Here is a 57,419-nt window from a genome sequence, read left to right as displayed (position 1 = left end):
ACAGAAAGTCCTGCCCATCAAATATTTCAACCTGATGAGCAAGACCTATATCAGAGCGGAAACACAAATTTTATTTGATAACGTGCCAGTTGCCACCGACACCATCGCCTTCCATATCACCGGCTTTCTTGTCTTTAATATAGGTATAAACCGGCTTGCCGTTATAAGCCCACATGTCCTTACCGTCTGAAGCTTTCACCTTGGACCATGGCGCAACCGCTTTGGTTTTAGCGGAGGCATGATAAGCCGGCCAGATTTTCAGACATGAGGCATCGCAATTGGACATGCCGCCGCTATCCTTGTCGAACGTATACAGCGTGTGCCCTTCTGCAGTGGTCAGAATTTTTCCGCCTGCCGCATCCATCATCATGCCCGGCCCGCCGGCAGCCTTATCCGTGCCATGCTGCATTTTTGTCATGTCAGTTTTCGAGGCAGCGGCTGCGGTCTGTCCCGCAAAGACCGGCGCTGCTGACAATCCCAGAACGGTGCCGAGAACACTCAATGTCAAAACAAGCTTTTTCATTTTGTTTCATACGCTCCATATTTTCCTCTGCACACGGGCCGTGTGTAATGGTCAGCTGCAGATGGCTGGTTAATCCGGCGCGGTCAGAAGCGGCCGCGCAAAAATGCTGCGCCTGCTTCGGGACTGTTTCTGGCCGATATTGTGCCGAAAATAAGTTATTTTACGCCGGACACAGAGAACAAAAGGTGAGCATAGTAACCAAATACGAAGATTCGCGCGGTAGCTTGTAGACTGGCAGATTCGAAATACTCAGCTTGGTTCAGTGCATCTGAATGCTGACCGATATAAAGGCGCAGACATATGGCTCCGAGAAAAACCACTTCCCGCAAAAAGCGCTCGACGCGCGGCAAAAGCTCGGGACAGTCCACGACGGCTGTTCTGACCGTTGGTGCAATTGTGGTGATTGGTGCTGCAGCACTCTGGGCGACATCGCAAAGCCGCAGCCCGTCTGCCAGCGTATCAGGCCTGTTCCGCACAGCGACCAATAGTTCCGCATCCCGTTCCGGTTCGACTGCTACAGCCAGTTCAGAACGCAGATCGGTGCAGTCTCAGAGCAGGAATGCGGAGACCGCCAGAAATACTGAACCGGCTGTGACACCGCCGTCTCCGATACGCAGGCCGCCGTTGAATATCGGCCAGAGCGTTGCCAGTGAACAGAAGTCACCTCCGAAACAGGTTGCCGCTCTTGCGCCACGTCCGGATAGCAAACCGGCAGCAGTTCAGATCGTACCGCCAAAACCTGCACCGCAGAACACGATGCCCGCTTTACCTCCGGTCGGAAAATCCGCACCGGATGACAACAGCCGTCATGCCAGTGGTGCATTCAAAGTGCCGAAAGCAATTATTGCCAGACAGGATCTGACCATTCACGAAAAAGCATGGGATAAGGCCAAGACTGTCGGCCGCGTCGAAAAAGGCCGCGAGATGCGCTCCTATGCCAAGGTCGGACGCTGGCACCGCGTGGTTGTACCATCCACCAATATTATTGGCTGGGTGCAGGAAGATCAGCTGATTATCAAAAATCAACAAGCCCAGGCACGCTCATTTCGTGCAGTCTCCGCACCGCAAGCGTCTCAACATTCCGGTATGACCACAGGGTCAATCCGCCCTGCCGCAGTACCAAACAATAGTGGCACCACAGCGAAAACACAGAATAGCAGACTGGTTGCGCCGGTTTATCCGCAACAGCCGGTCGGCAAATAGAAAAATCAGTTTTGAGATGAAGTGTCAGGCAATGCATCTGCCATTGCCTGCAAAGCCTGTATTGCCAGCGCTTTGGTAATCCGGCTTTTTTGTTGCAGAGCCATATGATCGAGCAGATCAACCAGCACAATCACACTGTCGAGCGAGCGCTCAACACGGCTGACAATATAGCTGATAACCGCCGGATCAACACTGACCTGACGATCGGCGAACAGCTTGTAAATCACTGTGCTCAGCAGATAATCATCCGGCTCGGAAATATCGACAATTGTCACCGCTTTCAGGCGGGAGACCAGATCAGGCAGTGACACATTCCATTGCGACGGCTGTAATTGCGACGTCATCAGCAATGATGCCTGCGACTGACCCTTTTCGCAACTGCCTGCGGTTTGCCGAATGGTGTTAATCAGGTGGAACAGACCGGTTTCATCGAAAGCTTCTGCACCGATATCATCAATCAGCACCGGTCGCTGTGCAGCGATTTCCAGTGACTGTGCATCAATATCGTGCGGATCGAGGATTGCTGCATCATTCTGGCTGCGCCAGATGGCGGCCAGATGCGTCTTACCGGCTCCGGCTGGTCCGACAAGCAACGCGACAGGCGACGGCCAGTCCGGCCAGCGATCAATCAGATCGACAGCCGCACGGTTCGATCCGGTGACAACCAGATCATCGCGCGTAAAGCCTGGCTCATGCTGAAGAATGAGCGGCATTTGTCGGTGCTCAGCAGACATAATTACCCAAAATTATTAGCCCGAATTCCGGCCTGCATACAAATCATACAAATTCATCACATGATTTCGGGGCGGGGTTCAAGCTGTTCCATCACAGAACCTGTCAAATCTTCAAAATACAGGTCAGAATGATGCAGTAACTGCTTTCCCCCCTTTAGAAAAGCACAACCGGCACGAATGCGCCGGTTGTCTGAGCTTATCCCCGTGACCCACAAGCCTGTGGACAAAGCTGTTGAAAACTTCCGGCTCAGTTTTCTCCGTTGCTGCTTTTATACATCGGCGATTCCAGATACCGCCCGATTGCAAAGCGTACCAGCACCCCGACTGCCGCCGCAGCAGGCACAGCAATCAGCATCCCCGTGAAGCCAAGGAACGAACCGAAGGCAAAAAGAGCAAACATCAGCCATACCGGATGCAGGCCAACAGATTTGCCCACCAGTTTCGGTTGCAGAATATTGCCTTCAATAAACTGGCCTGCAAAGAACACACAGGCGACGATAACAACCATCACCCAATCCGGCCAGAACTGCACCAGCGCCACACCGATTGCCAGCACCAGACCGACAATCGAACCAATATAGGGAATGAAGCTGATAAGACCGGCGAACAAGCCGATCAGCAAGCCGAAATTCAAACCGGTAAGCGTCAGGCCGACAGCGTAAAATGTTCCGAGAATGAGACACAGCGTGCCCTGACCGCGGATAAAACCGGCAATCGCATCATTCATCTCACGGGCGATCTGGCGCACAGTTTTCACATGATCGCGCGGCACCCATGAATCAATCGTATTGACCATGCGGTCCCAGTCGAGAAGCATGTAGAACGCAACCACCGGTGTCACCACAAACAGACCGGCAATATCAATCAGCGACTTGCCGGAATTCCACAGCGATTGCAGCAAAGTGGTCAGAAAGCCGGCTCCCTGCTTGAGAAATCCGCTCAGATTATCTTTGATGACCGTGCTGTTAATGCCGAGATATTTCTGCAGCCATTCAGAATCCTGATGGGCAATCAGCGACTGAAGCTGCGTAAAGTAACCCGGAAATTTCGAAATGAACTCGGCCAGCTGTGTAACCAGCACCGGCACGATGATGATAAGCCCCAGCACCAACACAAAGACGAAGGTAATCAGGATAACCACGGTTGCTACCAGACGCGACATCCCGAAACGCTCAAGCCGGTCGGCCACAGGGTCAAGAAAGTAAGCCAGAGCAAGTCCGGCTACAAAGGGCAGCAAAATGGAACTGAACACGGTCAAGAAAAGAACAAAAACAACCGTTGCAAACAGCCAGAAAAAAGCCTGTTTACGCACGGTTGCACCGAGTGCACTGACCTGCACATCCAGACGCACTTCATTCTCAGTCGCGGGAATGATAACCTGTTGCGGCGTGGTTTTTACCAGCGCCTCCGACTTTGCCCGCGATGCACGGGGGGATGGCGATTTAGGTGGTGTGGTATCCGATTTGCTCATATAAAACCGCCATTGCTTAAAAAGTCTGAATATGTCGCATTTCAGCCTCCGGTCAAGATAGAGCATTTCACAGTTAAGTTGGATCAACTTGACTTCTTGATTATGTCAAGTTGGATCAACTTGACGGCTGTGATAATGCAACCAAATAAAGAATCCAGAGCGAGCGCGATGATCCAATCCGGACGTAAACCGCTCTAGGACCTATCACACCTGCTTTCATTGCAGCGACAGAGTAAATTAACTGCGACATATGCTCTGCTCATCTCATAACATGGTGTTTATCAGTTAAAAATGACGAAAGATGCTTGCGGATAAAGCAATCTCGTGTCATTGCGCCTGCTTGAAGCATTAACCGCAGCCTGCCCTGCCGTTCTTCCATCGGCCTTACGGCTGCGCTGTGTATCGGGAGCTACCAATGCCACAGTCGAAAACCCCATCCCCTGCAGCCGCTGACGCGAAAAATGGCCTGACCTATGCCGATGCCGGTGTGGATATTGATGCGGGCAACAGCATGGTCGACAAGATCAAGCCTTTGGTGCGCTCCACGCGCCGTCCGGGTGCTGACGGGGAAATCGGCGGCTTCGGCGGATTGTTTGATCTGAAAGCCGCAGGCTTTAAAGATCCGGTTCTGGTAGCGGCCAATGACGGTGTCGGCACCAAGCTGAAAATCGCTATTGATGCAGATCGTCACGACACAGTTGGTATTGATCTGGTTGCCATGTGCGTCAACGACCTCGTGGTACAGGGCGCAGAGCCGCTGTTCTTCCTCGATTATTTTGCCACCGGCAAACTCAATCCTGAACAGGGTGTAGCGATTGTTAAAGGCATTGCCGAAGGCTGTCTGCAATCCGGTTGTGCGCTGATCGGCGGTGAAACCGCTGAAATGCCAGGCATGTACCGCGACGGTGATTATGATCTCGCCGGTTTCGCGGTTGGCGCCGCAGAGCGCGGTCAGCTGCTGCCTGCCGGTGATCTGGAAGCCGGTGATGTTATTCTCGGCCTTGGTTCTTCCGGTGTTCATTCCAACGGTTTCTCGCTGGTACGCCGCATTGTTGAACTGTCCGGCCTTGGCTGGCAGGATGCAGCACCTTTTGCTGCCGATAAGACATTGGGTGAAGCCCTGCTCACCCCGACCCGCATTTATGTGAAATCCCTGCTGTCGGCTATCCGCTCGACCGGCGCGATTAAAGCACTCGCGCATATTACCGGCGGCGGCTTCCCTGACAATATTCCGCGCGTTTTGCCGGAAGCACTGGCGGCTGAAATTGATCTGTCTGCGATTCCGGTTCCGGCTGTTTTCTCATGGCTGGCCAAAACCGGCGGTGTTGAAGCCCATGAAATGCTGCGCACCTTCAACTGCGGCATCGGCATGATTGTTGTTGTCTCTGCTGACAAAGCGGAAACTGTTGCTCAGGCACTGAAAGCCGAAGGCGAAACTGTTGTCACACTCGGCCGCATGATTGCGCGTGAGGCAAAAGATCAGGGCGTCGTTTATCAGGGCACACTTTCCCTATGAGCCACGTGCCTTCAGCACCGCGCAAACGCGTGGTCATTTTTATCTCCGGCGGCGGCTCCAATATGGAGACGCTGATCCGCGCGGCACAGGCACCGGATTATCCGGCAGAAGTTGTTGCCGTCATCTCCGACAAGGCAGAAGCCGGCGGTCTGGCGAAAGCACAGGCCGCAGGCATCAAGACCCATGTTTTTGTCCGCAAAGACTATGCTTCCAAAGAAGCGCATGAAGATGCCATTCTTGCGCAACTGGCTGCAATCGCTCCGGATATAGTTTGCCTTGCAGGCTATATGCGCCTGCTATCCGGCCGATTCATTGCGCCTTATGAAGGACGTATCCTCAATATTCACCCTTCCCTCCTGCCGCTGTTTCCGGGTCTGCACACACATCAGCGTGCGCTGGATGCCGGTATGAAACTGGCCGGTTGCACCGTACATCTGGTGACTGAAGGTATGGATGAAGGCCCGATTGTTGCGCAGGCAGCGGTGGCCATTACCGAGGGTGACACGGCTGAAACGCTGGCAGCACGCGTATTGACCGCAGAGCATCAGCTCTATCCGCAGGCTCTGCGTAATTTCGCTATGGCTTCCGGTTCTGAAAAACATGGCAATTCAGCAACACAGATACTCATTAGCGCGTGATGAAATAACAAATTGTTAATTTCCTCTTAACGTGCCACGATATTACCCTAAATAGCCACATATCACATTTGTGCTGCATGTTCAGCAATCAGATGATTCCCGTCATTATGGTTGCTTTTCAGGCAGAGACTTTGAGCGTTCAAACGCTTTAACTGTAGTTTCAACACGCATCTTTACCGAAAGCCATTTTACACTTTCATGGATGCGTCTAAAAATAAGAAGAGGAAGATATCATGTCTCTCCGTAACTCTGTTGCACTTATGGCCTTTTTTGCCGCCGGTACTTTTGCTGTTTCAGCATCTGCTGCCGACATGGTTTCCTCCCGTAATGCCGTTGTTCAGCCACGTTCGGAAGTCGGCGTTCTGACCTGCGATTTCCAGCCGTCAATCGGTGTTATCATTGGCAGCCGTCAGGATCTGGATTGCGTATTCCAGCCTGCACAGCGCGGCGCACCTGCCGAGCGCTATAGCGGCCAGATCACCAAAATCGGTGTGGATATCGGCTTCTACAATGCCGGCCAGCTGGCATGGGCCGTTTGGGCACCAACCGTTCGCCCTGAAGGCGCACTGCGCGGCAGCTATGTCGGCGCATCAGCCAATGCAACGATCGGTATCGGAGCAGGCACCAATGTCCTGACCGGTGGCACATGGAAGAATATTTCCCTGCAGCCGATCTCCATTCAGGGTCAGAAGGGTCTGAATGCTGCTGTTGCACTTTCCAACTTCCGCCTGAAATACGAAGGCTAATTTTTAGCTATGCTTTGAACAAAGCCCGCGCTGTCACCGGCGCGGGCTTTTTTGTTAAAGACTATTTCTCAATAACCGGTTTTAAAAACTCAAGCATGGCCTGCCGGTAGCGCTCGGGATTTTCATGCCAGCCCTGCAAATGATCTGCATGGGTTTTCAGATAATGGTCAGATTATAGCGCGATGTCACAAGCGTATCGCTGATATTGACAGGCACAATACGATCTCCGCTGCCATGAGAGACAAACAGCCTGCCGTTAAAATTCGCAACTGCATTCAGACTGTCCGCCTGCTGTAAATCCGTGCCATGCTTATAGGCAAATAACTTCAGAGCGACAGGTTCTATCAGACCACTCAGAGGCAGATGCAGGTTGCGTATATGATGCCGGACAACCATTGCAAAACTCAGCGCCGGTGAATCAAGAAGCAGCGCCTCAATCTGATAAGGCCGAACACGATCCTGCAATTCAATATTCTTCAAAAATGCGCCGGTAATTGCGCCGCCCAGTGACTCTCCGGCAATGATAAGCCGCTTAAATCCACGCTGGCGCAGATAGCGGGCAGCGCTGTCCAGATCACGCCATTCGCTTAAACCGAAACTATAAATGCCGTCGGAGGATTGCGGTGCATTATCGTCATTACGATAATTGATGAGCAAAACCGGTATACCGGCCTCACGCAGCACGGACATATGCCGGTAGCCATCCTCCCGATGACCGGCAATGCCATGCACATAAATCGCGGCAATCTCCGGTGAAATCGCAGTCTTAGCGGGCGGTACAAACCATGCAGGCATCTCGCCCAGCTCGCCCGTAAAGTGCACGGTCTCAAACGCAATGCCGAAAGCCTGCTGCGGATCACCGCGATAACCCAGTTGATACGGATCATGCGTCTGGGTCGGAAACGACAGGTTTCCGACAAACAACACTTTTTCCAAAACGGAGCGGACAAAGAAAGCCGCACCAAGAATATAGGCACAGACTAACAAGATGACGATCAGCAAACCGCGCAACCACCAGCGCCGTCGCGGAGCAGCATTACTTCCTGTCATAATTCATGCCCCCCGCTCTGTTTCCGGTCTATGCAGCCTGAACTGTCTTCTCCTCGAAAGGCCTGATCCAGACTTTAATATCGTGGAACGCCGTTCCGCCATGCGGCGCGGCCGCATCCGCACCGGTCAGAATATTAATCCCCTCGCCGCCTTCAAAAGATGAATTCGGGAACAGGCCTTCCGAAACCACAACACCGCGACGCAGTTTCTTGGCTCCGTTCAATTTATCATTGGCCTGCTGGATTTGGACATGTAGTACCAGTTCACCGCGCTGATTGCCGATCTGTACCCGCGCACCATCTTCCAATCCCAGCTCTGCCGCATCATCGTCGCGGATCAGCAGTTGTGGCCGGATTTCCTTTGCCAGAGAGGTTGGTGTCTCCGCAAAAGTCGAGTTGAGGAAATTATGTGCCGGTGATGTGGTCAGTTTAAACGGATGCTGCGGATCGGCCAGCTCATTGCTTGCCCAATAATCCGGAAATTCCGGCATGTCCGCAAAAGGCCCCTGAAGCCCCATAGCTTGCGGCGGGCGATCCGGTGACGTTTGTTTCTGCCAGTCCACACGAAAGCGGAATTTACCGTCAGGCCATGCGAAACCATCGAGATAATGGGACTTTTCAAAATCCGGCTGCTTATCAAGCCAGCGTTGCTCCCGCATGGTTTCAAAATCCGGCATATTGCTTTTAATCAGCAGATTATCGACCAGCTGACGCGCTGGCAGATTAAAACCATCCAGATGACCAACGCCTAAGCGATTGGCCAGTTCATTGATAACATAGATATTTTCCCGGGCCTCACCCGCGGCTTCAATCAGTTTGGCACCTAGCAAAACATGCTGCTGACCACCGCCGCGATAAATATCATCATGCTCCAGAAACATCGTGGCAGGCAGCACGAGATCAGCCATTTTCGCTGTATCGGTCATGAAGTGCTCATGCACCACGGTAAATAGGTCTTCCCGCATAAAGCCCTGCCGCACCAGACGCTGTTCCGGCGCAACATTGGCCGGATTAGTGTTCTGGATCAGCATTGCCATCACCGGAGGCCCGCCATAGAGCGCTTCTGCGTCACCGGTCAACACACGGCCGATTTTCGACTGATCCAGCGATCTGACCGACGGATCGGCAAATGCGGAGCCTTCAATCTCCGACTTATCCATGCCGAAAATACCGGAATTGGAATGGAAAGCACCGCCGCCCTCCAGCGTCCATGCACCGGTTACAGCCGCAATGCAGGAGGCAGCATGCATATTCACCGCGCCATTACGCTGGCGGGAAAAACCATAGCCCAGACGGAAATAAGTGCGTTTTGTCGTTCCCACCAGCTGAGCAAAAGCCTCAATATCCTCAACAGATACACCGGTGATCGCTTCCGCCCATTGCGGTGTCCGGCTTTGCAGATGCTGCTCCAGTGCTTGAGGCGCATCCGTATAGCGGTTGAGATAATCCCAATCCGCCAGACCATCACGAAACAGCACATGCATCACCGCGCAGGCAAAAGCCCCGTCTGTGCCAGGTTTCAGCACAATGCCGATATCCGCCTGCCGGATGGTCGCGGTTTCATAAACATCAATCGCCACGATTTTCGCACCGCGCTCTTTACGGGCGCGTGCCGCATGGGTCATGACATTGACCTGCGTGGCGGCGGCATTGGTTCCCCAGATCACCACGCAATCGGACTTGGCGATCTCTCGCGGATCAGGCCCGCGCAGGGCACCGGTGCCGGCCATATAGCCTGTCCATGCCAGATTGGTGCAGAAGCTGGAAAACATATTGGAATATTTTTTGGCATAGCGCAGACGGTTGATAGAATCGCGCTGCACCAGCCCCATGGTTCCCGCGTAATAATTCGGCCAGATACTCTCGGAACCGTATTGTTCTTCGGCTTTGAGAAATTTCTCTGCGGTCAGATCCAGTGCGTCAGCCCATGAGATTTCCTGCCACTGCCCGCTTCCCTTGGCACCCTTGCGGATCAGCGGTTTCAGCATGCGTTCAGGATGATGAACGCGCTCGGCATAACGCGCGACCTTGGCGCAGATAACGCCAGCCGTATAGCTGTTATCCTTGGCACCGCGAATACGCCCGATTGTATGGCTGTCCAGAATTTCAACATCGAGCGCGCAGGTGGAAGGGCAATCATGCGGACAGGCCGAATGGCCGATTTGGGGTGCAACGCGCAATGTCATGTAAGAATTCCTGAAGGAGTTATTTTAGCACCATACAAAAATATAGCCGTTCCGACAGACGATAAATCAGCACAGCTTTATTTTTATCGGATATCAGTCCTGTCAGACCAGCCGCATCAGCACTGTGCCGCAGACAATCAGTAAAGCTCCGGCAAGACGTTTCAGGCTGATATGCTCCCGTAACAAAAAGAGAGAGAGGATCATGCCGAACAGGATTGAGGTCTCCCGCAAGGCTGCAACCATCGCAACCGGTGCCATGGTCATTGCCCAGAGTGCCAGACCATAAGAGCCAAGTGTGCCTGCACCGCCGATCATCGCCAGATGGCCGCGCTGCCTGATATGCCCGACAAGCTGTCCGCGGTATTTCCATATCCCCCAGCTCACCACGGGGATTGCGTTAAACAGGAATGCCCAGAGCGTATAGGATATTGCATTGCCGGATACACGCACACCGATACCATCCACCAGCGTATATCCTGCAATGAATAAGGCATTGACCAGAGCGATTATCACGGTGCGGGACGTGTTTTGCCCTGCCGCCGTTTTCCGGCGGCTGCCAAGTGCCATTGTTAAGACACCACAGGAAATAAACCCGATTGCCAGCCATTGTCCGGCACCGAGCACTTCACCGATCAGCGGACCCGCAGCCATAGCGACCAGCAAAGGCGGCGTCCCGCGCATCAGCGGATAGGCCAGACTCATATCCCCGTTGCTGTAGGCGGCAGCAACCATGAACAGGTAACAGACCTGAAAAACGGTTGATATAATCATATAAGGCCAGCTAGGGGCTAATGGCAGCGGTAGAAACGGGATCAGCACCAGCGCCACCAGACCAGCAGCACCACAGACCAGAACGGCATTGAGATATTTATCTGTGCCGGATTTGACGATGACATTCCAGCTCGCATGCAGCAATGCGCCGAAAAGAACGATCAGAACGACAAAACCAGACATAGCGCCGTTTTCTTTTCCCCGCGGAGGCGGTTATCACTTTTCCTGAAACTGCTGAGCGTCACCGGACTGTTACATAACCGGTCTAAAAGGCAGAATCAGATTGACTGCACATCCGGTATGCTGGTTATGGCATAATCCCGTCTGAACAGATATATGGCATTGACCATGACAAAGCGTCCTGCTTTGAATCCCGCCTGCAGCACTGCGCTTTCGAACACCGGAATACTGAATATGAATTATCGTCACGCCTATCACGCCGGAAATTTTGCCGATGTGTTCAAACATATCGTTCTGACCCGTGTACTGCTCTATATGCAGCGCAAGGAGGCAGCCCTGCGCGTGATTGACACTCATGCAGGCATCGGCCGCTATGATTTAAGTGGTGTGGAAGCCGGTAAAACACTGGAATGGCGCAGCGGTATCGAGCAGGTTCTTGACGCCAAGGCAGCAGGTTCTATTCCCGCAGCAGTGCTGGAACTGATCGCGCCTTATCTCGATGTCATTGAACAGGAAAACAGCAACGTCAAAGGCAACAGCCTGCGTTATTATCCGGGTTCACCGCTGCTAACACGAAAACTGATGCGCGCACAAGATCGCCTTTCGGCACTGGAACTGCATCCGCAGGATTTCAAAACACTGGCCGCTTTATTTGAAGGCGATTACCAGACCCGTGTCACCGAGCTGAATGGCTGGCTGGCGCTGGGTGCACATCTGCCACCCAAGGAAAAACGCGGTGTGGTGCTGGTTGATCCGCCATTTGAAATCGCCGGAGAATTTGACCGCCTCGTTGAAGGACTGGTGAAGGCGCACCGCCGCTTTGCCACCGGCACCTATGCTTTGTGGTATCCGGTGAAAGACCGCCGCGAGGTCAACCGGTTTATCGCTAATTTAAAAGAAACCGGCCTGCCGAAAATTCTGCGGCTGGAACTGGCTGTGCGTGCACCGTCGCAGGAACCGCGTTTTGACGGTACCGGCATGATTGTGATCAATCCGCCTTATCTGCTGCAGGAAGAAATGACTAAAATCTCACCATGGCTGGCAACGCTTTTCGGAGAGAATAATCAGGGCAGCTATAAGATCGAATGGATCAACGGCGAAGAGCGGACGGAAAAATAAGTGCTCATTTGCCAATGATCACTCTCTTGTGCGTTGTTGAGGCTTGACCCGACACAGGAATATGGCAAAAACTTCGGTTAACAGTTTTCAATAAGGACAGATTCATGTCATTACGCTCCGCTTTTGCTTTCGCGCTGCTTGCAGGTCTGTCAGCAGGATCTTTTTCTCAGGCACAGGCTGCGGATTATATTGCAACTGCCCCTGCCGTGACTGATCCTGTCTGCCACGAACAAAGCGTCATCAACAGCGCAGTCGCACAGTTCGACCGCCTTGTGCGCGGTGTGCCGGAAATGCCTGCTGTCAGCATCAATGCCGTCAGCAATGTCAGCGCAACACGTTATGACCCGAAAACCTATCCGTCAGGTATTGAGCGCCATTATTGTCGCGCCACTGCCGTGCTCTCCAATGGCGAGAACCGTAATATCTGGTATATGGTGGAAGAAAGTCAGGGACTGGCATCCATGGGACGCAATATTGAATCCTGTGTAGACGGTTTTGACAAGTGGTTTGTCTATGACGGCCGCTGCCGCGTGCTTCGCTGATCCGCATATGTCACGCATCCGATTGAAAGCACACAGCCCGTTTGCACCCAGCAAAACGGGCTGTTTTTCTGTTGCCGCGGCTTTGCTTGCCTCCGCACTCGCTTTTACCATACCGGCATCAGCACAATCTCTCAGTGACAAGCTGATGCAGAGCATGGGCAATGATCTGCGCAAACTCAGCCCGCTGAACAATCAGGACAGACCGGTTTTAAGGCCGGAGAATAAAATCCCGCAGCGTATACCGGCAAAACCGCAGGATGCGCCATCACCATCCGGCAATGCGAATTTTGACTTCTATGTCCTGTCACTCAGCTGGTCACCAAGCTATTGCGCCGATAATGGCAATCGCTCCAATGCCCGCCAGCAATGCGGCACCGGCCGCAATTACGGTTTCATCGTTCATGGTCTGTGGCCGCAATATGATCGTGGTTTTCCTGAAAGCTGCGATCACCGGCAGGCTAATGACACGGTGCCACGGGATATCGTCTCATCCCTGTCTGACATTATGCCCTCAGCCGGTCTGATGCGTCATGAATGGCGCAAACACGGCACCTGCGCGGGGATCAGCCAGCGCGATTATTTCTCTACGTTGAGCAAGGCCTATCAGGCTGTGACTGTTCCGCCTGCCTTGCGCAATGTCGCAAACCCGCGCAATGTTGATCCGCAGCTTGTTGAAAAGGCATTCATTGCCGCAAATCCGGGTTTGACCGGAGATGCAATTGCCGTGACCTGCAATCGCAGGCGTCTTCAGGAGGTGCGTATCTGTATGGATAAAGGCCTCAAATTCCGTTCATGCGGCGAAGTGGATCGTAATTCCTGCCGCAGCCGTTCCGTTACTCTGCTTCCTAACCGTTGATCTCTTATCTCAGGTTCCAACATGCACAAACTTTATACCTCCCCTTCCTCACCTTTCAGCGCCAAAGTGCGTCTTGCAGCGCAATATGCCGGTATTGAACTGGAAAAACATATTGTCGTGACCAGCGAAGAACCGGCAGAACTGATTGCCGCCAATCCGCTCGGCAAAATTCCGACGCTGGTTACACCGGAAGGCAAAACTGTTTTCGACAGCCGCGTCATCACCCAGTATCTCAACCGCGTTTCCGGCAACAAGCTGTTCCCGCGCAATGCCGAGAAGCGTCTGGATGCTGAAAAATTTGAAGCAATTGCAGATGGTCTTGCTGATGTGCTGGTAGCGCATGTCTATGAGCGCCGTATGCGCCCTGAAGAAATCGTGCATCAGCCGGTGCTGGACTGGTACTGGAAAAAGGCAGAACGCACGCTCGATCTGCTGAATGAAACAGCGCCGCGTATCGGCACCAAAATCCATGGCGGGCACATCGCTATTGCCGCAACGCTCGGCTATCTCAACTTGCGCTTTGGCAATGGCTGGGAACGCGGCCGTCCGAAGCTGAAACGCTGGGTCAAGCGCTTTGCAGAAGTGCATCCGGAACTGGCAGCACAACTGCCGAAAGCGGCATAAAATCATAAACGACAAAAAAAGCCGGGAATTGCTTCCCGGCTTTTTTATCAGGGTTGATCTCAACTAAATGAGATATTCCTTAGAACTTGTAGCCAACACCCAGACGGATGTCGTGGGTCTGCAGACCACCATCATTGACTGTGCCGCTATCCAGCTGGAAGTCTTTCTTACCGAAATCGGAATAACGGTATTCCAGACGGGCAGTTACGTTCTGTGTCAGGAAGGTTTCAGCACCGGCACCGGCTGTCCAGCCAACGCGGAACTTATCCTGCGATGAGGTTGCATCGGAGAATTTAACCTGCGTACCGGCAACACCGGCTGTCACATAAGGCATAACCGGCCCCATATCGACACCAAGACGGCCGCGCAGCGAGCCTTCAAAACCGCTCTTCGCAGTCAGACCGAGCTCTTCTTTCTTAGCCCAGTTGTAACCGGCATCACCTTCCACACCGTAAACGATATTGTCGTTCTGGAAGTTCCAACCGGCATAACCGCCGAATTTGGCATTATTGTCTTTCAGATCACCAACATAGTTGTCAGTTTTGAATTTGTTAATGCCGTAGCCAAGATACAGACCGGTATAGCCGCCTGCCCAGCTGCTCTGAGGAGCAACATCTACAACCGGTGCCGGCTCATATGTCTGCGGTTGAATCGCATCTGCGGCAAAAGCTGTGGCCGAAAGCGGCAACAACGCAACAGAAGCAAGTGCCAGAGATTTGATAGTGCGCATACGCCTTGTCCTTATAAATTTCTAAACTGTTGTACAGCGAAGCCTCCAGACCTGACCTGTAACGGCTGAGCTGAACGCGATACGCCCCGTCTTCCTTCCGATCCATTTCTATGCGGGAGAAAGAAGATTGCTTAACAAGGCAAAAGATGACGCTGAATTACGGCAGCAGAAATGCCGTAGCGTGGAAAAAAACCGGCCTTATTATGGCTGAAACATGTCAGTCAAAACCACTGCCAAACAAGCTGAAACCACCACAACTATTTGATAATGAATTTATATCTCGTTTTTCTTATAAAAAAGAAGACCGAAAAATTCCGACCTTCTTTACCGCCCCTTAACCGTGCCTCGACATTCGTCTTTTCACGGCTGAGGATCGGCATCGTTATTTATCCGAATCCGCTCAGCCAAACGCGCTGATGCGAATCTGCGGAAAATAAGCGGTTTTCAGAATTTATAACCGATACCAAGACGAATATCGTGGCTCTGCAATTTTCCAGCCGGAACAGCCACATTGTCCATTGTGATATTTTTCGTACCAAAGTCAGAGTAGCGGTATTCGAGTTTCGCACTGACATTCTGTGTCAGCATGGTCTCTACACCCGCGCCGGCTGTCCAGCCGGTACGGAATTTCTTTTCGGAATCCGCATCATTACTGTCACGAACCTGCGTACCGGCAACACCGGCAGTTATATAAGGCATAACTGAGCCTGAATCATAACCAAGGCGGGCACGCAGCGAACTGTCCAAACCTCTGCGAACCGTCAGGTCATCATCGGCTTTCTTAGCAACATTGTAGCCGACATCACCTTCAACACCATAAACGATATTGTCATTCTGGAAATTCCAGCCTGCATAGCCGCCATAACCAGTATTATTGCTTTTCTGATTATCATCAGATGATTGCTCTTTGAGAATATTTGCCCCACCGCCAAGATAAATGCCGACATAACCGCCCTTCCAATTATTCTGAGGCGACACCAGTACAACCGGAACAGGCGTCTCAGGTTGTGTATACACAATATCGGCTGCCGAAGCAGGTACAGCGGCAGATACAGCGAATGAAAGAGCTGAGGCAGAAACCAGCGCCAGAGTTTTAAAATGTTTCATAAAATTTCCTTGCAATATTCCAATTTTAAAAATGAGAACCGGATTGGCAAAAACATATTTCAATCCGGCATTATTCCCCTGTCATATCCAACAGGCGAGTCTTGGCTTAAATGCACAAAAATGACCAGAAAACGGCAGAAAAGCAGCAGAAAAACGAACCGAAACCGATGATGCAACGAGGCAACATTTCCTTAAATATTAAATAGTTACCGTACTTTTTGAATAGTATTGTAAGCTGTAAAAACTTCAGCCTCAGAAACAAGCCGCAGCTAATGTTCTGCAGATTTTTTGTCAGGCATTTTTCCTTCACGCTAAAACAAGTTATTCCATGATACTATGCGTCCACATTTGCTGATTTGCGTGGACATGAAGTCAGAATCATTTCCCCCGCCGAATATGCCATAACCAAAGGAGCCTGCCCCCGATGACTGCCAAGCGGACTATGTCTGAGGTTTTACCCGTCACCCTGATTACCGGCGGCGCAAAGCGTATTGGCAGCCATATAACTGAGGATCTGGCTACACGCGGCTATCCGGTTATTATTCATTGCAACCGCTCCGCCACACAGGCAGAAGCATTGGCGCAACGCATCCGCGATAAAGGCGGCAAAGCCGCTATTGTAACCGCAGACCTGTCGGATAATGCACAGGTAGCCACGCTGATGGACAAAGCGGCAGCGCATTTCGGCCCCGTAGAGCTGCTGGTCAATAATGCATCCGTTTTTGAAGACGACCGTATCGGCACCCTCACCCATGATCTGTGGGATCGTCATTTTGCCGTACATCTGAAAGCGCCGGTCTTTCTGGCGCAGGCTATGGCAGAGGCTTTACCGGAAGATAAACAGGGGCTGATCGTCAATATTACCGACCAGCGCGTGTGGAAGCTCAATCCGCAATTCATTTCCTATACCCTGTCCAAAACCGCATTATGGACAGCCACACGCACTTTGGCACAGGCACTGGCACCGGCAATCCGCGTCAATGCAATCGGCCCCGGCCCGACATTGCCGAGCGAGAGACAGCATATTGAGGATTTCGAAAAGCAGGTTGATGCAGTGCTGCTAAAAAAAGCACCGCTGCTCGATGAATTTGCCGCGACGATTGACTATCTGTGGAGAACACGGTCCGTCACAGGGCAAATGATTGCGCTGGACGGCGGACAACATCTGGCATGGGAAACGCCGGATATTGCAGGTATTTCGGAATGACACAAAGCATAAACGGCAATGATATTGCCCATCCGGACATGGAGCCGGATGAGGATGTCTTACTGACAGATGATGCCGGAGATGATGAAGACAACTTCCCCGAAGAGGCAAGCTCTGCATCTGCGCTGGCCAGCAATATCCGCTGGGATTCCGCGCTGGATGAGTTTGACGCATCGACACAAAATTTGAGCGGGCCGGATGTCATCAATGCTTTTGTGAAAAAACTGCCGAACAATCCCGGCGTTTACCGCATGTTCAACCGTGAGGGTGACGTGCTCTATGTCGGCAAAGCCAAAAGCCTGAAGAAGCGTGTCAGCAATTATGCCCGCGGTCAGGGACACAGCAACCGCATTGCCCGCATGATCCGCGAAACGGCAACCATGGAATTTGTCGTTACCCGCACAGAAACAGAAGCACTGCTGCTGGAAGCGAATCTCATCAAACGCTTACGTCCGCGTTTTAATGTTCTGCTTCGGGATGATAAATCCTTTCCCTATATTCTGATTTCCGGCGACACCCGTGCACCCGGTATTTTCAAACATCGCGGTGCGCGCTCCCGTAAAGGCGAATATTACGGCCCTTTTGCCTCTGCCGGTGCTGTCACACGCACGATTAATGTGCTGGAGCGTGCCTTTCTTTTGCGCAGTTGCGCCGACTCGATGTTTGAGAGCCGCACGCGCCCTTGTCTGCTGCATCAGATCAAGCGCTGTTCCGGCCCCTGCACCTATGAAATCAGCGATGCAGATTATTCAGAACTGGTACGGGAGGCAAAATCCTTTCTCTCCGGCCGCAGCAAAGCCGTGCAGCAGCAGATGCGTGATGCAATGAGTGCCGCCGCTGAAGAGCTGGATTTCGAACGTGCCGCTATTTTCCGCGACCGGTTGTCGGCTTTGTCCCATATCCAGTCCCATCAGGGTATCAATCCGCAGACTGTTGATGAGGCTGATGTTTTTGCCATTCATCAAGAAGGCGGACTGGCCTGTATTCAGGTCTTTTTCTTCCGCACCGGTCAGAACTGGGGCAACCGCGCTTATTTCCCGAAGGCTGACCCATCCCTGTCGGCGGCGGAAGTGCTTGGTGCTTTCATCACCCAGTTTTACGATAACAAGCCCTGCCCGCAACTGATCCTGCTGTCTGAAACGGTGGAAGAACAGGAACTGCTGGGCGACGCCCTGTCGGCTTCTGCAGGACGCCGTGTGACGCTCAATGTGCCGCAGCGTGGTGAAAAGAAAGACCTCGTCGATCACGCCATGACCAATGCCCGCGAAACATTGGGACGCAGACTGGCCGAAACCTCATCACAGGCGCGTCTGCTGAAAGCTATGGCCGAGACTTTCGAACTGCCGCGCATTCCGCGCCGTATCGAGGTTTACGATAACTCCCACATCATGGGCACCAATGCTGTTGGCGGCATGATTGTCGCCGGACAGGATGGTTTCGTCAAAAACCAGTATCGCAAATTCAATATCCGCTCCACGGAGATCACCCCGGGCGACGACTTCGGCATGATGCGCGAAGTGATTGAACGCCGTTTTGGCAGGCTGATAAAAGATCATATGAAAGAGTTGGAGACACAGGCGCCTCAAGTACCTGCAGACAGTGAAACGGATGCAGACGACATTACGGATGACGGTTTCCCTGCGTGGCCTGATGTTATTCTGATTGATGGTGGTCAGGGACAAGTCGGTGCAGTTCGTGACATTCTCACGCAGCTGGGTATCAATGATAAAGTCATATCCATCGGTATCGCCAAAGGTGTAGACCGCGATGCGGGACGTGAGCGGTTTTTCGTCAGCGGCAAACCGGCTTTCACATTACCGCCGCGTGATCCGGTACTCTATTTCATTCAGCGTATGCGCGATGAAGCGCACCGTTTCGCCATCGGCACCCATCGGGCAAAGCGCAAAAAAGAAATGGTCAAAAGTCCGCTGGATGAAATTGCCGGTATCGGCCCTTCCCGCAAGCGTGCTTTGCTGCATGAATTCGGCACGGCAAAAGCAGTTGCAGGTGCAGCATTGGCAGATCTCATGCAGGTTGAAGGCATCTCGGAAGCACTGGCGCAGACCATTTATGACCACTTCCGCGATCAATAATGGGTTATCTGACGCAATATGCACATAATAAGCCTTAAAAAACCGGTCTGAGTGTTGCTTTTTACCCTATTGCGGGATTGATGGTAACCAGCTGACAATGATTTGTCGTGTAGCGTAAAACACATCCCGAAAGTGGTGAAACTATTTTCGGACAAGATGTGCGCCTAAAGATTTTCATGAGCCGTAAGGCTTACTTCTCCAGTCGTGGGTTTCCCGCTCACGCTTATCCAGAATACGGGTTTTAGGGGACTATGAGTAAACACACATTATCACTGCCCAACATCCTTACTTACGCACGTATCGTTGCTGTGCCACTTGTGGTTCTGTGCTTCTTTCTCGAAGGCCATCTGAAGAGCAGTGACACCGCAAGATGGTGGGCGCTTGGTCTGTTTGCTGCCGCCAGCATCACGGATTTCTTCGACGGCTATCTGGCACGTATGTGGAAACAGACATCCAGCATCGGCCGTATGCTTGACCCGATTGCTGATAAGCTGCTGGTCTCCGCAATTCTGCTGCTGCTGGCCGCTGACGGCACCATTGCCGGCTGGACGCTCTGGGCTGCGATTATCATCCTCTGCCGTGAAATTCTGGTTTCCGGTTTGCGTGAATATCTGGCGGATCTGAAAGTCAGTGTGCCGGTTTCGCAGCTGGCAAAATGGAAAACCACTATTCAGATGATTGCGCTGGCTTTTCTGCTTGCCGGCCCTGCCGGTGACAAAATCCTGCCTTATACAACTGAAACAGGGCTGATCCTGCTGTGGATTTCAGCAATTCTGACACTTTATACCGGTTGGGACTATTTCCGTGCCGGTATCAAACACATGATCTGATGGCCGTTATGACAGTCAAACTGGTATATTTTGCATGGGTACGGGAGCAGATCGGCAAATCTGACGAGAGTCTCGATCTGCCTCAGACTGTCAAAACCGTGTCTGACCTGCTGAGCTATCTTTCCGGCATTGATGAGAATTATGCGCATGCTTTGCGCTTTTCTGATGTGATCCGCGTGGCGATCAATCAGGAACATGTGGAGCATGACACGCCGATTGCCGGTGCGCATGAGATTGCCCTGTTCCCGCCGATGACCGGAGGCTGAGGCAATGCAGCCGACTATTCTTGTCTCGCAAGATGACTTTGATGCGGCTGCCCTTACTGCCCGTATGACCGAAGGGCGCACGGATATCGGCGCGGTTGTCAGCTTTACCGGCTTTTGCCGTGATGAAAATAAAACACTTCAGGCGCTGGAACTTGAACATTATCCGGGCATGGCAGAAGCGCAACTGGCGCGTATTGCTGCCGATGCCGTGCGACGCTGGCCGCTGCAAGGCGTTACCATTGTTCATCGCAGCGGTCTCATCAAAGCCGGTGAGCAGATTGTGTTTGTCGCCACAGCCAGCAAACACAGACAGGCCGCCTTTGAAGCCGCAGAATTTCTGATGGATTATCTCAAGAGCGATGCGCCTTTCTGGAAGAAAGAACATCTGATCACCCCTACTCCCGAGAATGGCAATCCGCAGTCGGGCTGGGTCAAAGCCAAAGCCAGCGACGAAGACATGAAGAAGCGCTGGCAGGATTAAGACAACTCAGCTTTGCCTGAGCCAAAATCCCGTTTGAATATTTTACAATCCTGTGAAATTATTTGCACTGACTTGCATTGCCATAAGTAAACCATAAAATCAGGGCAGTAGCTGATACAGCATATTTATATGATTCAACTCGTGTTTTATCCGGATTTGATCCTATAGTCCGGAGAGCACTTGAGACTCATGGATATGCATTAATTCCAGAATTACCGGTTTAAATCACTGGTGAGCATTTTTTAGTCGTCCGGCAATTTCATTATCCAAAACAGATCAAAGAAGATTTCCGACAGCTAAACAATGAGGAAAACCACATAGTGACACGTGTTAAGGTTAAAACTTAACGTAAATTATGTGTTTAGTCATTTGGCGTTAATATACCGCCGATTAAAATGCCAGCTCAGACAACTTCTGGAAAACGGAGAGAGTCTAAACTGGCAGTGCAACAAACAGGACAGAATATGTTGATTGGTAAAGCGCGCATCATTGCTGCATCCCTGATAGGACTGGCCGTCTTAGGCGGCAGCGCAATGATCCTTTCCTCAACCATGCCGACGCAGAGTATCGCATCTGAAAAAACAATACGTGGCACTGTCATGTATCGCGAGCGGATTGCCCTGCCTCCGGAGGCCACGTTGAATGTGCAGTTGCTGGATGTTTCTCTCGCTGATGCGCCGGCACAGGTAATTGCCGAACAGCAGCTCAGCAATATTCCATCCGCGCCAATTCCGTTTGAACTGAAATTCGATTCTTCCAAACTCGTTGCAAAGCATACCTATGCCTTGCAGGCACGTATCAGCGCCGGTGATACTCTGTGGTTCATCAATGACACACGCCATGAGTTCAATCCGGAAAAATTTGACAGCGCCTATGAAATCCGCGTTGTCAATGTGCGCAAAAATACCAGCCTGCAAACACCGCTGACACTGGAAAATCATGAATGGCTCACAGAGGATATCCGTGGCGCTGGTGTAATTGATTTTGCCCAGACAACCCTGTCAATTTCCCCGAGCGGCGAAGTGTCCGGCTCCGGCGGTTGCAACCGTTATTTCGGCAAAGCAACTATTACCGGTGAAGCGCTGAATTTCGGCACTATCGGCTCGACATTCATGCAGTGCCCGCCTGCCCTGATGGATCAGGAAACCAAATTTCTCGATGTACTGAAACAAACCCGTCAGTTCAGCATTAATAACGGCAAACTCTATCTGCTGGGGGATAACGGGCTGGAACTTGCCCGTCTTGCCAATAACAGCTGATTTGTCAGTATTTTGAATTAAAACGGACACGCCTTCAAAAGCGTGCCCGTTTTTTTTACATCTCTGCATATAAAAAAAGCGCCGCATTGCTGCGACGCTTTTTTAAATCAGCAGCTAATCAGATTAGCCAACGATTTCTGTCGAAGAGAACCAGTAGGTGATTTCCTGAGCAGCTGTTTCAGGAGCATCGGAACCGTGTACCGAGTTTTCACCGATCGACAGAGCGAAGGTTTTACGGATTGTACCTTCAGCAGCATCTGCCGGATTGGTTGCGCCCATAACTTCGCGGTTTTTCAGGATGGCGTTTTCGCCTTCCAGAACCTGAACGATTGTCGGGCCGGAAGTCATGGTTTCAACCAGCTCACCGAAGAAAGGACGTGCTGCGTGCACTGCGTAGAAGCCTTCAGCTTCGCGCTTGCTCATCCATACGCGCTTGGAAGCAACAACACGCAGACCAGCTTCTTCGAGCTTGGCGGTGATTGCACCGGTCAGGTTGCGCTTGGTTGCATCTGGCTTGATCATGGAAAAGGTACGTTCGATGGCCATTTTTGTCCTGTATATATTTAGAGGAAAGGTGCCGTTCTATACCCTCACAGCCTTTTACAGTCAAATAAGATCATTAAACCTGCTATAAAATGCTGCTGAAAGCGGCGTCTGTCTTGTTCGTATTTACCCGATGAAGGCTCTGCACCTGATACGCAGATTTTACTGCAGCTTCCTGCATAATTACCTGATGCTTCAGAAAAATGACAAGGCACTGATAATAAAGTGATTTAGCCTGCTATAAGTGCAAAGACAGGTTATAGTTAACAGCGCTCATGACAATAACAGCGATTCTGTGTTGCACGGGCTGTCTTTTGCTGTTTTTGGTTTTTGATGAGAGCTTGATGATGAAGCAACATTTTCTGATGCTTGCTGCCTATAATGGCTGGGCCAATAAACAGCTTTTCGACGCGGTTGCGGCTTTGACTGAAAGTGAATACCGGCAGGATGCAGGCCTGTTTTACAAATCCGTCCACGCCACGCTTAATCATCTGCTGGGCAATGACCGCCTGTGGATGAAGCGCTTTACCGGTGAAGGTGACCATCCCAAAACCGCTGATGCCATTCTTTATCTGGCTTTGTCTGATCTGCGCGCTGCCCGCCTGCAGGAAGATGCGCGTATTCTGGAATGGCTGGAGGGACTTTCTCCTGCCGAGGTTTCAGGGCGTTTTGTATTTCTCAATATGAGCGATATGCGCACCATCAGTCAGCGGCTTGCCCCTGCCCTTGCCCATATGTTGAACCATCAGACCCATTATCGCGGGCAGGTTCATGCAGCACTCACCATGCTGAAACATACGGCACCGGAACTGGATATGATGATTTTCCAGAAATCGGAATCCGGCCGCCGCTTCGTCTGATATTTCCGTCTCAGCACAAGCATAACCGGACGTTTTTGCCTCTTGCACAATTGCAATATCCCGTGCAAAACCGCTCTATGTTGATCCTTAATGATATAACCGTCCGCATGGTCGGACGCGTCCTCATCGACCATGGCAGTGCAACACTGCCATCTGGTTCAAAGACCGGTTTTGTCGGGCGTAACGGCACCGGCAAGTCGACCCTGTTCAAGGTGATTACCGGTGAATTGTCGTCGGATACCGGCGATATTTCCATCCCGAAAAACACCCGTATCGGTCAGGTGGCGCAGGAAGCACCAGGCACAGAAGAGTCTCTGATCGAGATTGTGCTGAAAGCGGATAAAGAGCGTCTTGCTTTATTGCAGGAAGCCGAAACGGCGACTGATCCGGCACGTATTTCCGAAATTCATATCCGCCTCGCCGATATTGAATCCCATTCGGCGGAATCCCGTGCCAGCGCTATTCTTTCCGGCCTTGGCTTTGATGCGGCAGCGCAATTGCGCCCTGCCTCAGCCTTCTCCGGTGGCTGGCGCATGCGCGTGGCTCTGGCGGCCGTGCTGTTTGCCCAACCGGATTTGCTGCTGCTCGATGAACCAACCAACTATCTCGACCTTGAAGGCGTGTTGTGGCTGATCGACTATATCAAGCGCTATCCATACACTGTCATCATCATCAGCCATGATCGCGATCTGCTGAACTCGGCAACCAGTTCCATTCTGCATCTTGAAAATAAGAAGCTGACGTTCTGGAAGGGCAATTACGACCAGTTCGAGCGCCAGCGCGCCGAAATGCTGGAATTGCAGCAGAAGCAGCGTGTGAAGCAGGAAGCCCATCGCAAGCACATGGAATCCTTTGTTGAGCGGTTCCGTGCCAAGGCTTCCAAGGCACGTCAGGCACAGTCCCGCCTGAAAGCCCTGCAAAAACTGAAGCCGATAGCCGCGCATTATGATGAACATGTGCAGCCATTCCGCTTTCCTGAAGCAGAGAAGATTGCGGCCTCGCCGATTATTGCGCTGGAAAATGCTGATGTCGGTTATGAAACCGGCAAGCCGATCCTGCGCAATCTTTCACTGCGCATTGATAATGATGACCGCATTGCCCTGCTCGGCTCCAATGGTAACGGTAAGTCCACTCTGGCAAAGCTGATCTCCGGACGGCTGAAACCGGAAGGCGGTACACTGACCCTTTCGCCTGCCCTGAAAGTGGCCTTTTTCGCGCAGCATCAGTTGGATGATCTGGTGCCGGAAGACAATGCTATTGAGCATGTGCGCAAGCTGATGCCGGATGCACCGGAAGCCAAAGTACGTGCCCGCGTCGCCCAGATGGGGCTGGCAACGGAAAAAATGCTCACCAAGGCTAAAGAGCTTTCCGGTGGTGAAAAAGCACGTTTGCTGATGGGGCTGGCGACCTTCCATGGTCCGAACCTGCTGATCCTCGACGAGCCGACCAACCATCTGGATATCGACAGCCGCGAAGAACTGGTTCATGCGCTGAATGATTTCAAAGGCGCTGTGATCCTCATCGCCCATGATCGTCATCTCATCGAAGCGACCATGGATCGGCTGTGGCTGGTGCGTAACGGCACGGTCAAACCTTATGACGGCGATCTGGATGATTACCGTTCTCTGGTTCTGAGCGATAAAAGCACGCCAAACAGCACCACAGAGCTTGTGCAAGATATTGCACCGGTCGATGAAGGGCCAAAACTCAGCAAAGCAGATCAGCGCAAACAAGCTGCGCAGAAGCGTGAACAGCTTAAACCGCTGCAGAAAAAGATTAATGATTCCGAGTCTTTAATGCAAAAACTGCAGAAAGAGATTCAAGCACTGAAAGGCAAACTGGAAGATCCTGAACTTTATACCAAGGATGCCCAGAAAGCCGTGCAGTTCAATATTGATCTGAAGTCCGCTGAAACCAAACTGGCAGACGTTGAAGAAAAATGGCTGACCTATTCTGCGGAATATGAAGAGGCAATGGCTGATTAACAGCACATCTGAGCCATAAAGATTAAGCCCGCCGGTTCTGTGAAACGGCGGGCTTAATTATCAGACAATTCAGGCTTTCTGCCGTCTGCGTGTACGCATAAATCCGTAGAGACCAGCCACCATAATCACCACGCCCATCATGGTAATATTCTCGTCAACCGGTGGTGCGCCACGGCGCAAAACCAGATCGACTTTTGTCAGCGACAAGCCGTCTTCCACCGCCCGCACGCTGAATTCATAAGTGCCGGCCTGTAAGATTTCCATATCTTTTGCGCTTTGGCGGATCACCGCACCGCTTTGCGGCAAATCGCGCTGTTCATTACCGCTCTTCGTGCTGTAGCTGAGGCGTTCGGCCAATACCGGCACACCATCACGTGACACTGCCAGATTAAGCACTGACGGCTTTTGTCCGCTGGTTACGCCCTGCATTGGTTGCGCATCAACAAAAATACGCAATGGCGCATCTTCAGGTTTCAATTGTACTTTCGCAGACTGATAACCGCCCTCGCGCTGATAGAGCACCCATGTGCCGATTTCCTCGCCGCCAAAATGACGCTGCGCCCATGGCCAGATCACACCGGTTGCCAGACCAACGAGGAATAACAAGATACAAAAAATACGCATCAGGCTTTTTTCTCCCAGCGGCGGTCTGCATTTTGCTGCCAATAGGTCAGTTGATGTCCTGCGGCTTTCAGGCTTTTCCATTGCTCTCGCGCTTTGGTCAGCTGGGCAGCGTCGTGTCCGTCAAACATAACCACCAGACGATCATAGTTCTCAGCACCCGCGATTTCCGCGCCTTCCACAACAAAACGCACTGTTGCGCCGTTCAGATTATCCGTGGTGGTTGTGAGCAAGGCGGGCTGATGTTCTGCATGGGGCTGCACATCTGTGCCATGAGCAAGAAATGAGGCATTGCTCCATGTCCACAGCAAGCGGTCGAGTTCATCGCGGCGTTCTTCCGATGTCATCTGTATTGTCACACGCCAGCCCCGCTCTAACGAGCGGTCAACCAGCCCCGGCAAAGCTTCATCCAAAACGGATTCAGTCAGATGATAAAACAGAATTTCCGCCATCAGCCAATGCAGGGAACCGCGCCCCTTACCTCTCGCATCTCATATATACCGGATAACAGCTTAAACCAGAAACAAAACGGCCTGTCGATCAGACAGGCCGCCTCATACAGAAAAACCGGAGATTATAATCAGGCGGTTGCAGAACGGGGTGCCTGTTGCGGCGCAGTGATACTACGTACACCAAGGCACAGCAGTGTAAAATAGCTCAGGCTTTCCAGCACTTCTTCCAGAAATTCGTTAAAGGCAAGCCCATGCATTTTCTCAAAAACCTCGCCGAGAGCGATCAGTGCGGCTGCCAGATAAAAAGGCCATGCTTTACGGCTGAAAACAAAGGTCAATACAGGGCGCACATAATCTGAATGACGGAAAACATAAATAGCGGTGAAAGCGATGACGATAATCGCCTCATGCCAGCGGAATGCATGGGATTTAATGTAATTGCTCACCGGCCCTGTCGGCTCGACTTCAAACTCACGGAAGAAGAAAATCCACATCAGTACGGACATACCGATTGCAAACATTCGCGCAGGCCCCTCACTGCGCAGGCCGCCGATGAAAAACGCGATTGCGGCAAGACCGAGATAAACCAGTTGCAAATTCTCGAGCAATCCGGCCTCTCCCATTTCGACGACAAGATTGTCAAAATCCGTCACGAAGAAAAAGAACAGAACATTTAATAAAAGCAGTACCAGCATTGCACTGATGAAACTGCGCGAAGCATAAGATGGAAACACAATTTTATCCGGAATAAATAGCCAGCCCGTCCTTCAGGGGTGCCAAAACCGGCGGACACAGCATCTCAATGAACATTTTGTGACATCTTAACAAGTTCTTGTTGCTGCGCACAATTAAAATTCATATTGCGCCGGTCAATTTTTATTGAGGTATTTATTTCCGCCGGAGTGTATCGCGTTTAAGTGAGGCCACAGCGCTCGCTCTGTCTCCTTGTTTTTACACATGTCGCCGAAAACCGGTGTCTGTCTTTCCGCGACATGCTTTAAAATACAAAAAAGCCGGTGCGAACACCGGCTTTTCCAATCATGTGGCAGGATAACTGCTTATCAGCCTTCGTAATGATCGCGAACAAGGCGATCCAGAACACGGACACCAAAGCCCGAACCCCAGGATTCATTATATTCGCTGGCAGGTGAATCCATCGCAGTACCGGCAATATCCAGATGCGCCCAAGGTGTATCACCGACAAAACGTTTCAGGAACTGAGCCGCAGTGATCGAACCGGCAGGACGACCGGCCGAGTTACGCATATCTGCGAATTTGGAATCGATGATCTTGTCATATTCCTTGGTGAGCGGCATACGCCACAGTTTTTCACCACTGGTCTGACCCGCATCAAACAGCTGTTCTGCCAGTTCATCATCATTGGAGAACAGGCCTGCATGTTGCGTGCCGAGAGCGATCACAATCGCACCGGTTAGCGTTGCCAGATTGATCATGAAGCGCGGCTTATGGGTCTTGGCGGTGTAATACAGTGCATCAGCCAGAACCAGACGGCCTTCAGCATCGGTATTGATAACTTCGATCGTCTGACCGGACATGGTGGTGACGATATCGCCCGGACGCTGTGCATTGCCGTCCGGCATATTTTCCACAAGACCGATCACGCCGATAACATTGGCCTTGGCTTTACGGCCGGCCAATGCGCGCATCAGACCGGTGACGGCTGCGGCACCGCCCATGTCACCCTTCATATCTTCCATACCAAGCGCAGGCTTGATGGAGATACCGCCGGTATCGAACACAACGCCCTTACCGACAAAAGCAACCGGCTTGTCTTTGGCTTTGCCGCCGTTCCATTCCATCACCACAAGACGCGGCGGACGGACAGACCCCTGAGCAACGCCGAGCAGCGAGCCCATGCCGAGCTTTTTCATTTCTTTTTCAGTGAGAATGGTGATTTTAACACCGAGTTTCTCAAGCTTTTCTGCTTCCGCAGCAAATTCAACCGGTCCGAGCACATTTGCAGGCTCATTGACCAGATCGCGCGCCAGCAGCACACCTTCACCAATTTCAGCTGCGGCTTCGTAAGCTTTTTCCGCACCGGCAGCATCAGCAACCTGAATGGTCAGCTTAACATCTTTGGCCTCAGCTTTGTCGTCGCTTTTCTTGGTTTTGTACTTGTCAAAACGATAAGCGCGCAGTTGTGCGCCCAGAGCAAAATCCGCAGCCGCTTCTGCCGAAATTTCCAGACCATCAATTGCGAGAATTGCATTGGCTTCAGCGGATTTGCCGATTTTGGCGAATGCCGCGCCGCCGATTTTCAGCCAGTCATCATTTTTCAGCTTGGCAGGATCGCCGATACCAACCAGAACCAGACGCTCTGCGCCTGCACCGTCAGCAAGGTAAGTTTCAAGCGTTGCACCAAGTTTGCCCTTGAAACCGGCTTTGGTAATCAGGCCGGAAACGAAACCTTCGCCGCCAACATGATTTGCCTGCGCGGCAACCGAACCGTCTTTGCTCACGGGTACAATCACGACATCTTTCAGCTTTTCTGAAAAATTCGAGAACTTGATGACTGGATTTTTGGACATAATAACTCCAATAGGTAAAAACAGAGTCGCATAACTCAAATGCATTGTGTGGCTCTATCAAGACCAAACCACAAGCCATAAATTACCGTCTCTGACGAATAAGTGTTTTGTTAACCTAATTTCTTTGTCTATTTTTAGCCAAGACCCGATTATGATAAACACGGATTATATGACAAGCGTTTGCGTGCCGTCTTTAAACGATTATAAGATGTCAGCAAATTCGTATAACCGGCAGATAATAACAGGTTCAGCCCTAAGGTTCAGGATGTAAATTCAGCGTATGAAACTGATCGAGCGATACATCCTGCGCCGCGTGGGAATAATGTTTCTGGCCGTGTTCTGCGCGGCCATCGGCATTACGTGGACAGTGCAGGTATTGCAGCGCATCAACTTCCTGACGTCCAGCGGCCAGTCTCTGGCAACAGCCATCCAGTTTTTCTCGCTATTTATTCCCTCCGTCATCCCTCTGGTGATGCCGTTTGCACTGGTGATTGCCATCACGCAGACACTCTCCACCATGAATCAGGATTCGGAGCTGGTGGTCATCAATGCCTCCGGCAGCCCGCGCACAGCCGTTATCCGGCCAGTATTGCTGTTTGCTGCCATGCTTGCGGTTATTTCATTTCTGGTCGCAAATTTCGTCGATCCTTATGCACGCTATAATATGCGTTCCATGCTGGCCAATGCGAGCGCAGATCTGATCAATGTGGTTGTGCAGGAAGGCAGCTTCCGCAGATTGTCCGACAATCTTTATGTGCAGATTGCTGAGCGTAAATCAGACGGCAGCATCGGCGGCATGTTCATCGCCGATTCCCGTGATGCCAATACGGATCTGGTTTATTATGCGCTGGACGGCGCTATCGCCAATAATAATGGCAATGACGTTCTGTTGATGAATAATGGTGAGATTCAGCGCCGTGAAGTTAAAACCGGCAATGTTTCCATCATCAAATTTGATCAATATGCATTTGATCTGAGCCAGTTCACCGATTCAAGCGGTGATATGGTTCTTTATGCTAAAGACCGTCATCTCTCCTATCTCATCAATCCGGACAAGAATGATCCGATTTTTCAGACCAAGCCGCTGCAATATCGCGCGGAACTGCATAAACGTCTGACAAACTGGCTCTATCCTTTCGTTTTCGCCATGATTGCTTTGGTTCTGGCAGGCGATGCGCGCTCTCATCGTGAGGCGCGAGTTTCCGCTTCTTTCTCGGCGATTTCGCTGTCACTGATCGTCTATTGGGCCGGATATTTTGTGTCTGACCGCGCTGAGAAGAATCTGAGCTATGTGCCGGTCATGTATCTTATTCCGCTCGGTGTCATTGCGGTCTGCCTCTATGCATTGTTCAGCGGACGCTCACTCAGCCTGCCGACCTCATGGTCAGACAGGATTCAGGACATAACCGAACAATTAACAGCCCGCCTGCGTCCGTTTTATGAGCGCTTTGCCGGCAAGAAAAATACATCAGGAGGTCAGTCATGATCGGCTGGACGCTCGGACGCTATTTTTTCATGCGCTATGTGCAGACCACGCTGTATTTCCTGCTGGGTATTTTTGCATTATCGCTGCTGCTCGATTTTACGGAAAATGCCAGCAAGCTCTCCACCCTCCCCGATTATTCGGCATGGGCAGCGCTCGGGCTTTCAGCGATGCGCATTCCTTTTATCATGCAGCAGGTTATTCCGTTTGTGGCATTGTTCTCGGCCATGGCCACGCTGATTTCGCTGAACCGCCGCTATGAGCTGGTGGTTGCGCGTTCAGTCGGTGTTTCCGCATGGCAGTTTCTGCTGCCTGCCTGTCTTGGTGCCTTCCTGTTCGGCCTCATCACCATTTTCATCATTAATCCGCTTGCAGCTTATGGTTTTGAAAAATCGCTGGAAATCAGCACGCGCTGGCAAAACGGCAATGTTAATCAGGTTACAGCACTGCGCGATCCGTGGCTGCGCCAGAAATTTGATGAACAGGAAACCATTATCGGCGCCAAGGGCATCCTTGCACAGGGAACGCATCTGACCGATGTCAGCTTCTTCGTCTTCAATGAAGACAAGACAATCAAAGAGCGTTTTGACGCCCGCGATGCTCAGCTGGAAGACGGTTACTGGAACCTGACCAATGTGACCCATATTATCGAAGGTCAGGAACCTAAAGAACTTTTATCCACAAAGATTCCGACCCAGTTAAAGCCGGAATTTCTCGAAGAAAAACTTTCTTCGCCCGACACGATTCCATTTGTGCAATTGCCCCGCAAGATTGAAGTCGCCCGCTCTTTCGGCTTTTCGGCCACCGCTTTTGACATGCAGTTCCAGTCTTTGCTGGCTTTGCCTGCTCTTTTGATGGCCATGACGCTGATTGCTGCAACAGTCTCATTAAAATTTGTGCGTTCCGGCCAGTCCGGAGCAATGATTCTGGGTGGCATCATTGCCGGGTTCGTGCTTTATGTCGTAACTGTACTTGCCAAAGCCTTTGGCACGGCAGGATTCGTGCCGCCTTTTGTAGCGGCATGGGTACCGGTATTGATTGCAACATTTTTTGGAATCTCCTTTTTGCTCCATAAGGAGGATGGTTAGTGGGATTGAGTAGCTCCCGCACGGTAGTATCTGAGTACTTCACGCGTCTTGCACGCGGGACAGCTCTGGCGTGCATTTTTTCCACCTCTGTGATCATTTCCATGTCTTCCGTGGCGTACAGTCAGGAAGCAGCGCCTTCTGACGACTTCGGCAGCCAGTATCAGACCAATCCTGATGCCAAGATGCTGCTGCAGGCGGACAATCTGATTGTCGACCGCGATCAGAATACAGTCACCGCAGCGGGCAATGTTCAGATTGAATATGACGGCAATCGTCTGGTTGCACGTCAGGTTGTCTACAACCAAAAAACCAAACGCATGGTTGCTAAAGGCAATGTTGAAATTGTCGAAAAAGACGGCAACCGCATCTATTCTGATGAAATTGATGTGACCGATGATTTCCGCGACGGCTTTGTAAACGGCCTGCGCGTTGAAACTGTCGATGATACACGTTTTGCAGCGGAAAGCGCTGAACGTAGTCTCGGTGAAATCACCACATTTAATAATGGCGTTTACACCGCCTGCCGTGCTTGTGAAAAAGATCCGAGCAAGCCGGTTCTCTGGCAGGTTAAAGCCAAGAAAATTATCTGGAACGGCACCAAGAAAACTGTCCGCTTTGAAGGCGGCCGTTTTGAAATGTTCGGCAAGTCGCTTTTTGCCCTGCCTGCTTTCGAAATTGCTGACCCGACCATCAAGCGCAAGAGCGGCTTCCTGTTCCCGAGCTTCCTCTATAAAGACGAGCTGGGTTTCGGTATGCGGGTGGGCTATTTCTGGAATCTGGCTCCGAATTATGACATCACCACTTATGGCACAGGCCTGACAAAACAGGGCTTCTTAAGTGAAACCGAATGGCGTCACCGTCTTGAAAACGGCTCTTATAATATTCGCGTAGCGGGTATTTATCAGGCGAAGCCGGGAGAATTTGGCTCCACAACAGTTGATGCGCAAGAGCGTTTCCGTGGCATGGTTGCCTCCAAGGGTGACTTCAAAATCAATCCGCGCTGGAGCTTCGGCTGGGATGTTATCGCCCAGACTGACAAGAATTTCAGCCGCACCTATAAAATCGGCGGCTATAGCGGTGAATCCCTGACATCAAATGTCTATTTGCGCGGTATATCCGGTCGCAACCATCTTGATATTAACCTGTACAAGTTCAAAGTTCAGGAAGATGTGCTGAACGGTAGTCAATATGCAGTTGATACGAAGCAGCCTTGGGTACTGCCAAGCGTTGACTATCTCTATACTGTTCCGGGTTCTGTCTATGGCGGCGAACTGACCATTACCAGCAATCTGCAGGGCATTTATCGCGAAACGTCTGATAAAATTTATCAGAACGGCGCTGCCCGCTTCCTGAATGGCATGAAGGGCACCAGTGCCCGTCTGACTACCGAAGCAGAATGGAAACGGACTTTCATCACTGAACAGGGTCTGGTCATTACCCCTCTCCTCGCTCTGCGTGGCGATGCGATTGGCATCAGCACCAATGATACATTCGGTACTGTGAATGAAATCCGTTCGCAGGCTTTCCGTGGCATGGCAACTGCCGGTCTGGAAGTTCGTTGGCCGATCCTGTTCTCATCAACCAGCATGACACAAGTGCTGGAGCCGACAGCGCAGATTTTTGTTCGTAATGACGAACCTTATGCCGGTCGTCTGCCGAATGAAGATGCACAGAGCTTTGTCTTTGATGCGACCAGTCTTTTCCAGCGCGACAAGTTCTCCGGTTACGACCGCGTTGAAGGCGGCACTCGCGCCAATCTTGGTCTGCGCTATTCCGGCAATATGAATAATGGCTGGTCCATCCATGGTCTTGCCGGTCAGTCCTTCCAGCTGGGTGGCCTGAACTCCTTTGCCGAAAGCGACTTTGCCGGTGCCGGTGCGGATTCCGGTCTTGAAGGCAAGCGTTCTGACTATGTTGCAATGCTTGGTATGTCCAACAATTCCGGTCTCGCTTTTGCCGCACGCGGACGCTTTGACAAAGATAATTTTGAAGTCAAACGCGGTGAAGTGGAAGCCAGCCGCAGTGGACAGATTGTTCAGGCCTCGGTTAAATATGCCTATATTGCCAAGCAGCCGGATTATGGCTATGCGAATGACCGTCAGGAAGTCAGCCTGAGCGCCTCAACACGCTTCAAAGAAAACTGGCGTGTGTTTGGCTCCGGTACCTATGATATCGTATCAGAGACTCTGGTACGTGCCCAGTCCGGTCTGGCTTATGATGATGAGTGCTTCACCTATTCGATGGCCTATATTCAGACACGCAGTCCGGGTCAGGATAAGGTTTCCCACTCGGTCGGCTTCAATATTTCCTTCCGTACACTGGGCGATCTGGGCAGTTCATTTTAAGCTCATTTGACAATCAGAAATTATATTACGGCCTGCTTTATGCGGGCCGTAACTTTATCCAGAGCGGTTTACGTCCAGATTGGATCATAGCGCTCGCTCTAGATTCTTTATTTGGTCGCATTATCACGGACGTCAAATTGATCCAACTTGACTGTGAAATGCTCCAGAGCATGTGCCGGAAAAGCGGGCACCGGCTTTCCGATAACGATATACGTAAAAACAAAAAGATAGAGCGGTTCTACCGGTTCAATATTAACCGGAACCGCTCTGAACCTGCGTTTTGCACGCAGATTATTTCTCAAACGCATCATAAAATCGTACGATTTACACTCTAATTCTCATTCGGAACGCATCTGTATATCGGAATACAGCAATGCAAACAGGGGATAATGGCAGCAATCACACAGGCTTTGACTGTGGAGAATAAAGATTGTCTGCGTAGTTTCAGGTAAGAGCGGGTATAAACGGGGTCGAAATTCGCTGTTTTCATGCATTCTTAAACAGATGAGAGATTGTTTCACTGCAACTGCTCATCTATACAAGAATGAAAATCCTGACAGGATGTGACAACAGAAGTCATTTTATCTATTACTTCTCCCTATCAGGAGACGATCACGTCCTGAGGCACGGAACGGGAAACCAGGTATGAAATTTGCTACTATGAGCATGAATTTTAATAAACGCATTCTGGCTGCTGTGTTTGCCGGTACTGTTGCAATGACAGCTTTGAGCGTGACGGAATTTACCGGCACTGCCAAAGCTGCCGAAATTAAAGTGATCGTCAACAGCAACCCGATTACCAATGTGGACATTGCGAACCGCGCTGCCTTCCTTAAATTGCAGCGCCGCGGCGGCAATCTCAACAAACAGGCTCAGGACGAGCTGGTTGAAGAAATGCTCAAGCGTGTGGAAATGAAATCACGCGGTATTGTTGTTTCGGATCAGGAAATTGAAACTGCCTATGCAGGCTTTGCCTCGCGTAACAAAATGAGTGTTGCGCAGCTTAACCAGCTGATGAATCAGGCCGGTATCACGCCGAAGCATTTTAAAACCTTTATCATGGTGCAGATGGGCTGGAGCCGTGCGATCGGCGCCCGCTTCCGCTCCGAAGGCATGATGAGCGAGCAGGATGCTGTTCAGCGCATGCTGAAGGATGGCGGTAAAAAGCCTTCAACCAGTGAATATACATTGCAGCAGGTGATTTTCGTTGTACCGGCCGCCAGCCGCTCGGCAGGCACGATGGCGAAACGCCGTTCCGAAGCCAATGCTCTGCGCAACCGCTTCTCCAGCTGTGAAACAACACGTTCACAAACCAAAGGTATGCTGGATGTGACTGTGCGTGATCTCGGCAAGCATCTGGAACTGCAATTGCCGCCGGAATGGTCAAAACAGTTGAAAGCAACAGCTGTAGGCCGTCCGACAGCGGTTCAGGATACTGATAAAGGCGTTGAATTCCTTGCCGTCTGTGCCAAGCGCACAGTATCGGATGATCGCGTTGCACAGCTGACCTTCTCCATGGAAGGCACCGGCAGCAATGCAGATCAGGAAAAGAAAGCTGAAGAAATCAGCAAGAAATATCTCAAAGAACTCCGTGAAAAAGCGAAAATCGTTAATCGCTGAACCCAAAAAGCCACGCAGAGATTACTACTGCGTGGCTGATCTGCTTTAAGTATTTCTATTACGGCCTAATGACACAGCAGAACCGGAGCATAAAATGGTTTTTCCGCAGCATGGAGAGGCTTCCATAGCACCGGTTGCTCTGAGCATCGGCGACCCGTCCGGCATCGGGCCGGATATTGCCCTCACCGCATGGGCGCAGCGGGAAAAACACGCGCTGCCACCATTTTTCATCCTTGCCGACCCGTCTTTGCTGACAGCAAGAGCCAGACAGCTCGGTCTTGATATTCCTCTCAGCATCTGCCAGCCGTCTGAAGCAACACAACGCTTTTGCCATTATCTGCCTGTTGTGCCTCTGGCCAACCGCCTAACTGACAAGCCAGGCGTGCCGCAGACCACCAATGCCGCCGGTATTATAGAGGCGATTGAACGCGCCACACATTATGTGCTCGATGGTCAGGCCAGTGCAGTCACAACCTGCCCTATCGCCAAGAAACCGCTTTACGAAGCTGGTTTTGGTTTTCCGGGGCATACGGAATTTCTTGCCCATCTGGCTTCCCGTCATCTTGGTGTTGAAGTACGACCTGTCATGATGCTGGCTGGCCCGCAATTGCGCGCCGTGCCGGTGACAATTCATATTCCGCTGCATAAAGTGCCGGAAGCTCTGACAACAGCTGCGATCATTGAAACCATCCGTATTACCGATCATGATCTGCGCACGCGCTTTGGCATAAAAAATCCGCGCATTGCAGTCTCCGGTCTTAACCCGCATGCAGGTGAAGGCGGAGCGCTCGGCCATGAGGATGATGCTGTGATCCGCCCTGCTATTGAGCAGCTTAAAAGCGAAGGTATCAATATTCGCGGCCCGCTGCCTGCGGATACAATGTTCCACAAACAAGCCCTGACAACCTATGATACGGCAATCTGCATGTATCACGATCAGGCACTTATTCCTGCCAAAGCGCTGGCTTTTGATGAAACGGTCAATGTAACACTCGGCCTGCCTTTCATCCGCACCTCTCCCGACCACGGGACTGCTTTTGACATTGCAGGACGCGGCATTGCCCGACCGGACAGCCTGATTGCCGCGCTTAAACTGGCCGCAGAACTGGCACATAATCATAAACGGACACAAGACTGAATGAGCATTGATAATCTGCCGCCACTACGTGATGTGATTGAACGTCACGAACTGAATGCCAAAAAATCCCTCGGCCAGAACTTCCTGCTCGATCTCAATCTGACATCCAAAATTGCCAGACAAGCCGGTGACTTACAGGATCAGCCGGTGATTGAGGTTGGCCCTGGCCCCGGCGGTCTGACACGCGCTATTCTGGCTCAGGGCGGCATTGTCACGGCAATCGAACGTGATGAGCGCTGCCTGCCTGCGCTGGAGGAAATCGCTGCGGAATATCCGGGGCGTTTACGTGTCATTTCCGGTGATGCTTTGCAGCAGGATTTTAAGGCGCTGTTTCCTGATCCTGCGAAAAAGCCGAAAATCATCGCCAACCTGCCTTATAATGTCGGCACGCAATTGCTGATCGGCTGGTTGCTGAGTGAGCCATGGCCGCCTTTTTACAGCTCAATGACCCTGATGTTCCAGAAGGAAGTTGCCGAGCGCATTGTTGCCCGTGCCGGTGATGATGCCTATGGCCGTCTTGGTGTGCTGGCCGGATGGCGCACACAGTCTAAAATCGCCTTTGATCTGCCGCCGCAGGCTTTCACACCTCCGCCGAAAGTCACGTCTGCCGTTGTGCATATGATCCCGCGGGAAGAACCGCTGGCCTGCCCGCCGCAGCTTCTGGAGCGGGTAACACAAGCGGCATTTGGTCAGCGCCGCAAGATGCTGCGCCAGAGCCTTAAGCCGCTTGGTGGTGAAGCCCTGCTCAATAAAGCAGGCATTGATCCGACGCGCCGTGCAGAGACACTGAGCGTCGAAGAATTTGTGCATCTGGCAAACCAGCTCTGAGATATAAAAAAACCGCCTTACGGCGGTTTTTCTTTTCAAACGTATTGAGAACTTAAGAAGGTTGTTCTTCCAGCAAACCATTGACGAATTCAAACAGACCCGGACGACGGTCGCGGCGCAGACGCTCAGCCATGACAATGGACTTCACAGCGGCATAGGACTGGTTCAGATCTTCATTGATAACAATGTAATCATATTTGCTCCATTTCTGGATTTCAAAACGTGCATTGTTCAGACGTGTTTCAATGACTTCAGGTGTATCTTCCGCACGGCGGTTCAGACGCATCTGAAGTTCTTTCATGGTCGGCGGCAGAATAAAGATCGATACGACATCGGCCGGCATTTTGGCCTGAAGCTGTTCCGCGCCCTGCCAGTCAATGTCAAACAACATATCACGGCCGTCTGCCAAGGCGTTTTCCGCAGTCTCGCGCAGAGTTCCGTAATAATTGCCATGCACCTCTGCCCATTCAATCAGGGCATCGCTGTCACGCAGGCGCTCGAATTCACGCACGCTTTTAAAGTGGTAGTGAACGCCCTCAATCTCGCTGGCGCGACGCTGACGGGTTGTCACGCTGACAGACAGGGAAAGATCCATGTCGCGGTCTTCCAGCAACAAACGTGCAATCGTTGACTTACCCGCGCCTGACGGCGAAGAAATGACCAACATAAGGCCGCGTCGTGCGACAGCATTTTCCACGAAGGAGATGGCCATAATCTATTCTGCTCCAGATTCTCTATTCACTGCTATGTCTGATATCATTGCGCCGCAATGATGTCTCTTTTGTTCTCTCTTTTCACAGCAATTGCGGCGTTTTTTAGTTATTAAAGCATTACCTGATCTTCACTATACGCGGAGCGATAACGCTTGCAATCTTTACTATTCGAGGTTCTGAACCTGCTCGCGGAACTGATCGACAACCGCTTTCAGCTCAAGGCCGATTGCAGTAATGCTGGCCGCATTGGATTTTGAACACAGCGTATTGGTTTCGCGATTGAATTCCTGCGACAGGAAATCGAGCTTACGCCCCGCAGGGCCGCCGTCGCTGAGCAATTTATGTGCCGCAGCCACATGCATATCCAGCCGGTCAAGTTCCTCCTGAATATCCGCTTTGGTGGCAAGAAATGCTGCTTCCATATGCAGGCGCTGTTCGTCCAGCACAATGGCCGCACTGCGATTGCTGTTCATAGCATCCAGCAGCAATGCCACCTGTCCCGCAAGACGCTCACGGATCGCTTCAGCACTGCGGGACGCATCCTGACGTGCCTGCACTGCCAGCTCCGCAATCCTGTCAACATGGCCGCCAAGCAGATCGGACAGGCGCTTACCTTCCTGCAAACGCATCAGTTTCAGCGCATCCAGTGCCTCATCAAAGGATGACAGCAATACGGCTTTCAAAGCGGCTTTACCTGCATCGTCGCTCAAGGCCTGCGGCGGTTCCAGAATACCGCGCAGATTAAGCACAGCATCCACACTGGCGGGTGCCAAACCATATTGGTTCTGCAACTGCTGCGCTGTCTGCATCACCTTGCTCAGCAAAGCCTCATTGATAACCAGCGCCGTTTGCGCCTCCGGCTCTTCAATTGTCAGGCTGACCTGAAACGATCCGCGGGCAAAAATGCGCCCTAAAGCCGTACGCAATTGCAGTTCAAGATCATCAAAACCATTCGGAATACGAAAGCGGGCATCAAGCCCTTTACCGTTCACACAACGAATTTCCCAGCTGATCCGTGTCTGCACATTCTCATCCGCCCCCGACATAAATGTCGCTGTATGGCGGGCGAAACCGGTCATGCTCTGTACTGTCATCTTAAAACCCGTTATCTGCGCCGTTTATCTTTGAAAGCGGCTTTTGCAAAAATGCCGTCCGGATGGCCGGACGGCATCATATTTTATCTGTATATTTAGAGCGGTCCAGTTAATGTTAAATCGCTGGAGCCGCTCTATCTATTTGTTTCTACGCGTATCTTATCCGAAAACCGCTTCACACTTTTCGGGATACGCTTTAATTACAAGCTTTACGGAGCCGGCGTTGGTGCAGTGCCGTTTGTTCCTGCCGCCGGATTTTCCTTGCGCTGACGCTCAACCTCACGCCATTTACGCACATTTTCATTGTGCTCTTTCAGCGTTGCCGCGAAAACATGGCCACCGGTACCGTCTGCCACAAAATACAGATCCTGAGTATCCAGCGGATTAGCGACAGCTTCCAGAGCATCGCGTCCCGGATTGGCAATCGGTGTCGGCGGCAGGCCTTTGATAATATAGGTATTATAGGCCGTTTCTTTTTCGATATCCGACTTATAGATCGGGCGGTCTGCAGGTTTGCCGCGTCCGCCGAAAATACCGTAAATAATTGTCGGATCGGATTGCAGGCGCATGCCGGTATTCAGACGGTTTACGAAAACCGAAGCCACATGCGGACGCTCGGATGCCACGCCGGTTTCCTTCTCAACGATGGAAGCCAATGTCACAAATTCATTTTTGTCTTTGACCGGAAGACCGTCACGGCGCTTGGCCCAGACTTCATCTACCAGTTTGGCCTGTGCGGTTTTCAGACGATTGACCACTTCCTCACGCGGTGTGCCGCGTGTGAAGCTCAGCGTATCTGCTACCAGACTACCTTCAACAGGCAGTTCTTTCGGCAGGTCGCCGGAAAGCAGCTCGCTATTGGCAATACGATCAAAAATCTGCTGGACAGTCAGGCCTTCAGGAATGGTCACTGAATGCATCAGCGACTTACCTTCAACAAAGATATTCATAATATCGCGCATGGAAGCACGGGCAGGAATGGCATATTCACCGGCCTTCATGCTCTTTTCCAGACCATAAGCACGTGCGCCATAGCGGAAAATCCGCGCATCGGTAATCAGGTCTGCGCGTTCCAGCTGGTCGGAAATTTCAATAATACCGCTGCCGCGCTTCACAAAGAATGTCGAATCCTGTGACAGCGGCCCTTCAGTCGTGAACTGAACCTTGCCGAAATAAAACAAGGCACCCATGCCGATCACCAGAAAGACCAGCATAGACAGCATGAAATTGGCAAAAACCACAATCTGGCTACGGGCATGACGCGAACGCTTGCGCTTTTTCGGCGGCGGCGGTGTGCCCGGTTCAGGACGCAGTGCTTCGCTTGCCGATTTCAGAACCAAAGGCCCTGTTACCGGTTCAGCCGCATCCGGTGCCGCGGTTTTTTCAGCTTGTACGGCAGCTTGCGGCTGAGCCAGTGCCGATGGTGATACCGGAGCTGAAGCAGGCGCAGCTGGTGCCGCGGCGATTTCCGGAGAAACCGGTGCAACAATTGCATTTTCATCGGAGGTAACAGGCTTATGCGCGCTCGCAGAAGCAGCGCTCACCGCATGAGATGGTGACGCATTATTCTGAACAGCGCTATCAGAAACGGCAGGCTGACCAGCAGATTTATTTTCAGATGATTGGTCTGACGTCACACTTACACTCCGGTTCAACTCGACCCGATGGCAATGAAAACCAAGGGCCTGAGCCGATTAATCTGTATTTTTAGTTTCTTCACTCAATGGGCACAATAATTGCGGCAAAAGCACGAATGTCGCAACCCGTGAACAAAGCTTTCGACAGAAAGAATCCATATTTAAGAGAGTATTTTGATCTGAAATACGGATTGCCTGCGTCTGCTGTTCAAAAACGGCCTCACCCGTCGCGGTACAGGCTCTTAATAAAAGGCCGCTTTCACTGAAAGCGGCCTTTTCATTCCATCAGCTAAAATGCTGTATCAGGCCTGATAGCGGCGCAGGATCAGCGAAGCATTGGTGCCGCCGAAGCCGAACGAGTTCGACACAGCAACATCAATCTGACGGGCGCGTGGCTTATGCGGCACCAGATCGATCTTGGTGCTGACCGACGGATTGTCGAGATTGAGCGTAGCAGGCGCAATATTATCGCGGATTGCCAGTGTTGAGAAAATCGCTTCTGCCGCACCGGCTGCACCGAGCAGGTGACCGATCGAGGATTTGGTCGAAGACATGGAAATCTTCGAGGCTGAATCTCCGACAACGCGTTCAACTGCTGCCAGTTCGAGCGTATCAGCCATGGTCGAAGTGCCGTGAGCATTGATATAATCAACAGCATCCGGTGTGATTTTGGCGCTGCGTAACGCGGCTTCCATGCAGCGCTGTGCGCCTTCACCGTTCTCGCTTGGTGCAGTGATGTGATAAGCATCGCCGGACATGCCGTAGCCGATCACTTCCGCATAGATTTTCGCACCGCGTGCCAGCGCATGTTCCAGCTCTTCGAGAACCACAACGCCTGCACCTTCACCCATAACGAAACCGTCGCGGTCTTCGTCATATGGGCGCGATGCCGCGGTCGGATCATCATTACGCTTGGTGGAGAGCGCTTTACAGGCAGCAAAACCGGCCAGAGAAATACGGCTGACCGGCGATTCTGTACCACCGGCAACCATTACATCGGCATCGCCGAAAGCAATCATACGGGCAGCATCACCGATAGCATGTGTACCGGTTGCGCAGGCTGTGACCACGGAGTGGTTCGGGCCGCGCAGCTTGTGCTTGATCGAAACATGGCCGGAAGCCAGATTGATCAGGCGACCCGGAATGAAGAAAGGCGAAATACGGCGCGGACCTTTGTCGCGCAGCGTATAACCGGCTTCAACAATACCTTCGATACCGCCGATACCGGAACCGATCAGCACGCCGGTGCGGATCTGGTCTTCATCGCTTTCCGGATGCCAGTTCGCATCATCCAGTGCCTGATCGGCAGCGCCGACCGCATAGACGATGAAAGGATCAACTTTACGCTGTTCCTTCGGTTCCATATAGAGATCAGCGTTGAATGTGCCGTCCGTGCCATCGCCGACAGGAATACGGCAGGCAATCTGACAGGCAAGGTCGTCAACTTCGAATTCGGTCACGCGGCGCGCTGCGCTTTGGCCGGCGAGCAAACGCTTCCAGGTTTCTTCAACACCATTTGCCAAAGGTGACACCAGGCCAAGACCGGTAACGACGACTCTTCTCATATGTATCCTTCCCTGCACCTGACCCTGTTTCTCGCTGGTCTTCGCCAGCGGCAGGCGGCACAGATTAATCAACCGCGTAATATCTCGACCGGAATCGATCAAGGGTTAGAATTACGCAGAATTAATAGATTGTTACAGCGCTTTTGTGGAGTGGTTAATTACAGATCCGCAAACAGAACTGTCTGACCGGCATAAAGGCAGTAAAAACATTGCCTGAGCCTTATTCAAATATTTTCCGCGCTTCAAACGATAAGGGCCGGAAGATATGATCTTCCGGCCCGATATCTGCCTGCCGATTATACAAATAATCAGGCAGAAGCTTTATCGATGAATTTAACAGCGTCGCCGACCGTCAGGATGGTTTCAGCTGCATCATCAGGAATTTCTACGCCGAATTCTTCTTCGAAAGCCATTACCAGCTCAACTGTGTCCAGGCTGTCTGCGCCCAGATCATCAATGAAGCTTGCGCCTTCAGTTACTTTATCGGCATCTACGCCCAGATGTTCAACAACGATTTTCTTGACGCGTTCTGCGGTGTCGCTCATGTCGGACCTCGACCTGTTAATACCATAGCCTTGGTAGCGGCATGGCTGATTGTAATCAAGTGTTAAGATAACTCACCATTGCAACATTCATCACAATGAAAAGCATCCTGTGGATATTCCTACTGCATAATGCCTGAAACAGAAATGCATTTCAGACGCATTATACAATATATTTCAGTTGCAGCGATTTAACTGCTGCGCCGTTGAAGCGCAATCATATTTTATCACTGCAGCCGCCACGAAGCATAAAACATGCAGCGCAGCAATATTCGGGGCATTATCACGGTTCTGCTGTTTGGCAAAGTCCATTTTAACAAGCAACCACAGCGAAACAGAGCAAAAGCCGTTAAAACAACAGAAAAAAGAACTTTATTGCTGCGTTATCAGCTTTTTAAAGCTCTTTTATTCATCATTATTCCGGCCGGAACCGTTCAAAAACCGGCCGGATCTTCATCAGATCATGGCCATACCGCCATTTACGTGCAGGGTCTGGCCTGTCACATAAGCGGCTTCATTACTTGCCAGATAGACAACGGCCGATGCAATTTCAGCCCCCTGCCCCATGCGCTTCATCGGGATAGCCGACATAATGGTGTCTTTTTGCTTCTCATTGAGCTTGTCGGTCATAGCCGACTCAATAAAGCCCGGAGCAACGCAGTTCACAGTCACATTGCGCGAAGCAATTTCCTGAGCCAGCGATTTGGAGAAGCCGATAATACCGGCCTTAGAAGCGCAATAGTTTGCCTGTCCCGGATTACCGGTTACGCCGACAATGGATGTAATATTGATAATACGGCCAAAGCGGCGGCGCATCATCGGATGGGTCAGCTCGCGGGTCAGACCAAACACGGAAGTTAGGTTCACTTCGATCACCGCATCCCAGTCTGCATCGCTCATACGTACAAACAGACCATCACGGGTAATACCGGCATTGTTGACCAGAATATCGACGCCTTCGAGCTGCTTTTCCACAGCCTGACCAAGCGCCTTCACTTCTTCACGGTCGGAAAGGTTCGCAGGGAAGATATAAGCGCGTTCGCCCAGCTCTTTGGCCAGCGCTTCCAGCTTTTCAACGCGGGTGCCGTGCAGAGCAACAATAGCGCCCTGTGCATGCAGCGCGCGTGCTACTTCTTCTCCGATACCGCCGGTTGCACCGGTTACGAGAGCCTTACGGCCAGTCAGATCAAACATGAAATCCTCTTGAATCTGATACGCGGACAATCTTCGTCCGCTTTATAACATTATTTTCAGCGCTTCAAAATCTGAGCGATTACGCCAGCAGCGTCTGGAGAACAGCATCAATCTCTTCAGCAGTGCCGACAGTCACACCGGTTACATCTTTGGAGATGCGGCGTGCCAAGCCGGTCAGCACCTTGCCGGAACCGATTTCATAAAGCGTTGTTACGCCGTGGCCTGCGAACCATTCAACAGTCTCGCGCCAACGCACCTGACCTGTGACCTGCTCAACCAGCAGATCAGCAATTTCAATCGGATCCTTAACCGGAGCAACGCGCACATTGGCGATTACCGGCACAACAGGCGCCTGCTTGTTCACAGTTGCCAGCGCTTCACGCATTGCATTGGCAGCAGGCGCCATCAGGCTGGAATGGAATGGTGCGGAGACCGGCAGCATGATTGCACGTTTCGCACCGCGCTCAGACGCCAGTTTAGCAGCCAGCTCAACTGCGGCTTTGGAACCGGAAATAACCAGCTGACCGCCGCCATTATCATTAGCGATCTGGCAAGAACCTTCTGCGGAAGCCTGTTCGCAAATTGCAAAAACATCAGCATGTTCAAGTCCGATGATTGCAGCCATGGCACCTTCACCGACCGGCACGGCAGCCTGCATTGCATTGCCGCGGATACGCAACAAGCGGGCAGTATCGGAAATGGAGAATGTACCGGCAGCGCACAGAGCCGAATATTCGCCGAGCGAATGACCGGCAACATAAGCGACTTTATCCTGCAGTTTCAGCCCCTGTGATTCCAGCACCCGCATAACAGCCATTGAAACTGCCATCAGTGCAGGCTGGGCATTTGCTGTCAATGTCAGCTGATCTTCCGGCCCTTCAAACATCAGGGTTGAGAGTTTTTCACCGAGCGCATCATCAACTTCTTCGAAAACAGCGCGCGCTTCCGGATAGGTTTCAGCTAAAGCCTTGCCCATACCGACAGCCTGACTGCCCTGTCCCGGAAATGTAAATGCTACAGTCATTAAAGCCTCTTTATTTTGTATCTGTGTTTGGCGATCCGCACACATATATATTATATTGCCTCTGCGGATACGATAAAATTATCTATAACTGCAAAGCCCTGTGCCTTTCAGCCGCTTTCAAGTCAAGTCTTCGCGCCTGAAAACCCGTATGCACCGCTGCTATAACCAGTGTTTTTGCCTGCATAAGATGCACAACACGCATAGCTTTGCTTTTGCCGGTTGCAAAATTTTCAAAAAGCCACTAATAGGCACTCGTCATTGTCCGGCATCAGCTGGGGGCTGAACGGAGGCCGGATTTAAATATCCGGAGAAATTCTAGCGATTTCAACCTCCCGTGTCTCCGCTCTCGATCGTCTCGACCCGCGTCCTTTCTTCTCCGTTTTACGGATATAGACAAGTCGCAGAGGCTTAGCCGTTGATCCGGATGGTGGTTTTTTGAAGAAAGGCAAAGACAATGGCTCTTTATGAACATGTGATCCTTGCCCGACAGGATATCTCGCAGCAGCAGGTTGACGCACTGGTAGAACAGTACAAGGGCGTTCTTGAAGCTAACGGTGGTAAAGTCGGGAAAATCGAAAGCTGGGGACTGCGTCCTCTGACTTATCGTATCAAAAAGAACCGTAAAGCTTACTACACACTGGTAAACATCGATGCTCCTGCTGCTGCAGTTGCTGAAATGGAACGCCAGATGCGTATTAACGAAGACGTTCTCCGCTTCATGACCATTCGTGTTGAAGAACACGAAGAAGGCCAGTCAGCAATGCTGAGCCGTCGTGATGACCGTCGTGAACGTGAAGACCGTTTCGGCCGTGATGACGATCGTCCACGCCGTCCGCGTCGTCCACGCGACAACGAATCTGCCGGTGAAGGAGAAGAATAATGGTTGATATCAATCAGATCCCGACCCGTCGTCCGTTCCATCGTCGTCGTAAGACCTGCCCATTCACAGGTCCTAACGCACCGAAGATCGATTACAAGGACATCAAACTCCTGCAGCGTTACATTTCTGAACGCGGCAAGATCGTTCCTTCCCGCATTACAGCTGTAAGCCAGAAGAAACAGCGCGAACTCGCAAAAGCGATCAAGCGTGCACGTTTCCTCGGCCTGCTGCCATATGTTGTGAAATAAGATTTTTGATTCGGGGTGTGTCCGCACACCCCGGTTCATTTCTGATGCACCGGGGCATTAAAAACCGGAATAAATGATTTAGTGGCCGCAAGGTCAGGTTGGGAACAGAGCGCTGAAGCGATCGTTCTCTAACTGCAACCGGAAACTTCCGGGCAGGACAGCAGGATTAAGATGAATTACAATAGCAAACATATCGGAACCGGTGTTCTTGCGGGGCTTGCAGCCGCGCTGCTGGCGTCCGGCGTGCTGGTTCAATCCGGCCTTGCTATGGTTCTCTATGTCCTCACCCCTCTTCCTATTTTTATCGCCGCTCTTGGCTGGGGTACTGCCGCCGGTCTGATTGCCGCTGCTACAGCGAGCATTGCCGTTGCGATTTTCGCCGCGCCTATGGTTGCGGTTCTGATTGCCCTCACCAGTTTCATCCCTGCTGCAACCGGCGCTTATCTTGCTGGTCTTGCGCGGCCTGCTCAGGAACTGGGCGGCCCTAAAGATGCACTGGTTTGGTATCCGCTGCCAGACATTATGTTCCGCCTCGCACTGCTGATTTCAGTCAGCTTCATCATCGTCGGCTCAATTATCGGCTATGGCGAAGAAATGGTGCGTGAACTGACCGGTGCGATGATTGCAAGCCTGCAGGCCTCTGATCCGCAGTTCAATGCAAGTGACGATTTCCGTGAAATGCTGCAGCAGTTTCTGCTGTTCGGTCTGCCTGCCATTCAGGCTGCAACCAGCCTGATGTTCCTGACCGCGAATTTCTATCTCGCGCTGCGCATCACTGAACGCTCCGGCGTGCTGCGCCGCCCGCGCGATAACTGGCCTGCAACATTGCGCATGCCGCGCCCTGCTCTGCTGGTTTTTGCACTGACCTTTGCCGGCTCCATGTTCCTGTCCGGCCCTGCAAGCATGATCGCCACCACTTTCGCCGGTGCACTTGCTGCGGGCTTTATCATGGCCGGTCTGGCAATTATTCACTGGCGGACACGCGGTGCCACATGGCGTCCGTTTGCGCTGTGGCTTGCCTATTTTCTGCTCATCATCTTCGCATTCTCTGCACTGATCTTTCTGGTATTCGGCCTGCTCGATACATCGCGCGGCGCTCCGCTCTCCAAAGATCCGTCTCAGAATTCATAACCATAAACACATTCAGAACTTAAACACTCAAGGAATAGTCCAATGAAAGTTATCCTGCTTGAACGCATCAGCCGCCTCGGTCAGATGGGCGATACTGTTACTGTAAAAGACGGCTTTGCCCGTAACTTCCTGCTCCCGCAGGGCAAGGCACTGCGTGCCAACGAAGCCAACATGGCTCGTTTTGAATCCCAGCGCGCTCAGCTCGAAGCCCGTGATCTGGAACGCAAAACCGAAGCACAGGCCGTTGCTGACAAGCTGGACGGCAAAAGCTTCATCGTTGTTCGCTCGGCTGGTGAAACTGGTCAGCTGTACGGTTCGGTTTCGACACGTGACGTTGCTGATGTTGTAACTGCTGAAGGCTTCTCGCTGAACCGCAACCAGGTTGACCTGAACCACGCGATCAAGACAATCGGCATTCACACAATCTCGATCGTTCTGCATCCGGAAGTATCGGCAACAATCACCATCAATATCGCACGTACAGCTGACGAAGCTCTGCGTCAGGAAAAAGGTGAAGATCTGTCGACTGCTGCTGCTATCTACGGCATCGAAGAAGAGCCTCTGGCTGAAGAAGTTTTCGACGAAGACTTCGATGGCGAAGAAAACGCATAACCAGCGTTTTCCTACAGATTTCGTATCTGAAAGGCTGCACCGGACATCCGGTGCAGCTTTTTTATTACCCCTTTATTTATGAAACCATCACGTGAAAATGATTACACTCTCCGTAATTATTTCTGCCCCGCTCTTTCCAGAACAATAAAACCCGCTATTCTTAAAGCGCTGTACCGTGTTTAGCTCTTTGTATTGACGCATTATCCAACGAAAAACTGCTTTGCACTTTTCTGGAAATGCTCGAAAGGCGGATACAGGCGCGGAAACTCGCCGCTTCATCCGTCGCTCAACCGGTTCTGCAAGATCGGAGGAGGATGAGACATGAGTAGCATGCTGCATTCGGTTCTGAACAAGCTGATCTCAAGCGGCGATCTTAAAGTACAATTTGCCGATGGTACGACACACACTTACGGCAACGGCACTTCGCCGCATGTCACGCTTGCCTTTCACAACAAAGCGGCGGAAAGAGCAATTGCTCTTGATCCGGAACTGAAGCTTGGCGAATGTTTCATGGACGGGGATATCAGTTTTCCCGAAGGCGATATTTACAGCTTTCTCCGGTTAGTCTTTGAGAATACCGGCCCCACGGCGGCAAAAGAGCCGTGGATGCGTGTTTTAACCCGATTACGCAAGATTTTCAGACCCTTACAGCAAATGAACACGCTGGCACGCTCATCCAGAAATGTGCAACGGCACTATGATCTGAGCGGCGATCTGTATGATCTGTTTCTTGATCCCGACAAGCAATATTCCTGCGCCTATTTTGAAACGCCGCAGACCAGCCTTGCGGAAGCACAACTGGCCAAGAAACGGCATATTGCGGCCAAACTGCAAATCAAACCGGAAGATAAATTACTGGATATCGGCTGCGGCTGGGGCGGGTTAGGTCTGTATTTTGCTGAATTTCTTGATGCGGATGTTACCGGGGTAACCCTGTCTCAGGAACAGTTTCAGATCGCCAATCAACGGGCAAAAGCGCGCGGGCTGAATCAACAGGCGCAGTTCTTGTTGCAGGATTATCGCGAGCTGAACCAGCAATTCGACCGGATCAGCTCTGTCGGCATGTTTGAGCATGTGGGTGTTACCCATTATGCCGAATTTTTTCAGCAGGTTGCGCGGCTGTTAAAACCGGATGGTTCCATGCTGCTGCACTCTATCGGCCGCAGTGACGAGCCTTCCGTCACCAATCCGTTCATCCGTAAATATATTTTCCCCGGCGGCTATATCCCCTCCCTCTCGGAAGTCTTGCCGCATATTGAAAATGCGGGACTGATTATAACGGATATCGAAATTCTCCGCCTGCATTATGCGGAAACCCTCAAAGCATGGCGTGAAGCTTTCATGGCAAACCGCGATAAAGCAAAAGCCATTTATGATGAGCGTTTTTGCCGGATGTGGGAATTTTATCTGGCAGGCTCGGAATCCGCCTTCCGCTGGCAGAATATGATGGTGTTTCAGATACAGCTTGCACACAGGCAGGATGCCGTGCCGCTGACCCGCAATTATATTGAGCAAGAGGAAAAGCGGCTTAAGCGACTGGAAATGCGCAAATTCAAAGCCTGCAATGACAGCAGCAGCGAGAAAGCCAGCCCGAAACATCTGGTTTATTAAAGCAGCGGTCAACGGCTGCAATTTTGTGACAAATTGACGACACTCTGTTGTCCATAAAGTTTTTATCAAGAGATTGTGAAGTTCCGGCGATTGCACCGCTGGTGCGCTTCAGACATTTATCTGTTTGCTTTTACGCGCTCTTTTACCTGAAACCTGCATCGCATCTTTCGGAGCGCTGTTGTTTCAAGGGATAAATATCTGATGCCCAGCGTGCAAACCAAGCTGCACCCACGCCTGAATAAAACAACCCTGCTTGTCTTATCAGCAGGATTACTGGTTCTTCTCGCTTCCTATCCGCTGGCACTCATTCTCCCTGCATGGACATCATGGGAAAACGGCCCTGTTGAAAACGCTCAGGCAATATTGCTGTTTCTGGGTATGATACAGGCACTGATTTTTCAAAAATCCGGCAGTTCTGACTGGAAATGGTTCTGGCGCGGTGCGGCATTGATCTGGTTTATCTGCGCAGTTCGGGAATTGAGCTGGGGTGCGGTTTTCCTTGAGCCGATCAGCCTTTCCGAGCTTGGCCCTTTCTTCTCATCACGCCAGCTCTGGTACAAACCAGCCATCATGCCGGCATTGATTGCCTCTATTTTGCTGTTAGCGGTTCTGATGCTGAAAAACGGCACGCATAAATTGCTCAAACCATTGCAGCAATCCGGCGGCCTACCATGGGGTGCATTTTTGCTGGCAACGCTATGCATGATGATTTCAACAGCAGCAGAAGAGCATCTTGGCCTCACAACCGGCCTGACCGGCGCAGCCGCTCAAAACCTTGAAGAACTGAGCGAATTGGCTGCCTATATTTTTCTTCTGACCGGACAGTTCCAGCTCCGCTACCACCAGTCTTTGCTGGTGACTACGGACTGATCCCCGTTAAAAGACCCCACGCGACGACTATCTGACAGGCAGTTCTTGCAGCTGCAGCCTGTGAATCGCTGTGAATCATGGTATAGCCGCTTCAACTGCACCGGCAGATTGTTTACACTCATATTTCAACAGACTCTGATGTCCGGCTTTTTGCCGGATAATTCCCGCTTGATTGCGGCAAAGGATCCAGAACTTTATGGCTGACGCGACTGTTCACAAACTTGAAGAGACACGGGACACCCAGAATTCGCTTTACCGCGAAGCCCCGAACAATATCGAAGCGGAACAGGCTCTTCTCGGCGCGATTTTGATTAATAATGATGCTTTTTACCGTGTTTCGGACTTTCTGAAGCCGCCGCATTTTTACGACCCGCTGCATCGCCGTATTTATGAACTGGCGTCCGAACTGATCCGCGTTGGTAAAATGGCCAATCCGGTTACCATGAAAACCTTCCTGCCTGCCGATGATAAAGTCGGCGACATGACCGTGTTTCAATATGTGGTGCGCCTTGCCGCTGAAGCGGTAACCGTTATCAATGCGGAAGATTATGGCCGCGCGATCTATGATCTTGCCACACGCCGCTCGCTGATTGGCATCGGTGAGGAAATGGTCAATGTCGCCTATGATGCGCCGGTCGATATGGCACCGCGAAGCCAGATTGAAGATGCCGAGCGCCGCCTGTTTGAACTGGCCGAAACCGGTCGCTATGACGGCGGCTTCCAGCCTTTCAACGAAGCCGTTAAAACCGCGATTGATCTCGCGGGTGTAGCCTTCCAGCGTGACGGGCACCTCTCCGGTGTTTCCACCGGCATCCACATGCTGGATGGTAAGATGGGTGGCTTGCAGTCTTCCGACTTGATCGTGCTGGCGGGACGTCCGGGTATGGGTAAGACCTCCCTTGCCACCAATATCGCCTTCAATATTGCCGCTGCCTATCAGGGTGAACAGCTGGCTGACGGCTCAATGAAAGCCATCAATGGTGGTGTGGTCGGCTTCTTCTCGCTCGAAATGTCCGCTGAACAGCTGGCAACCCGTATTATTTCCGAGCAGACAGAGGTTTCCTCATCCAAAATCCGCCGCGGTGAAATCTCGGAAACCGATTTTGAAAAGCTGATCGCCTGCACACAGACGATGCAGCGTATTCCGCTTTATATTGACCAGACCGGTGGTATCTCCATTGCGCAGTTGTCTGCACGTGCCCGCCGCCTCAAGCGTCAGCGCGGCCTTGACTGTCTGGTGATTGACTATATTCAGTTGATGACCGGTTCGTCGAAAGCCTCGGCGCAGAACCGCGTGCAGGAAATCACCGAAATCACCACGGGTCTCAAAGCCCTCGGCAAAGAGCTGAATGTGCCGATTATCGCACTGTCACAGCTCTCCCGTCAGGTAGAAAACCGCGAAGACAAACGCCCGCAGCTCTCCGATCTTCGTGAATCTGGTTCCATCGAGCAGGATGCGGACGTTGTGCTCTTCGTGTATCGTGAAGAATATTACGTCAAAAACCTTGAACCACGCGACGAATTCGATCCGAAATATGACGAGTGGAAAATGCACTTTGAGAAAGTCAAAGGCACGGCAGACGTTATCATCGCCAAACAGCGTCACGGTCCTACCGGTACTGTAAAGCTCGCCTTCCAGTCAGAATTCACGCGCTTTACCGATCTGGCCGAAGGCACTTATCTTCCTGAACAATATGACGATCACTGAAAGAGCATAACTTGGCCAAGAACCGGATTCAGTTCATCTGCCAGAATTGCGGTGCCACGCATTCGCGCTGGGCAGGCAAATGCGACGGCTGCGGCGAGTGGAACACACTTGTCGAAGAAGGCACATCCGGCGGCATCGGTTCCGGCCCTGGCAAAATGGCGATGCGCAAAGGCCGTGCCGTTGCGCTCACCACGCTCTCCGGTGAGATTGAAGATGCACCGCGCATCCAGTCCGGTATTAGTGAGCTGGATCGCGTAACCGGCGGCGGTTTTGTCCGCGGTTCCGCACTGTTGGTTGGTGGTGATCCGGGTATCGGTAAATCAACATTGCTCACACAGGCCGCGGCTGCATTGGCACGTCGCGGCAACCGCATCATCTATGTTTCGGGTGAAGAAGCGGTGGCACAGATCCGTTTGCGCGCACAGCGTCTGCATGCAGCTGATACGTCCGTGGAACTGGCGGCAGAAACCAATGTCGAGGATATTCTCGCGACCATTGATACCAAGCCACGTCCTGATCTGGTGATTATCGATTCCATCCAGACTTTATGGACAGATGCGGCCGACAGCGCACCGGGTTCGGTGACGCAGGTGCGTGCCGGTGCGCAGGCGATGATACGCTATGCCAAATCAACGGGTGCTGCCGTGGTGCTGGTTGGCCATGTGACCAAAGAAGGTCAGATTGCAGGCCCGCGCGTGGTTGAGCATATGGTTGACGGCGTTTTGTATTTTGAAGGCGAAGGCGGCCATCATTACCGTATCCTGCGCACAGTCAAAAACCGTTTTGGCCCGACCGATGAGATCGGCGTTTTTGAAATGTCCGATAAAGGTTTGCGGGAAGTCTCCAACCCGTCCGAACTGTTTCTTGGCGAGCGTAACGAAAAGGCTCCGGGGGCTGCGGTATTTGCCGGTATGGAAGGCACCCGCCCTGTTCTCGTGGAAATTCAGGCACTTGTTGCCCCGTCTACACTTGGCACTCCGCGTCGCGCCGTTGTCGGCTGGGATAACAGTCGCCTCTCCATGACGCTTGCTGTGCTGGAAGCCCATTGCGGCGTGCGCTTCGGTCAGCATGATGTTTATCTCAATGTGGCCGGTGGTTATCGTATTTCCGAGCCTGCTGCGGATATGGCTGTTGCGGCAGCGCTTGTCTCGTCGCTTGCCGGTATTCCGCTGCCTGCCAACAGCGTTTATTTTGGTGAAGTCAGTCTTTCCGGTGCAGTACGTGCCGTAGCTCATGCTGCGCAACGCATTAAAGAGGCGGAGAAACTCGGCTTTAAACAGGCTGTTCTGCCTGTGGGCGGGGGTGAGTTGTCACGCCCACACAATTTCACGCTGACAGAAACCGGCTCCCTGCCCGATCTGGTGGCACGTATTGCAGCTTCCGGCCCCGGTAAGAATGCGCAGAACCGCGATTAGCATAGGTCTATCACTACAGAAACTCGGGAATCATAGGCTCTCTGCAACTTAAAATAATGGATGCGGAGCATTAACAACCGGACATAGGCTGTAATTTTTACAGGCTATAACGGCTTTAAATTGCAATCGGCTCCCGAATTAGTGATTTATGAAAGAAATTCAGGTTAATTTTCGACGACAAAAGTGTCACAACTCTATCGGACTGACGCGAGACACTGTAAATCTTTGAGCTGCGGCAATTATGCCCGCACGAAATTATATGTCCCGAGGGACAGACCGACACAGAGGAATTAGGCAGGATGCCGATTACATTGCTAGACGGAATTCTTATCGGGGTAACCCTCGTATCGGCCATTCTGGCCATGGTACGCGGATTTTCGCGCGAAGTGCTTTCGGTGGCATCCTGGGCTGCGGCAGCTCTGGCCGCCTATTTCTTCTATAAGCCTGTCGTGCCCTACCTGCAGCCATATATCAGCAATGAAACCATTCTGAATATTGCGGCAGCCGGTTCGGTCTTTCTGGTGACATTGATTGTTGTATCAATCATCACCATGAAAATTGCCGATTTCATCATCGACAGCCGTATTGGTGCGCTTGACCGCACACTGGGTTTTATTTTCGGCGCAGCACGCGGCGTTCTGCTGGTTGTGGTTGCAATGCTGTTCTTCAACTGGCTTGTGGCTACAGATCAGCCAAGCTGGATCACCAATGCCAAATCCAAGCCGATGCTGGATTCTCTTGGCCAGCAACTGGTGGATATGCTGCCGGAAGACCCTGAAACCGCAATCATTGAGCGCCTGAAGCCGCAATTGGGCACCCAGCCTTCCGCGCAGGATGTGCCTGAGAATGATGTACCGGCTCAACCGGCAAACTAAATTCAGTTCGCATATTTTAATAAAAACGCCGGCAGATAAATCTGCCGGCGTTTTTGTTATACTCCCAGTCTGGCATTCGGCTTTCGGAAATCCGGCCAGCGCCCGATTGTCAAAGCTCTCAGCAGCCATTCCAGCGGCCCGTAATAATAATGGCGCAGCCACCACCGGCTCACAAATAGCTGGACAATGAAAACGGACAGGCCAATCAGAACATTGACAATTGCCGTTGTTTTCTCGATCAACCCAAGACCGAAGCCGTAGAAAATGAAACTGCATATCAGCGATTGCAGCAGATAATTGGACAGCGCCATACGCCCCGCCGGAGCCAGTGCATCACGCCAGAACTGGCCATGTTTTGTGCCGAAAAGCCGGAGCATCAGTGCGATTATACCAAAAGTCAGTAGTGGCGCCGTCACAAGGGTCAATGCCAGACCAAACACTTCCCATTCTGTACCGCTTGCAAACAAACCTGTCAGCGCAGTCAGTACCGATGCGGGCAAACCGATCATGATAGCGGCTTTTATTGCCGGTTTCAGATAAGGTCTGTACAGCTCCGGTTGTGCCAAAAACTGGTGCCTGCCTGCCAGAAAACCGAGTAAGAACATAGCCAGCGCACAGGGAGCCTGTATCAGTAACAGCAAAACCCACATGGTTTGCAGCTCTGTTATATGCTGCATGATAACTGCGCCAAAACTGCCGCTATATGCTGTATGAGCCAGCTGCGCTTCAGCTAAGAGTTCAGCAATGTCTGTCTGATCCGGGTTCCAGAACAAAGCGCCGACCAACAACCAGAGCAATGCCGTTAAACCAATCAGCCAAACCGCAGTTTTAATCAGCGTGTTATCCGGCTTGTTTCGCCAATATAATAAAACCACGCCGAGCACAGCATAAGTTGTCAGAATATCGCCGTGGAAAAGCAGAACTGCATGCAGCAGACCGACAATCCATAAACCGGCCTGACGCCGTAAAAAACGTGGAACAAAAGCCTCTCCGGCACGCTCTGCCGACTGCATTTGTAGAGTGACGCTATAGCCGAACAGAAAAGAGAACAGCAGATAAAATTTCATCTCAAAGATTGTTGAGATGATTAACTGCACGAACTCGTTAAAACCAAAACTTAGTTCTGCATCACTGTTTGGAAACCCGTAAAAAACGGAAGAAAAGGCCAGAATATTGACCTGCAAAATGCCCAGCAGCGCAAAACCGCGCAGGGCATCCACATCCGCAATACGTGACACAGGCTTTGCAGCCGGAGACGGAACATCTGATTTCATTTCTGCGCTTCCTTGCCATTTGCAAGACCAAGCACGCCCGTCATCATTGTTTTCAATGCTGCTTTCTGTTCCTGAGGCTGAAATTGCGGGTCGACAGAAACACGGCTGAAAATACCGTCCACCATCACCATAAGACAATGCACAACCGACGCAGCAGAAAATTGCCGGCTGAACTGTCCGCGCTCCATTCCGAGACTGACCAGATATTCCAGTTCCTCACGCATCACACGGGTGCTCAGCCGGTACAAAACACCGATCTCCGCATCCCGCCCTGCCTCTGCAGCAATTTCCAGAGCCAGCGATGCCTGTGCAGGGTCAGAAGCAACATCCAGCACCACATCAAAAAAAGCGTCCAATGCGGCCACAAGATTTTCCTGCTCGCGCAATGCAGCGACAAATATCTGGGTCTGCTGCAAATCTTCTTCAACAATCGCAGCGATGATTGCTTTCTTGCTTGCGAAATAATGAAACAGATTTCCGGTGCTGACACCTGCCGCCGCACAAATTTGTGCCGTGCTGGTCTGGTGAAACCCCTGCTCCGCGAAACAGGCTTTCGCCGCCTCCAAAATCATCTGTTTCTTTGCCTGATGTTTTTCAGGATCTGTTACGCGCATAGCGCACCTCTAAAATAGACTGAACGCTCGGTTTATTAATTTGAAATCACAGCTTACGCAAGCGATAAAATAATCCACACAGACTGCGACCAAATTGTGCTATTGTTTAAAACCTGAGGAGAACTGTTGTGTATAAGGACTAACCGCCATATATGAGGCTGAAAATCAGAGGCATATGGGGAGTAATGTCTGCGAAGGAGCAATTTTCCTGCTGAGAACAGCAGAAAACATAATCGTCTCCTGAACACCCTCTTCCTGATGTCCCGCTCAGACTTTTCATCAGAGCTGCATTTTGAGCCTCAGTCGTCTGAACTCTGAGCAATGCTCTGAATTGTTCCTTTTGCATGGCACTGCAACCGGAAAGCTTTCGGTTTTGGGACTATGCAGCAAAAGCACTCTTATGATAGAGAGCATTTTTAATTGCTCTGCAATCGAAAGGCCCAGCGGCTATGATAAGTCATTCCGGTGAAACCGCCCATATTTCGTCAGATCATTCTCAGAAGATCTGCGCCTCTCACACAGGAGAGAGCGGCGGCACAGAACCGCTTCATAATTCTTCCCGTTTTTCCTTTGATGAAGACGCCTTGCATGAAGAATGCGGCGTCTTTGGCATTCTCGGCCATGAGGATGCAGCAACGCTGACAGCTCTCGGCCTTCATGCCCTGCAGCATCGCGGACAGGAAGCGGCCGGTATTGTTTCCTATCATGAAGGACGCTTCTATTCCGAACGTCACATGGGGCTGGTTGGCGATCATTTCACCAATCCTGC

At 51.6% G+C, this 57,419-nt stretch carries 54 protein-coding genes and 1 pseudogene (1 of these 55 cut by a window edge); 33 read left to right on the top strand and 22 right to left on the bottom strand.

The genetic code is table 11. The features are described 5' to 3' along the window. Positions 1 to 70: 70 nt before the first annotated feature. Positions 71 to 523 carry a hypothetical protein gene (locus K1X45_RS15725; RefSeq protein ID WP_225687525.1) on the bottom strand — a complete coding sequence of 151 codons (453 nt, stop codon included), beginning with the start codon at positions 521 to 523 and terminating at the stop codon, positions 71 to 73. Between the two features lie 300 nt (positions 524 to 823). On the opposite strand from K1X45_RS15725, the gene K1X45_RS15720 reads away from it, so the two are divergent. Beyond that, a complete protein-coding gene (locus tag K1X45_RS15720; protein WP_220159402.1) occupies positions 824 to 1,726 on the top strand; it encodes a hypothetical protein in 903 nt (300 codons plus the stop codon). 5 nt (positions 1,727 to 1,731) lie between these two features. Here K1X45_RS15720 and hdaA read toward each other — a convergent pair whose 3' ends face one another. After that, positions 1,732 to 2,460 (bottom strand): DnaA regulatory inactivator HdaA, encoded by a 729-nt coding sequence (gene hdaA / locus K1X45_RS15715; RefSeq protein ID WP_220159401.1) that lies wholly within the window; start codon positions 2,458 to 2,460, stop codon positions 1,732 to 1,734. 247 nt (positions 2,461 to 2,707) lie between these two features. Next, on the bottom strand, positions 2,708 to 3,799 hold the full coding sequence (locus K1X45_RS15710; RefSeq protein WP_051139079.1) for an AI-2E family transporter: 1,092 nt from the start codon (positions 3,797 to 3,799) through the stop codon (positions 2,708 to 2,710). A gap of 547 nt (positions 3,800 to 4,346) precedes the next feature. On the opposite strand from K1X45_RS15710, the gene purM reads away from it, so the two are divergent. From purM to K1X45_RS15695, 3 genes are all read left to right on the top strand, one after another. Further along, positions 4,347 to 5,447, top strand: coding sequence for a phosphoribosylformylglycinamidine cyclo-ligase (gene purM, locus K1X45_RS15705; protein WP_220159400.1), 1,101 nt, complete (start codon positions 4,347 to 4,349; stop codon positions 5,445 to 5,447). Beyond that, positions 5,444 to 6,085, top strand: coding sequence for a phosphoribosylglycinamide formyltransferase (purN, locus tag K1X45_RS15700; RefSeq protein ID WP_213597304.1), 642 nt, complete (start codon positions 5,444 to 5,446; stop codon positions 6,083 to 6,085). The genes purM and purN overlap by 4 nt, the downstream gene beginning before the upstream one ends. A 233-nt stretch (positions 6,086 to 6,318) precedes the next feature. Further along, complete coding sequence (locus K1X45_RS15695) at positions 6,319 to 6,831, top strand: DUF992 domain-containing protein (protein ID WP_022712145.1); 513 nt, start codon at positions 6,319 to 6,321, stop codon at positions 6,829 to 6,831. A 156-nt stretch (positions 6,832 to 6,987) separates the two neighbouring features. On the opposite strand, the gene K1X45_RS15690 is transcribed toward K1X45_RS15695, so the two are convergent. The 3 genes from K1X45_RS15690 to K1X45_RS15680 all read right to left on the bottom strand — a co-directional run bounded on the left by K1X45_RS15690 (position 6,988) and on the right by K1X45_RS15680 (position 11,020). Next, positions 6,988 to 7,881, bottom strand: a complete 894-nt coding sequence (locus K1X45_RS15690; protein WP_220159399.1) for an alpha/beta hydrolase — start codon at positions 7,879 to 7,881, stop codon at positions 6,988 to 6,990. A 28-nt stretch (positions 7,882 to 7,909) separates the two neighbouring features. Continuing rightward, on the bottom strand, positions 7,910 to 10,066 hold the full coding sequence (locus K1X45_RS15685; protein ID WP_220159398.1) for a molybdopterin oxidoreductase family protein: 2,157 nt from the start codon (positions 10,064 to 10,066) through the stop codon (positions 7,910 to 7,912). 102 nt (positions 10,067 to 10,168) lie between these two features. After that, positions 10,169 to 11,020 (bottom strand): DMT family transporter, encoded by an 852-nt coding sequence (locus K1X45_RS15680; RefSeq protein ID WP_220159397.1) that lies wholly within the window; start codon positions 11,018 to 11,020, stop codon positions 10,169 to 10,171. A gap of 231 nt (positions 11,021 to 11,251) precedes the next feature. Between K1X45_RS15680 and K1X45_RS15675 the strand changes: the two genes are divergently transcribed. The 4 genes from K1X45_RS15675 (at position 11,252) to K1X45_RS15660 (ending at position 14,158) form a co-directional block, all read left to right on the top strand. Next, positions 11,252 to 12,136, top strand: a complete 885-nt coding sequence (locus K1X45_RS15675) for a 23S rRNA (adenine(2030)-N(6))-methyltransferase RlmJ (RefSeq protein ID WP_220159396.1) — start codon at positions 11,252 to 11,254, stop codon at positions 12,134 to 12,136. Positions 12,137 to 12,240: 104 nt separating this feature from the next. After that, positions 12,241 to 12,678: a phage portal protein gene (locus K1X45_RS15670; RefSeq protein WP_220159395.1), complete on the top strand. Its 438-nt coding sequence runs from the start codon at positions 12,241 to 12,243 to the stop codon at positions 12,676 to 12,678. A gap of 7 nt (positions 12,679 to 12,685) precedes the next feature. Further along, positions 12,686 to 13,534 carry a ribonuclease T gene (locus K1X45_RS15665; RefSeq protein ID WP_255560454.1) on the top strand — a complete coding sequence of 283 codons (849 nt, stop codon included), beginning with the start codon at positions 12,686 to 12,688 and terminating at the stop codon, positions 13,532 to 13,534. Between the two features lie 21 nt (positions 13,535 to 13,555). After that, a complete protein-coding gene (locus K1X45_RS15660; protein ID WP_220159394.1) occupies positions 13,556 to 14,158 on the top strand; it encodes a glutathione S-transferase family protein in 603 nt (200 codons plus the stop codon). A gap of 79 nt (positions 14,159 to 14,237) precedes the next feature. Here K1X45_RS15660 and K1X45_RS15655 read toward each other — a convergent pair whose 3' ends face one another. Continuing rightward, complete coding sequence (locus tag K1X45_RS15655; protein ID WP_022712154.1) at positions 14,238 to 14,888, bottom strand: outer membrane protein; 651 nt, start codon at positions 14,886 to 14,888, stop codon at positions 14,238 to 14,240. 110 nt (positions 14,889 to 14,998) lie between these two features. On the opposite strand from K1X45_RS15655, the gene K1X45_RS15650 reads away from it, so the two are divergent. Next, a complete protein-coding gene (locus tag K1X45_RS15650) occupies positions 14,999 to 15,226 on the top strand; it encodes a hypothetical protein (protein WP_220159393.1) in 228 nt (75 codons plus the stop codon). Between the two features lie 106 nt (positions 15,227 to 15,332). Here K1X45_RS15650 and K1X45_RS15645 read toward each other — a convergent pair whose 3' ends face one another. Next, complete coding sequence (locus K1X45_RS15645; RefSeq protein ID WP_220159392.1) at positions 15,333 to 15,995, bottom strand: outer membrane protein; 663 nt, start codon at positions 15,993 to 15,995, stop codon at positions 15,333 to 15,335. 424 nt (positions 15,996 to 16,419) lie between these two features. Here K1X45_RS15645 and K1X45_RS15640 point away from each other — a divergent pair, with 424 nt between their 5' ends. The 6 genes from K1X45_RS15640 to K1X45_RS15615 all read left to right on the top strand — a co-directional run bounded on the left by K1X45_RS15640 (position 16,420) and on the right by K1X45_RS15615 (position 22,131). Beyond that, on the top strand, positions 16,420 to 17,202 hold the full coding sequence (locus tag K1X45_RS15640; RefSeq protein ID WP_213597290.1) for an SDR family oxidoreductase: 783 nt from the start codon (positions 16,420 to 16,422) through the stop codon (positions 17,200 to 17,202). Then, entirely contained in the window at positions 17,199 to 19,295 is a 2,097-nt protein-coding gene (gene uvrC, locus K1X45_RS15635) for an excinuclease ABC subunit UvrC (RefSeq protein ID WP_220159391.1), read from the top strand. The genes K1X45_RS15640 and uvrC overlap by 4 nt, the downstream gene beginning before the upstream one ends. Positions 19,296 to 19,546: 251 nt before the next feature. Next, positions 19,547 to 20,125, top strand: coding sequence for a CDP-diacylglycerol--glycerol-3-phosphate 3-phosphatidyltransferase (gene pgsA, locus K1X45_RS15630; RefSeq protein ID WP_022712159.1), 579 nt, complete (start codon positions 19,547 to 19,549; stop codon positions 20,123 to 20,125). 8 nt (positions 20,126 to 20,133) lie between these two features. After that, on the top strand, positions 20,134 to 20,391 hold the full coding sequence (moaD, locus tag K1X45_RS15625) for a molybdopterin converting factor subunit 1 (RefSeq protein ID WP_220159390.1): 258 nt from the start codon (positions 20,134 to 20,136) through the stop codon (positions 20,389 to 20,391). A gap of 4 nt (positions 20,392 to 20,395) precedes the next feature. Further along, positions 20,396 to 20,872 carry a molybdenum cofactor biosynthesis protein MoaE gene (locus K1X45_RS15620; RefSeq protein WP_220159389.1) on the top strand — a complete coding sequence of 159 codons (477 nt, stop codon included), beginning with the start codon at positions 20,396 to 20,398 and terminating at the stop codon, positions 20,870 to 20,872. A gap of 464 nt (positions 20,873 to 21,336) precedes the next feature. Continuing rightward, on the top strand, positions 21,337 to 22,131 hold the full coding sequence (locus K1X45_RS15615) for an META domain-containing protein (RefSeq protein WP_075654639.1): 795 nt from the start codon (positions 21,337 to 21,339) through the stop codon (positions 22,129 to 22,131). A 123-nt stretch (positions 22,132 to 22,254) separates the two neighbouring features. On the opposite strand, the gene ndk is transcribed toward K1X45_RS15615, so the two are convergent. Then, positions 22,255 to 22,677 (bottom strand): nucleoside-diphosphate kinase, encoded by a 423-nt coding sequence (gene ndk / locus K1X45_RS15610; protein WP_075654638.1) that lies wholly within the window; start codon positions 22,675 to 22,677, stop codon positions 22,255 to 22,257. A gap of 344 nt (positions 22,678 to 23,021) precedes the next feature. On the opposite strand from ndk, the gene K1X45_RS15605 reads away from it, so the two are divergent. Then, a complete protein-coding gene (locus K1X45_RS15605) occupies positions 23,022 to 23,534 on the top strand; it encodes a DinB family protein (protein WP_220160548.1) in 513 nt (170 codons plus the stop codon). A gap of 77 nt (positions 23,535 to 23,611) precedes the next feature. Then, a complete protein-coding gene (locus K1X45_RS15600; protein WP_220159388.1) occupies positions 23,612 to 25,519 on the top strand; it encodes an ABC-F family ATP-binding cassette domain-containing protein in 1,908 nt (635 codons plus the stop codon). A gap of 69 nt (positions 25,520 to 25,588) precedes the next feature. Here K1X45_RS15600 and K1X45_RS15595 read toward each other — a convergent pair whose 3' ends face one another. From K1X45_RS15595 to K1X45_RS15580, 4 genes are all read right to left on the bottom strand, one after another. Beyond that, entirely contained in the window at positions 25,589 to 26,143 is a 555-nt protein-coding gene (locus K1X45_RS15595) for a hypothetical protein (RefSeq protein ID WP_220159387.1), read from the bottom strand. Further along, complete coding sequence (locus K1X45_RS15590) at positions 26,143 to 26,592, bottom strand: DNA polymerase III subunit chi (RefSeq protein WP_075654636.1); 450 nt, start codon at positions 26,590 to 26,592, stop codon at positions 26,143 to 26,145. Before K1X45_RS15590 ends, K1X45_RS15595 begins: the two co-directional genes overlap by 1 nt. A 128-nt stretch (positions 26,593 to 26,720) precedes the next feature. Next, positions 26,721 to 27,326: a hypothetical protein gene (locus K1X45_RS15585; protein ID WP_116089196.1), complete on the bottom strand. Its 606-nt coding sequence runs from the start codon at positions 27,324 to 27,326 to the stop codon at positions 26,721 to 26,723. A 327-nt stretch (positions 27,327 to 27,653) separates the two neighbouring features. Next, positions 27,654 to 29,141: a leucyl aminopeptidase gene (locus K1X45_RS15580; RefSeq protein WP_116089197.1), complete on the bottom strand. Its 1,488-nt coding sequence runs from the start codon at positions 29,139 to 29,141 to the stop codon at positions 27,654 to 27,656. Positions 29,142 to 29,421: 280 nt separating this feature from the next. Here K1X45_RS15580 and lptF point away from each other — a divergent pair, with 280 nt between their 5' ends. The 6 genes and pseudogenes from lptF (at position 29,422) to rsmA (ending at position 37,643) form a co-directional block, all read left to right on the top strand. Continuing rightward, the gene (gene lptF, locus K1X45_RS15575; protein WP_220159386.1) at positions 29,422 to 30,627 is read left to right on the top strand and encodes an LPS export ABC transporter permease LptF; all 1,206 of its coding nucleotides are present in this window, start codon (positions 29,422 to 29,424) and stop codon (positions 30,625 to 30,627) included. After that, positions 30,624 to 31,712 (top strand): LPS export ABC transporter permease LptG, encoded by a 1,089-nt coding sequence (lptG, locus tag K1X45_RS15570; protein ID WP_220159385.1) that lies wholly within the window; start codon positions 30,624 to 30,626, stop codon positions 31,710 to 31,712. The genes lptF and lptG overlap by 4 nt, the downstream gene beginning before the upstream one ends. 158 nt (positions 31,713 to 31,870) lie before the next feature. Further along, a pseudogene (locus K1X45_RS15565) lies at positions 31,871 to 34,057 on the top strand (LPS-assembly protein LptD); the annotation flags it as partial. A 666-nt stretch (positions 34,058 to 34,723) separates the two neighbouring features. Beyond that, the gene (locus K1X45_RS15560) at positions 34,724 to 35,677 is read left to right on the top strand and encodes a peptidylprolyl isomerase (protein ID WP_220160547.1); all 954 of its coding nucleotides are present in this window, start codon (positions 34,724 to 34,726) and stop codon (positions 35,675 to 35,677) included. A gap of 94 nt (positions 35,678 to 35,771) precedes the next feature. Then, entirely contained in the window at positions 35,772 to 36,815 is a 1,044-nt protein-coding gene (gene pdxA, locus K1X45_RS15555; RefSeq protein ID WP_220159383.1) for a 4-hydroxythreonine-4-phosphate dehydrogenase PdxA, read from the top strand. Next, a complete protein-coding gene (gene rsmA, locus K1X45_RS15550; protein WP_121992833.1) occupies positions 36,816 to 37,643 on the top strand; it encodes a 16S rRNA (adenine(1518)-N(6)/adenine(1519)-N(6))-dimethyltransferase RsmA in 828 nt (275 codons plus the stop codon). It begins immediately after the preceding gene. 52 nt (positions 37,644 to 37,695) lie between these two features. Here rsmA and gmk read toward each other — a convergent pair whose 3' ends face one another. The 7 genes from gmk to fabD form a co-directional block, all read right to left on the bottom strand. After that, positions 37,696 to 38,355 carry a guanylate kinase gene (gmk, locus tag K1X45_RS15545; RefSeq protein ID WP_075654629.1) on the bottom strand — a complete coding sequence of 220 codons (660 nt, stop codon included), beginning with the start codon at positions 38,353 to 38,355 and terminating at the stop codon, positions 37,696 to 37,698. Between the two features lie 165 nt (positions 38,356 to 38,520). Continuing rightward, the gene (locus tag K1X45_RS15540; RefSeq protein ID WP_220159382.1) at positions 38,521 to 39,450 is read right to left on the bottom strand and encodes a YicC/YloC family endoribonuclease; all 930 of its coding nucleotides are present in this window, start codon (positions 39,448 to 39,450) and stop codon (positions 38,521 to 38,523) included. Positions 39,451 to 39,659: 209 nt separating this feature from the next. Next, positions 39,660 to 40,916: an endolytic transglycosylase MltG gene (mltG, locus tag K1X45_RS15535; RefSeq protein WP_220160546.1), complete on the bottom strand. Its 1,257-nt coding sequence runs from the start codon at positions 40,914 to 40,916 to the stop codon at positions 39,660 to 39,662. Positions 40,917 to 41,389: 473 nt separating this feature from the next. Further along, positions 41,390 to 42,652 carry a beta-ketoacyl-ACP synthase II gene (fabF, locus tag K1X45_RS15530; RefSeq protein WP_151158030.1) on the bottom strand — a complete coding sequence of 421 codons (1,263 nt, stop codon included), beginning with the start codon at positions 42,650 to 42,652 and terminating at the stop codon, positions 41,390 to 41,392. A gap of 308 nt (positions 42,653 to 42,960) precedes the next feature. Beyond that, complete coding sequence (locus K1X45_RS15525; protein ID WP_002963616.1) at positions 42,961 to 43,197, bottom strand: acyl carrier protein; 237 nt, start codon at positions 43,195 to 43,197, stop codon at positions 42,961 to 42,963. A 453-nt stretch (positions 43,198 to 43,650) separates the two neighbouring features. After that, positions 43,651 to 44,388: a 3-oxoacyl-[acyl-carrier-protein] reductase gene (gene fabG / locus K1X45_RS15520; RefSeq protein ID WP_022712181.1), complete on the bottom strand. Its 738-nt coding sequence runs from the start codon at positions 44,386 to 44,388 to the stop codon at positions 43,651 to 43,653. A gap of 79 nt (positions 44,389 to 44,467) precedes the next feature. Continuing rightward, positions 44,468 to 45,412: an ACP S-malonyltransferase gene (fabD, locus tag K1X45_RS15515; RefSeq protein WP_220159381.1), complete on the bottom strand. Its 945-nt coding sequence runs from the start codon at positions 45,410 to 45,412 to the stop codon at positions 44,468 to 44,470. A gap of 454 nt (positions 45,413 to 45,866) precedes the next feature. Between fabD and rpsF the strand changes: the two genes are divergently transcribed. The 9 genes from rpsF (at position 45,867) to K1X45_RS15470 (ending at position 54,762) form a co-directional block, all read left to right on the top strand. Then, positions 45,867 to 46,292 carry a 30S ribosomal protein S6 gene (rpsF, locus tag K1X45_RS15510; RefSeq protein WP_022712183.1) on the top strand — a complete coding sequence of 142 codons (426 nt, stop codon included), beginning with the start codon at positions 45,867 to 45,869 and terminating at the stop codon, positions 46,290 to 46,292. Further along, positions 46,292 to 46,540, top strand: a complete 249-nt coding sequence (gene rpsR / locus K1X45_RS15505) for a 30S ribosomal protein S18 (protein WP_022712184.1) — start codon at positions 46,292 to 46,294, stop codon at positions 46,538 to 46,540. Before rpsF ends, rpsR begins: the two co-directional genes overlap by 1 nt. Before the next feature lie 171 nt (positions 46,541 to 46,711). Then, entirely contained in the window at positions 46,712 to 47,671 is a 960-nt protein-coding gene (locus tag K1X45_RS15500) for a DUF2232 domain-containing protein (RefSeq protein ID WP_022712185.1), read from the top strand. Between the two features lie 42 nt (positions 47,672 to 47,713). Then, positions 47,714 to 48,283, top strand: coding sequence for a 50S ribosomal protein L9 (rplI, locus tag K1X45_RS15495; protein WP_022712186.1), 570 nt, complete (start codon positions 47,714 to 47,716; stop codon positions 48,281 to 48,283). A 321-nt stretch (positions 48,284 to 48,604) separates the two neighbouring features. Then, on the top strand, positions 48,605 to 49,894 hold the full coding sequence (locus K1X45_RS15490) for a cyclopropane-fatty-acyl-phospholipid synthase family protein (RefSeq protein ID WP_220159380.1): 1,290 nt from the start codon (positions 48,605 to 48,607) through the stop codon (positions 49,892 to 49,894). 201 nt (positions 49,895 to 50,095) lie between these two features. Continuing rightward, positions 50,096 to 50,764, top strand: a complete 669-nt coding sequence (locus tag K1X45_RS15485; RefSeq protein WP_220159379.1) for a hypothetical protein — start codon at positions 50,096 to 50,098, stop codon at positions 50,762 to 50,764. 196 nt (positions 50,765 to 50,960) lie between these two features. Further along, positions 50,961 to 52,472 carry a replicative DNA helicase gene (locus K1X45_RS15480; RefSeq protein ID WP_075654624.1) on the top strand — a complete coding sequence of 504 codons (1,512 nt, stop codon included), beginning with the start codon at positions 50,961 to 50,963 and terminating at the stop codon, positions 52,470 to 52,472. An 11-nt stretch (positions 52,473 to 52,483) separates the two neighbouring features. Next, on the top strand, positions 52,484 to 53,887 hold the full coding sequence (gene radA / locus K1X45_RS15475; RefSeq protein WP_151158040.1) for a DNA repair protein RadA: 1,404 nt from the start codon (positions 52,484 to 52,486) through the stop codon (positions 53,885 to 53,887). A gap of 299 nt (positions 53,888 to 54,186) precedes the next feature. Beyond that, complete coding sequence (locus K1X45_RS15470; RefSeq protein WP_022712192.1) at positions 54,187 to 54,762, top strand: CvpA family protein; 576 nt, start codon at positions 54,187 to 54,189, stop codon at positions 54,760 to 54,762. A 56-nt stretch (positions 54,763 to 54,818) separates the two neighbouring features. On the opposite strand, the gene K1X45_RS15465 is transcribed toward K1X45_RS15470, so the two are convergent. Together K1X45_RS15465 and K1X45_RS15460 are read right to left on the bottom strand one after the other, a co-directional pair. After that, positions 54,819 to 56,036 (bottom strand): DUF418 domain-containing protein, encoded by a 1,218-nt coding sequence (locus K1X45_RS15465; protein ID WP_220159378.1) that lies wholly within the window; start codon positions 56,034 to 56,036, stop codon positions 54,819 to 54,821. Continuing rightward, positions 56,033 to 56,650, bottom strand: a complete 618-nt coding sequence (locus tag K1X45_RS15460; RefSeq protein ID WP_220159377.1) for a TetR/AcrR family transcriptional regulator — start codon at positions 56,648 to 56,650, stop codon at positions 56,033 to 56,035. Before K1X45_RS15460 ends, K1X45_RS15465 begins: the two co-directional genes overlap by 4 nt. 449 nt (positions 56,651 to 57,099) lie before the next feature. On the opposite strand from K1X45_RS15460, the gene purF reads away from it, so the two are divergent. Beyond that, positions 57,100 to 57,419, top strand: partial view of an amidophosphoribosyltransferase gene (gene purF / locus K1X45_RS15455; protein ID WP_022712195.1) — the start only. Its footprint extends 1,255 nt past the window's final position; 320 of the gene's 1,575 nt are visible here — the first part of the coding sequence; it begins with the start codon at positions 57,100 to 57,102; its stop codon lies beyond the right edge, outside the window.

The sequence above is a fragment of the Pseudochrobactrum sp. Wa41.01b-1 genome (assembly GCF_019464455.1).
In the GTDB taxonomy this organism is placed as follows: Bacteria; Pseudomonadota; Alphaproteobacteria; order Rhizobiales; family Rhizobiaceae; genus Pseudochrobactrum; species Pseudochrobactrum saccharolyticum.
Note: the sequence above shows the minus strand (reverse complement) of the source record. Positions and strands in the feature narration are given on the sequence as shown.

What these genes read in the sequence shown, in the direction of transcription:
- K1X45_RS15725 (WP_225687525.1), bottom strand. Translation starts at nt 523, where the DNA reads ATGAAAAAGCTTGTTTTGACATTGAGTGTTCTCGGCACCGTTCTGGGA.
- K1X45_RS15720 (WP_220159402.1), top strand. Translation starts at nt 824, where the DNA reads ATGGCTCCGAGAAAAACCACTTCCCGCAAAAAGCGCTCGACGCGCGGC.
- hdaA (WP_220159401.1), bottom strand. Translation starts at nt 2,460, where the DNA reads ATGTCTGCTGAGCACCGACAAATGCCGCTCATTCTTCAGCATGAGCCA.
- purM (WP_220159400.1), top strand. Translation starts at nt 4,347, where the DNA reads ATGCCACAGTCGAAAACCCCATCCCCTGCAGCCGCTGACGCGAAAAAT.
- purN (WP_213597304.1), top strand. Translation starts at nt 5,444, where the DNA reads ATGAGCCACGTGCCTTCAGCACCGCGCAAACGCGTGGTCATTTTTATC.
- K1X45_RS15695 (WP_022712145.1), top strand. Translation starts at nt 6,319, where the DNA reads ATGTCTCTCCGTAACTCTGTTGCACTTATGGCCTTTTTTGCCGCCGGT.
- K1X45_RS15690 (WP_220159399.1), bottom strand. Translation starts at nt 7,881, where the DNA reads ATGACAGGAAGTAATGCTGCTCCGCGACGGCGCTGGTGGTTGCGCGGT.
- K1X45_RS15685 (WP_220159398.1), bottom strand. Translation starts at nt 10,066, where the DNA reads ATGACATTGCGCGTTGCACCCCAAATCGGCCATTCGGCCTGTCCGCAT.
- K1X45_RS15680 (WP_220159397.1), bottom strand. Translation starts at nt 11,020, where the DNA reads ATGTCTGGTTTTGTCGTTCTGATCGTTCTTTTCGGCGCATTGCTGCAT.
- K1X45_RS15675 (WP_220159396.1), top strand. Translation starts at nt 11,252, where the DNA reads ATGAATTATCGTCACGCCTATCACGCCGGAAATTTTGCCGATGTGTTC.
- K1X45_RS15670 (WP_220159395.1), top strand. Translation starts at nt 12,241, where the DNA reads ATGTCATTACGCTCCGCTTTTGCTTTCGCGCTGCTTGCAGGTCTGTCA.
- K1X45_RS15665 (WP_255560454.1), top strand. Translation starts at nt 12,686, where the DNA reads ATGTCACGCATCCGATTGAAAGCACACAGCCCGTTTGCACCCAGCAAA.
- K1X45_RS15660 (WP_220159394.1), top strand. Translation starts at nt 13,556, where the DNA reads ATGCACAAACTTTATACCTCCCCTTCCTCACCTTTCAGCGCCAAAGTG.
- K1X45_RS15655 (WP_022712154.1), bottom strand. Translation starts at nt 14,888, where the DNA reads ATGCGCACTATCAAATCTCTGGCACTTGCTTCTGTTGCGTTGTTGCCG.
- K1X45_RS15650 (WP_220159393.1), top strand. Translation starts at nt 14,999, where the DNA reads ATGCGGGAGAAAGAAGATTGCTTAACAAGGCAAAAGATGACGCTGAAT.
- K1X45_RS15645 (WP_220159392.1), bottom strand. Translation starts at nt 15,995, where the DNA reads ATGAAACATTTTAAAACTCTGGCGCTGGTTTCTGCCTCAGCTCTTTCA.
- K1X45_RS15640 (WP_213597290.1), top strand. Translation starts at nt 16,420, where the DNA reads ATGACTGCCAAGCGGACTATGTCTGAGGTTTTACCCGTCACCCTGATT.
- uvrC (WP_220159391.1), top strand. Translation starts at nt 17,199, where the DNA reads ATGACACAAAGCATAAACGGCAATGATATTGCCCATCCGGACATGGAG.
- pgsA (WP_022712159.1), top strand. Translation starts at nt 19,547, where the DNA reads ATGAGTAAACACACATTATCACTGCCCAACATCCTTACTTACGCACGT.
- moaD (WP_220159390.1), top strand. Translation starts at nt 20,134, where the DNA reads ATGACAGTCAAACTGGTATATTTTGCATGGGTACGGGAGCAGATCGGC.
- K1X45_RS15620 (WP_220159389.1), top strand. Translation starts at nt 20,396, where the DNA reads ATGCAGCCGACTATTCTTGTCTCGCAAGATGACTTTGATGCGGCTGCC.
- K1X45_RS15615 (WP_075654639.1), top strand. Translation starts at nt 21,337, where the DNA reads ATGTTGATTGGTAAAGCGCGCATCATTGCTGCATCCCTGATAGGACTG.
- ndk (WP_075654638.1), bottom strand. Translation starts at nt 22,677, where the DNA reads ATGGCCATCGAACGTACCTTTTCCATGATCAAGCCAGATGCAACCAAG.
- K1X45_RS15605 (WP_220160548.1), top strand. Translation starts at nt 23,022, where the DNA reads ATGAAGCAACATTTTCTGATGCTTGCTGCCTATAATGGCTGGGCCAAT.
- K1X45_RS15600 (WP_220159388.1), top strand. Translation starts at nt 23,612, where the DNA reads ATGTTGATCCTTAATGATATAACCGTCCGCATGGTCGGACGCGTCCTC.
- K1X45_RS15595 (WP_220159387.1), bottom strand. Translation starts at nt 26,143, where the DNA reads ATGCGTATTTTTTGTATCTTGTTATTCCTCGTTGGTCTGGCAACCGGT.
- K1X45_RS15590 (WP_075654636.1), bottom strand. Translation starts at nt 26,592, where the DNA reads ATGGCGGAAATTCTGTTTTATCATCTGACTGAATCCGTTTTGGATGAA.
- K1X45_RS15580 (WP_116089197.1), bottom strand. Translation starts at nt 29,141, where the DNA reads ATGTCCAAAAATCCAGTCATCAAGTTCTCGAATTTTTCAGAAAAGCTG.
- lptF (WP_220159386.1), top strand. Translation starts at nt 29,422, where the DNA reads ATGAAACTGATCGAGCGATACATCCTGCGCCGCGTGGGAATAATGTTT.
- lptG (WP_220159385.1), top strand. Translation starts at nt 30,624, where the DNA reads ATGATCGGCTGGACGCTCGGACGCTATTTTTTCATGCGCTATGTGCAG.
- K1X45_RS15560 (WP_220160547.1), top strand. Translation starts at nt 34,724, where the DNA reads ATGAATTTTAATAAACGCATTCTGGCTGCTGTGTTTGCCGGTACTGTT.
- pdxA (WP_220159383.1), top strand. Translation starts at nt 35,772, where the DNA reads ATGGTTTTTCCGCAGCATGGAGAGGCTTCCATAGCACCGGTTGCTCTG.
- rsmA (WP_121992833.1), top strand. Translation starts at nt 36,816, where the DNA reads ATGAGCATTGATAATCTGCCGCCACTACGTGATGTGATTGAACGTCAC.
- gmk (WP_075654629.1), bottom strand. Translation starts at nt 38,355, where the DNA reads ATGGCCATCTCCTTCGTGGAAAATGCTGTCGCACGACGCGGCCTTATG.
- K1X45_RS15540 (WP_220159382.1), bottom strand. Translation starts at nt 39,450, where the DNA reads ATGACAGTACAGAGCATGACCGGTTTCGCCCGCCATACAGCGACATTT.
- fabF (WP_151158030.1), bottom strand. Translation starts at nt 42,652, where the DNA reads ATGAGAAGAGTCGTCGTTACCGGTCTTGGCCTGGTGTCACCTTTGGCA.
- K1X45_RS15525 (WP_002963616.1), bottom strand. Translation starts at nt 43,197, where the DNA reads ATGAGCGACACCGCAGAACGCGTCAAGAAAATCGTTGTTGAACATCTG.
- fabG (WP_022712181.1), bottom strand. Translation starts at nt 44,388, where the DNA reads ATGTTTGATCTGACTGGCCGTAAGGCTCTCGTAACCGGTGCAACCGGC.
- fabD (WP_220159381.1), bottom strand. Translation starts at nt 45,412, where the DNA reads ATGACTGTAGCATTTACATTTCCGGGACAGGGCAGTCAGGCTGTCGGT.
- rpsF (WP_022712183.1), top strand. Translation starts at nt 45,867, where the DNA reads ATGGCTCTTTATGAACATGTGATCCTTGCCCGACAGGATATCTCGCAG.
- rpsR (WP_022712184.1), top strand. Translation starts at nt 46,292, where the DNA reads ATGGTTGATATCAATCAGATCCCGACCCGTCGTCCGTTCCATCGTCGT.
- K1X45_RS15500 (WP_022712185.1), top strand. Translation starts at nt 46,712, where the DNA reads ATGAATTACAATAGCAAACATATCGGAACCGGTGTTCTTGCGGGGCTT.
- rplI (WP_022712186.1), top strand. Translation starts at nt 47,714, where the DNA reads ATGAAAGTTATCCTGCTTGAACGCATCAGCCGCCTCGGTCAGATGGGC.
- K1X45_RS15490 (WP_220159380.1), top strand. Translation starts at nt 48,605, where the DNA reads ATGAGTAGCATGCTGCATTCGGTTCTGAACAAGCTGATCTCAAGCGGC.
- K1X45_RS15485 (WP_220159379.1), top strand. Translation starts at nt 50,096, where the DNA reads ATGCCCAGCGTGCAAACCAAGCTGCACCCACGCCTGAATAAAACAACC.
- K1X45_RS15480 (WP_075654624.1), top strand. Translation starts at nt 50,961, where the DNA reads ATGGCTGACGCGACTGTTCACAAACTTGAAGAGACACGGGACACCCAG.
- K1X45_RS15470 (WP_022712192.1), top strand. Translation starts at nt 54,187, where the DNA reads ATGCCGATTACATTGCTAGACGGAATTCTTATCGGGGTAACCCTCGTA.
- K1X45_RS15465 (WP_220159378.1), bottom strand. Translation starts at nt 56,036, where the DNA reads ATGAAATCAGATGTTCCGTCTCCGGCTGCAAAGCCTGTGTCACGTATT.
- K1X45_RS15460 (WP_220159377.1), bottom strand. Translation starts at nt 56,650, where the DNA reads ATGCGCGTAACAGATCCTGAAAAACATCAGGCAAAGAAACAGATGATT.